General features: G+C 68.4%; 55 protein-coding genes and 1 pseudogene (2 of these 56 cut by a window edge). 24 read left to right on the top strand and 32 right to left on the bottom strand.

Annotated elements, in window-relative coordinates; all coding sequences use genetic code 11:
- From infB to truB, 4 genes are all read left to right on the top strand, one after another.
- Positions 1–2,092 carry the 3' portion of a translation initiation factor IF-2 gene (infB, locus tag ASG43_RS20875; RefSeq protein WP_348271100.1) on the top strand. 722 nt of this gene lie to the left of the window's left edge, so the window shows 2,092 of its 2,814 coding nt (coding positions 723–2,814); its start codon lies beyond the left edge, outside the window; its stop codon occupies positions 2,090–2,092.
- Between the two features lie 135 nt (positions 2,093–2,227).
- On the top strand, positions 2,228–2,644 hold the full coding sequence (gene rbfA / locus ASG43_RS20880) for a 30S ribosome-binding factor RbfA (RefSeq protein ID WP_056508985.1): 417 nt from the start codon (positions 2,228–2,230) through the stop codon (positions 2,642–2,644).
- Positions 2,641–3,099: a hypothetical protein gene (locus ASG43_RS20885; protein WP_056508988.1), complete on the top strand. Its 459-nt coding sequence runs from the start codon at positions 2,641–2,643 to the stop codon at positions 3,097–3,099. Before rbfA ends, ASG43_RS20885 begins: the two co-directional genes overlap by 4 nt.
- Position 3,100: 1 nt before the next feature.
- Positions 3,101–4,084: a tRNA pseudouridine(55) synthase TruB gene (gene truB / locus ASG43_RS20890; protein WP_056508991.1), complete on the top strand. Its 984-nt coding sequence runs from the start codon at positions 3,101–3,103 to the stop codon at positions 4,082–4,084.
- A 96-nt stretch (positions 4,085–4,180) separates the two neighbouring features.
- On the opposite strand, the gene ASG43_RS20895 is transcribed toward truB, so the two are convergent.
- Positions 4,181–6,004 (bottom strand): NAD(P)/FAD-dependent oxidoreductase, encoded by a 1,824-nt coding sequence (locus ASG43_RS20895; RefSeq protein WP_056508992.1) that lies wholly within the window; start codon positions 6,002–6,004, stop codon positions 4,181–4,183.
- Between the two features lie 124 nt (positions 6,005–6,128).
- Positions 6,129–7,130 (bottom strand): D-glycerate dehydrogenase, encoded by a 1,002-nt coding sequence (locus ASG43_RS20900; RefSeq protein ID WP_056508994.1) that lies wholly within the window; start codon positions 7,128–7,130, stop codon positions 6,129–6,131.
- A gap of 175 nt (positions 7,131–7,305) precedes the next feature.
- Between ASG43_RS20900 and ASG43_RS20905 the strand changes: the two genes are divergently transcribed.
- The gene (locus ASG43_RS20905) at positions 7,306–7,875 is read left to right on the top strand and encodes an SH3 domain-containing protein (RefSeq protein WP_056509277.1); all 570 of its coding nucleotides are present in this window, start codon (positions 7,306–7,308) and stop codon (positions 7,873–7,875) included.
- A gap of 231 nt (positions 7,876–8,106) precedes the next feature.
- Here ASG43_RS20905 and irrA read toward each other — a convergent pair whose 3' ends face one another.
- Positions 8,107–8,562, bottom strand: coding sequence for an iron response transcriptional regulator IrrA (gene irrA, locus ASG43_RS20910; RefSeq protein ID WP_156386818.1), 456 nt, complete (start codon positions 8,560–8,562; stop codon positions 8,107–8,109).
- Between the two features lie 155 nt (positions 8,563–8,717).
- A complete protein-coding gene (locus tag ASG43_RS20915) occupies positions 8,718–9,239 on the bottom strand; it encodes a hypothetical protein (RefSeq protein WP_056508997.1) in 522 nt (173 codons plus the stop codon).
- Positions 9,240–9,417: 178 nt separating this feature from the next.
- On the opposite strand from ASG43_RS20915, the gene fabA reads away from it, so the two are divergent.
- From fabA to fabI, 3 genes are all read left to right on the top strand, one after another.
- Entirely contained in the window at positions 9,418–9,942 is a 525-nt protein-coding gene (gene fabA / locus ASG43_RS20920) for a bifunctional 3-hydroxydecanoyl-ACP dehydratase/trans-2-decenoyl-ACP isomerase (RefSeq protein WP_056509001.1), read from the top strand.
- A gap of 75 nt (positions 9,943–10,017) precedes the next feature.
- Positions 10,018–11,250, top strand: coding sequence for a beta-ketoacyl-ACP synthase I (gene fabB / locus ASG43_RS20925; RefSeq protein WP_056509004.1), 1,233 nt, complete (start codon positions 10,018–10,020; stop codon positions 11,248–11,250).
- Between the two features lie 17 nt (positions 11,251–11,267).
- Positions 11,268–12,113, top strand: a complete 846-nt coding sequence (gene fabI / locus ASG43_RS20930) for an enoyl-ACP reductase FabI (RefSeq protein ID WP_056509007.1) — start codon at positions 11,268–11,270, stop codon at positions 12,111–12,113.
- A 15-nt stretch (positions 12,114–12,128) separates the two neighbouring features.
- Here fabI and ASG43_RS20935 read toward each other — a convergent pair whose 3' ends face one another.
- The 6 genes from ASG43_RS20935 to ASG43_RS20960 form a co-directional block, all read right to left on the bottom strand.
- Complete coding sequence (locus tag ASG43_RS20935) at positions 12,129–12,572, bottom strand: DUF2214 family protein (RefSeq protein WP_056509011.1); 444 nt, start codon at positions 12,570–12,572, stop codon at positions 12,129–12,131.
- Complete coding sequence (locus tag ASG43_RS20940; protein ID WP_056509014.1) at positions 12,569–13,081, bottom strand: DUF2937 family protein; 513 nt, start codon at positions 13,079–13,081, stop codon at positions 12,569–12,571. The genes ASG43_RS20935 and ASG43_RS20940 overlap by 4 nt, the downstream gene beginning before the upstream one ends.
- A gap of 73 nt (positions 13,082–13,154) precedes the next feature.
- Positions 13,155–13,457: a putative quinol monooxygenase gene (locus tag ASG43_RS20945; RefSeq protein ID WP_056509017.1), complete on the bottom strand. Its 303-nt coding sequence runs from the start codon at positions 13,455–13,457 to the stop codon at positions 13,155–13,157.
- Between the two features lie 149 nt (positions 13,458–13,606).
- On the bottom strand, positions 13,607–15,733 hold the full coding sequence (pnp, locus tag ASG43_RS20950) for a polyribonucleotide nucleotidyltransferase (RefSeq protein WP_056509020.1): 2,127 nt from the start codon (positions 15,731–15,733) through the stop codon (positions 13,607–13,609).
- 323 nt (positions 15,734–16,056) lie between these two features.
- Complete coding sequence (gene rpsO, locus ASG43_RS20955) at positions 16,057–16,326, bottom strand: 30S ribosomal protein S15 (RefSeq protein WP_056509023.1); 270 nt, start codon at positions 16,324–16,326, stop codon at positions 16,057–16,059.
- Between the two features lie 156 nt (positions 16,327–16,482).
- A complete protein-coding gene (locus ASG43_RS20960) occupies positions 16,483–16,722 on the bottom strand; it encodes a hypothetical protein (RefSeq protein WP_056509024.1) in 240 nt (79 codons plus the stop codon).
- A 113-nt stretch (positions 16,723–16,835) separates the two neighbouring features.
- Between ASG43_RS20960 and ASG43_RS20965 the strand changes: the two genes are divergently transcribed.
- On the top strand, positions 16,836–17,777 hold the full coding sequence (locus ASG43_RS20965; protein ID WP_082491093.1) for a LysR family transcriptional regulator: 942 nt from the start codon (positions 16,836–16,838) through the stop codon (positions 17,775–17,777).
- Here ASG43_RS20965 and queF read toward each other — a convergent pair.
- The 9 genes and pseudogenes from queF to mutM all read right to left on the bottom strand — a co-directional run bounded on the left by queF (position 17,759) and on the right by mutM (position 25,822).
- A complete protein-coding gene (gene queF / locus ASG43_RS20970) occupies positions 17,759–18,220 on the bottom strand; it encodes a preQ(1) synthase (RefSeq protein WP_056509027.1) in 462 nt (153 codons plus the stop codon). The two genes, ASG43_RS20965 and queF, sit on opposite strands and share 19 nt — an antisense overlap.
- 80 nt (positions 18,221–18,300) lie before the next feature.
- Entirely contained in the window at positions 18,301–19,071 is a 771-nt protein-coding gene (gene moeB / locus ASG43_RS20975) for a molybdopterin-synthase adenylyltransferase MoeB (RefSeq protein ID WP_056509029.1), read from the bottom strand.
- A complete protein-coding gene (recF, locus tag ASG43_RS20980; protein WP_082491094.1) occupies positions 19,068–20,282 on the bottom strand; it encodes a DNA replication/repair protein RecF in 1,215 nt (404 codons plus the stop codon). The genes moeB and recF overlap by 4 nt, the downstream gene beginning before the upstream one ends.
- A 2-nt stretch (positions 20,283–20,284) precedes the next feature.
- Positions 20,285–21,403: a DNA polymerase III subunit beta gene (gene dnaN / locus ASG43_RS20985; protein WP_056509286.1), complete on the bottom strand. Its 1,119-nt coding sequence runs from the start codon at positions 21,401–21,403 to the stop codon at positions 20,285–20,287.
- Between the two features lie 139 nt (positions 21,404–21,542).
- Positions 21,543–21,671, bottom strand: a pseudogene (locus tag ASG43_RS23670) (type II toxin-antitoxin system VapC family toxin); the annotation flags it as partial.
- A 66-nt stretch (positions 21,672–21,737) separates the two neighbouring features.
- The gene (dnaA, locus tag ASG43_RS20990; RefSeq protein ID WP_244488181.1) at positions 21,738–23,237 is read right to left on the bottom strand and encodes a chromosomal replication initiator protein DnaA; all 1,500 of its coding nucleotides are present in this window, start codon (positions 23,235–23,237) and stop codon (positions 21,738–21,740) included.
- 98 nt (positions 23,238–23,335) lie between these two features.
- Positions 23,336–23,770, bottom strand: coding sequence for a rhodanese-like domain-containing protein (locus ASG43_RS20995; protein ID WP_056509035.1), 435 nt, complete (start codon positions 23,768–23,770; stop codon positions 23,336–23,338).
- A gap of 664 nt (positions 23,771–24,434) precedes the next feature.
- Complete coding sequence (rpsT, locus tag ASG43_RS21000) at positions 24,435–24,704, bottom strand: 30S ribosomal protein S20 (protein WP_056509038.1); 270 nt, start codon at positions 24,702–24,704, stop codon at positions 24,435–24,437.
- 182 nt (positions 24,705–24,886) lie between these two features.
- Positions 24,887–25,822, bottom strand: coding sequence for a bifunctional DNA-formamidopyrimidine glycosylase/DNA-(apurinic or apyrimidinic site) lyase (mutM, locus tag ASG43_RS21005; RefSeq protein WP_056509041.1), 936 nt, complete (start codon positions 25,820–25,822; stop codon positions 24,887–24,889).
- 284 nt (positions 25,823–26,106) lie between these two features.
- On the opposite strand from mutM, the gene ubiE reads away from it, so the two are divergent.
- The 6 genes from ubiE to dut are packed head-to-tail and all read left to right on the top strand — an operon-like array spanning position 26,107 to position 30,965.
- Positions 26,107–26,886, top strand: a complete 780-nt coding sequence (ubiE, locus tag ASG43_RS21010; RefSeq protein ID WP_056509044.1) for a bifunctional demethylmenaquinone methyltransferase/2-methoxy-6-polyprenyl-1,4-benzoquinol methylase UbiE — start codon at positions 26,107–26,109, stop codon at positions 26,884–26,886.
- A gap of 6 nt (positions 26,887–26,892) precedes the next feature.
- A complete protein-coding gene (gene ubiB / locus ASG43_RS21015) occupies positions 26,893–28,479 on the top strand; it encodes a 2-polyprenylphenol 6-hydroxylase (protein ID WP_056509046.1) in 1,587 nt (528 codons plus the stop codon).
- A gap of 52 nt (positions 28,480–28,531) precedes the next feature.
- The gene (locus ASG43_RS21020; RefSeq protein WP_056509049.1) at positions 28,532–28,843 is read left to right on the top strand and encodes a hypothetical protein; all 312 of its coding nucleotides are present in this window, start codon (positions 28,532–28,534) and stop codon (positions 28,841–28,843) included.
- The gene (locus ASG43_RS21025) at positions 28,840–29,232 is read left to right on the top strand and encodes a type II toxin-antitoxin system VapC family toxin (protein ID WP_056509053.1); all 393 of its coding nucleotides are present in this window, start codon (positions 28,840–28,842) and stop codon (positions 29,230–29,232) included. The genes ASG43_RS21020 and ASG43_RS21025 overlap by 4 nt, the downstream gene beginning before the upstream one ends.
- 57 nt (positions 29,233–29,289) lie before the next feature.
- Positions 29,290–30,519, top strand: coding sequence for a bifunctional phosphopantothenoylcysteine decarboxylase/phosphopantothenate--cysteine ligase CoaBC (gene coaBC, locus ASG43_RS21030; protein WP_056509055.1), 1,230 nt, complete (start codon positions 29,290–29,292; stop codon positions 30,517–30,519).
- On the top strand, positions 30,516–30,965 hold the full coding sequence (gene dut / locus ASG43_RS21035) for a dUTP diphosphatase (RefSeq protein ID WP_056509059.1): 450 nt from the start codon (positions 30,516–30,518) through the stop codon (positions 30,963–30,965). Before coaBC ends, dut begins: the two co-directional genes overlap by 4 nt.
- A 16-nt stretch (positions 30,966–30,981) precedes the next feature.
- Here the strand turns inward: dut and ASG43_RS21040 are convergent, their stop codons facing one another.
- Positions 30,982–31,788, bottom strand: a complete 807-nt coding sequence (locus ASG43_RS21040; RefSeq protein ID WP_056509060.1) for a GGDEF domain-containing protein — start codon at positions 31,786–31,788, stop codon at positions 30,982–30,984.
- A gap of 295 nt (positions 31,789–32,083) precedes the next feature.
- Here ASG43_RS21040 and cysK point away from each other — a divergent pair, with 295 nt between their 5' ends.
- The 3 genes from cysK to ASG43_RS23775 all read left to right on the top strand — a co-directional run bounded on the left by cysK (position 32,084) and on the right by ASG43_RS23775 (position 34,225).
- Positions 32,084–33,106, top strand: a complete 1,023-nt coding sequence (gene cysK / locus ASG43_RS21045) for a cysteine synthase A (protein ID WP_056509063.1) — start codon at positions 32,084–32,086, stop codon at positions 33,104–33,106.
- A 194-nt stretch (positions 33,107–33,300) separates the two neighbouring features.
- Complete coding sequence (locus tag ASG43_RS21050; protein ID WP_056509066.1) at positions 33,301–33,957, top strand: mechanosensitive ion channel; 657 nt, start codon at positions 33,301–33,303, stop codon at positions 33,955–33,957.
- Between the two features lie 142 nt (positions 33,958–34,099).
- Entirely contained in the window at positions 34,100–34,225 is a 126-nt protein-coding gene (locus ASG43_RS23775) for a hypothetical protein (protein WP_280137231.1), read from the top strand.
- 70 nt (positions 34,226–34,295) lie between these two features.
- On the opposite strand, the gene ASG43_RS21055 is transcribed toward ASG43_RS23775, so the two are convergent.
- The gene (locus tag ASG43_RS21055; RefSeq protein WP_156386819.1) at positions 34,296–34,577 is read right to left on the bottom strand and encodes a hypothetical protein; all 282 of its coding nucleotides are present in this window, start codon (positions 34,575–34,577) and stop codon (positions 34,296–34,298) included.
- Between the two features lie 238 nt (positions 34,578–34,815).
- On the opposite strand from ASG43_RS21055, the gene gyrB reads away from it, so the two are divergent.
- Positions 34,816–37,254 (top strand): DNA topoisomerase (ATP-hydrolyzing) subunit B, encoded by a 2,439-nt coding sequence (gene gyrB / locus ASG43_RS21060; protein ID WP_056509070.1) that lies wholly within the window; start codon positions 34,816–34,818, stop codon positions 37,252–37,254.
- A gap of 211 nt (positions 37,255–37,465) precedes the next feature.
- On the opposite strand, the gene ASG43_RS21065 is transcribed toward gyrB, so the two are convergent.
- The 3 genes from ASG43_RS21065 to ASG43_RS21075 are packed head-to-tail and all read right to left on the bottom strand — an operon-like array spanning position 37,466 to position 40,441.
- On the bottom strand, positions 37,466–38,638 hold the full coding sequence (locus ASG43_RS21065) for a glycosyltransferase (RefSeq protein WP_056509073.1): 1,173 nt from the start codon (positions 38,636–38,638) through the stop codon (positions 37,466–37,468).
- Positions 38,625–39,305 (bottom strand): hypothetical protein, encoded by a 681-nt coding sequence (locus tag ASG43_RS21070; RefSeq protein WP_056509076.1) that lies wholly within the window; start codon positions 39,303–39,305, stop codon positions 38,625–38,627. Before ASG43_RS21070 ends, ASG43_RS21065 begins: the two co-directional genes overlap by 14 nt.
- Entirely contained in the window at positions 39,302–40,441 is a 1,140-nt protein-coding gene (locus tag ASG43_RS21075; protein WP_056509079.1) for a glycosyltransferase, read from the bottom strand. The genes ASG43_RS21070 and ASG43_RS21075 overlap by 4 nt, the downstream gene beginning before the upstream one ends.
- Before the next feature lie 284 nt (positions 40,442–40,725).
- On the opposite strand from ASG43_RS21075, the gene ASG43_RS21080 reads away from it, so the two are divergent.
- Together ASG43_RS21080 and ASG43_RS21085 are read left to right on the top strand one after the other, a co-directional pair.
- A complete protein-coding gene (locus tag ASG43_RS21080) occupies positions 40,726–41,349 on the top strand; it encodes a hypothetical protein (protein ID WP_056509082.1) in 624 nt (207 codons plus the stop codon).
- The gene (locus ASG43_RS21085) at positions 41,346–42,335 is read left to right on the top strand and encodes a hypothetical protein (protein WP_056509084.1); all 990 of its coding nucleotides are present in this window, start codon (positions 41,346–41,348) and stop codon (positions 42,333–42,335) included. The genes ASG43_RS21080 and ASG43_RS21085 overlap by 4 nt, the downstream gene beginning before the upstream one ends.
- Here the strand turns inward: ASG43_RS21085 and ASG43_RS21090 are convergent.
- Both ASG43_RS21090 and ASG43_RS21095 read right to left on the bottom strand, forming a co-directional pair.
- Positions 42,323–43,510, bottom strand: a complete 1,188-nt coding sequence (locus ASG43_RS21090; protein ID WP_056509087.1) for a glycosyltransferase family 4 protein — start codon at positions 43,508–43,510, stop codon at positions 42,323–42,325. The two genes, ASG43_RS21085 and ASG43_RS21090, sit on opposite strands and share 13 nt — an antisense overlap.
- A complete protein-coding gene (locus ASG43_RS21095) occupies positions 43,510–44,550 on the bottom strand; it encodes a glycosyltransferase family 4 protein (RefSeq protein ID WP_056509290.1) in 1,041 nt (346 codons plus the stop codon). Before ASG43_RS21095 ends, ASG43_RS21090 begins: the two co-directional genes overlap by 1 nt.
- Before the next feature lie 87 nt (positions 44,551–44,637).
- Here ASG43_RS21095 and ASG43_RS21100 point away from each other — a divergent pair, with 87 nt between their 5' ends.
- Positions 44,638–46,713 (top strand): HAD-IIB family hydrolase, encoded by a 2,076-nt coding sequence (locus tag ASG43_RS21100; RefSeq protein WP_056509294.1) that lies wholly within the window; start codon positions 44,638–44,640, stop codon positions 46,711–46,713.
- A 38-nt stretch (positions 46,714–46,751) separates the two neighbouring features.
- A complete protein-coding gene (locus tag ASG43_RS21105) occupies positions 46,752–47,558 on the top strand; it encodes a galactosyltransferase-related protein (RefSeq protein ID WP_056509297.1) in 807 nt (268 codons plus the stop codon).
- Between the two features lie 167 nt (positions 47,559–47,725).
- Here ASG43_RS21105 and ASG43_RS21110 read toward each other — a convergent pair whose 3' ends face one another.
- The 4 genes from ASG43_RS21110 to ASG43_RS21125 are packed head-to-tail and all read right to left on the bottom strand — an operon-like array spanning position 47,726 to position 52,092.
- On the bottom strand, positions 47,726–48,568 hold the full coding sequence (locus ASG43_RS21110; RefSeq protein WP_056509091.1) for an N-acyl homoserine lactonase family protein: 843 nt from the start codon (positions 48,566–48,568) through the stop codon (positions 47,726–47,728).
- 4 nt (positions 48,569–48,572) lie between these two features.
- The gene (locus ASG43_RS21115) at positions 48,573–49,568 is read right to left on the bottom strand and encodes an ABC transporter permease (RefSeq protein ID WP_056509094.1); all 996 of its coding nucleotides are present in this window, start codon (positions 49,566–49,568) and stop codon (positions 48,573–48,575) included.
- Positions 49,565–51,139, bottom strand: coding sequence for a sugar ABC transporter ATP-binding protein (locus ASG43_RS21120; protein WP_056509097.1), 1,575 nt, complete (start codon positions 51,137–51,139; stop codon positions 49,565–49,567). The genes ASG43_RS21115 and ASG43_RS21120 overlap by 4 nt, the downstream gene beginning before the upstream one ends.
- Positions 51,136–52,092: a substrate-binding domain-containing protein gene (locus tag ASG43_RS21125; RefSeq protein ID WP_056509104.1), complete on the bottom strand. Its 957-nt coding sequence runs from the start codon at positions 52,090–52,092 to the stop codon at positions 51,136–51,138. The genes ASG43_RS21120 and ASG43_RS21125 overlap by 4 nt, the downstream gene beginning before the upstream one ends.
- A 185-nt stretch (positions 52,093–52,277) precedes the next feature.
- Between ASG43_RS21125 and ASG43_RS21130 the strand changes: the two genes are divergently transcribed.
- Positions 52,278–53,291: a LacI family DNA-binding transcriptional regulator gene (locus tag ASG43_RS21130; RefSeq protein WP_056509107.1), complete on the top strand. Its 1,014-nt coding sequence runs from the start codon at positions 52,278–52,280 to the stop codon at positions 53,289–53,291.
- An 82-nt stretch (positions 53,292–53,373) separates the two neighbouring features.
- Here the strand turns inward: ASG43_RS21130 and ASG43_RS21135 are convergent, their stop codons facing one another.
- Positions 53,374–54,807 carry an NAD(P)(+) transhydrogenase (Re/Si-specific) subunit beta gene (locus ASG43_RS21135; protein WP_056509108.1) on the bottom strand — a complete coding sequence of 478 codons (1,434 nt, stop codon included), beginning with the start codon at positions 54,805–54,807 and terminating at the stop codon, positions 53,374–53,376.
- A gap of 14 nt (positions 54,808–54,821) precedes the next feature.
- Positions 54,822–55,609: the 3' portion of a Re/Si-specific NAD(P)(+) transhydrogenase subunit alpha gene (locus ASG43_RS21140; RefSeq protein ID WP_056509109.1), read on the bottom strand. 781 nt of this gene lie beyond the right edge of the window; only the last 788 of its 1,569 coding nucleotides appear in the window; its start codon lies beyond the right edge, outside the window; the stop codon is at positions 54,822–54,824.

Raw genomic sequence — 55,609 nt, forward strand, 5'->3', positions numbered from 1 at the left:
GCGTCCGTCCGCGACCCCTGCCCGTCCGGGCGAGGAGACGACGGAGTCCGCGGTTGCCCGTGCCGCGCTCGGCCGTGGCGTTCGCCGCGACGACGAGAGCGAGGATGCCGGGCGCGCCCGGACCGGTCCGGCGGGTGTCCGCCGCGGCCCGGCCAAGGTCGAGACGGCCAAGCCCACCCGCGCCAAGACCGACGACGGTCGCCGCGGCGGCAAGCTGACGCTCGACAAGGCGCTGGTCGGCGAAGAGGGCGCGCGTTCGCGTTCGCTCTCCTCGATGCGGCGCCGACAGGAGAAATTCAAGCGCTCGCAGATGAATCAGCAGCGCGAAAAGATCGTACGCGAAGTGATCATTCCAGAGACCATCACCATCCAAGAACTCGCCGGGCGCATGTCCGAGCGTGCGGTCGACGTCATCAAGTTCCTGATGGCGCAGGGCCAGATGATGAAGCCAGGCGACGTCATCGACGCCGATCTCGCCGAACTCATCGCGTCCGAATTCGGCCACACCGTCAAGCGCGTCGCCGCGTCCGACATCGAGGAGGGCATCTTCAACGTCGCCGACGACGAGGAGAAGATGGTCTCGCGTGCTCCGGTCGTCACGATCATGGGCCATGTCGACCACGGCAAGACCTCGCTGCTTGACGCGATCCGCAAGACCAACGTCGTGTCCGGCGAGGCCGGCGGCATCACGCAGCACATCGGCGCCTATCAGGTGGAGCACGACGGCTACGTCATGTCCTTCATCGACACGCCGGGCCACGCCGCCTTCACGGCGATGCGCGCCCGCGGCGCGCAGGCGACCGACATCGCGATCCTGGTGGTCGCGGCCGACGACAGCGTCATGCCGCAGACGATCGAATCGATCAGCCACGCCAAGGCGGCGGGCGTTCCGATCATCGTGGCCATCAACAAGATCGACAAGCCGTCGGCCGACGCCCAGAAGGTCCGCACGCAGCTCCTCCAGCACGAGGTCTTCGTGGAATCCATGGGCGGCGAGGTCCTCGATGTCGAGGTCTCCGCCAAGACGGGCCTCGGCCTCGACACGCTGCTCGAAGCCATCCAGCTCCAGGCCGAGCTGATGGAGCTGAAGGCCGACCCGACGCGCACCGCCGAGGGTGTCGTCATCGAGGCCGAGCTCGACAAGGGCCGCGGTCCCGTCGCGACCGTCCTCGTTCAGGCCGGCACGCTGCGCACCGGCGACATCGTCGTCGCCGGCGACATGTGGGGCAAGGTCCGCGCGCTCGTGAACGACAAGGGCAAGCAGCTGAAGGAAGCCGCGCCCTCGACCCCGGTCGAGGTGCTCGGTCTCTCCGGAACCCCGGCCGCCGGCGACCGCTTCGCGGTGGTCGAGGACGAGGCGCGCGCCCGCGAGATCTCCGAGTATCGCCAGCGCCTGACGCGCGACAAGGCGGTCGCCAAGTCCGCCGGCCAGCGCGGCTCGCTCGAGCAGATGATGAGCCAGTTGCAGGACACCGGCCTGAAGGAGTTCCCGCTCCTCATCAAGGGCGACGTGCAGGGTTCGGTCGAGGCGATCATCTCCGCCCTCGACAAGCTCGGCACCGACGAGGTCCGGGCCCGCATCATCCATTCCGGTGCCGGCGCGATCACCGAAAGCGACATCACGCTCGCCTCGGCGGTGGATGCCGCGATCATCGGCTTCAACGTGCGCGCCAATGCGCAGGCGCGTCAGTCGGCCGAGCAGAACGGCATCGAGATCCGCTACTACAACATCATCTACGACCTCGTGGACGACGTGAAGCAGGCCATGTCCGGCCTCCTGTCGCCGGAACGCCGCGAGACCTTCCTCGGCAATGCGGAGATCCTCGAGGTCTTCCACATCACCAAGGTCGGCAAGGTCGCGGGTTGCCGCGTCACGGAAGGCAAGGTCGAGCGCGGCGCGGGCGTTCGCCTCATCCGCGACGGCGTCGTCATCCACGAGGGCAAGCTCTCCACGCTCAAGCGCTTCAAGGACGAAGTGTCCGAGGTGCCGGGCGGTCAGGAATGCGGCATGGCCTTCGAGCGCTACGAGGACATGCGCGTCGGCGACGTCATCGAGTGCTTCCGCGTGGAGCACGTCGCGCGCTCGCTGTAACCACGGCCCTTTGCCTCGTCGAAGGCAGGATCGCGGGGCCGGGAGATACGCTCTCCCGGCCCCGCCGCTTTATCGGCGAAACCCGTTTTTCGACGTTTCGTCCCACATTCGACTCTGCCAGGAAGGAACGCCCGAGTGGCCTCCAAGCGCCCCGAAAAGGGACCGACCAACCGTCAGCTCTCCGTCGGAGAGAAGGTGCGCAAAGCCTTGACCGAGATTCTGGGCCGGGACGAGCTGCGCGATCCGCTCCTGGAGAAGGCCGTGATTTCCGTGACGGAGGTCCGCATGGCCAATGATCTGAAGCTCGCCACCGCCTATATAACGGTGCTGGGGCAGAGCGAGGTCGACCCTTACGTGGAAGCGCTTGAGAGCCATGCGCGCTTCATTCGGGGCCGGCTGACGCCGGCGCTCCGCCAAATGAAATACATGCCGGAAATTCGTTTCCGGAAGGACACGTCCTTCGACAACTACGCCCGGATCGATGCGCTCCTGCGCTCGCCGGAGGTCGTCAAGGACCTCGCACGAGACGACGAAGAGGACGAGACGCCATGAAATGGACCGATGAGAAGCTGGGCGCGAAATCCCCCGGCGAGCGCCACCAGCTCTACATGAACGCGCGGGCCATGGATTCCGACGAGGCGCGCGCACTGGTGCGGATGATCGAGGAATCGGGTCTGGCCTATTCGCTCGACCGGTCGCTGCGCAAGCCGGACGCCATCTCCGAGAAGATCGCCGAGGTCGCCTTCTCCGCCGAAGCCGGCAAGGCCATGGAAGACGCGGTGCGCAACGGCGTCGCGCCGATGGCCGCGCTCGATCCGATGCTCGCCGCCGAAATGGGCGAGGATTACGGCGCCCACAACGGCTCCACCACCACCGCCGGCCGCATCGCGACCGAGCGCATGGTCCAGCGCGGATACCAGAAGACCGGCAAGAAGCAGAAGCTGCCCGCCGAGTGCCGCGCCAAGACCGGCGACCTTCTGGAGAAGGCGCCGGAGGTCCTCCAGTAGCATGGCACGACGTGGCAAGAAGCCGAAGGGTCGTCCGGTCTCCGGCTGGGTGATCCTCGACAAGCCGAAGGGGCTCGGCTCGACCGAGGCCGTCTCGAAGATCAAGTGGCTCTACTTCGCGCAGAAGGCGGGACATGCCGGTACGCTCGACCCGCTTGCGTCCGGCATGCTGCCCATCGCGCTCGGCGACGCGACGAAGACGGTGCCCTTCGTCATGGACGGGCTGAAGATCTACCGCTTCACCGTGCGCTGGGGCGCCGAGACGACCACGGACGACACCGAGGGTCCGGTCGTGCGCGCCTCCGACATCCGTCCCGGCGAAGAGGAGATCCGCGACGCGATGGAGGATTACGTCGGGGAGATCATGCAGATCCCGCCGCAGTTCTCCGCCATCAAGATCGACGGCGAACGCGCCTACGATCTCGCCCGCGAGGGTGAGACCGTGGAGATCGCCGCCCGTCAGGTCGTCGTCCACCGCCTGGAGCTTCTGGAGCTGCGCGACGACGAGGCCGTGTTCGAGGCCGAATGCGGCAAGGGCACCTATGTCCGCTCGATCGCGCGCGACATGGGCCGAGACCTCGGCTGCTTCGGCCATATCACCGAGCTTCGCCGGATCGCGGTCGGTGCCTTCGACGAGGACGACATGGTGACCCTCGAGGATCTCGAGGCCGCCGGCGACGAGGGCCGGGAGACGCTGACGCCCGACGAGATCGAGGCGGGGGCGCGTCCGCGCGTCGTCGATTTCACGGGGCTCGACGAATACATCCTCGATCCCGCGCTCGCGCTGTCGGACCTCTACGAGGTCTCGCTGACCGACGAGCAGGCGGGCCGCGTCCTTTCGGGCAATCCCGTGCTCCTGCGCGGCCGCGACGCCCCCGCCTTCTGCGAAGAGGCCTACGCGACCGGCCTCGGCCGCCTCATCGCGCTCGGCGCGGTGGAGGAAGGCGCCTTCAAGCCCAAGCGCGTGTTCGGCGGGCGGGGGTGACGACGGGACCCGGCTGACGCCGGGTGACGGGTTCATCCATCGACATCGGGGGCGCCGCCGGGCGCGCCGTCCCCGACATTCCCCATCCGACGATCCTCAACGCGCGTGATGGCTCTCCGCCAGCGCGTAGACCGGCGTCGGAATACTCTCCAGCCGGGCTTTCAGCTGCAACGCCAGATATTGCGAATAATGCCGCGACTGGTGCAGGTTTCCACCGTGGAACCAGAAGTTCGGCAGCTGCGTCGGCTTCCACATGTTGCGCAACTCGCCCTCCCAGGGGCCGGGATCCTTGGTCGTGTCGGAGCCGAGACCCCAGACCTTGCCCACCTTGTCCGCCGCTTCCGGGCTGACGAGATCGGCGACCCAGCCGTTCATCGAGCCGTAGCCCGTGGCATAGACGATGAGATCGGCGGGAAGCTCCGTGCCGTCGTCGAGCTTGACGCCGGTCGGCGTGATCGCCTCGACCTGTCCGCCCTTGAGCTTGATCTTCCCGTCGATGATCAGCTGGCTCGCGCCGACATCGATATAGTAGCCCGAGCCCCGACGCAGGTATTTCATGAAGAGGCCGGACCCGTCGACGCCGAAATCGTTGCGGAAGCCGGCCTTCTCCAACCCCGCATAGAAGTCGGCGTCGACCCGCGCGATCTCCTCGTAGAGCGGAATGTGGAACTCGTGCATGATGCGAAAGGGCACGGAGGCGAAGATGAGGTCGGCCTTGGCCGTCGTGATCCCGTTCTTCAGGGCCCGCTCGGAATAGAGATCGCCGAGGCTCTTCTCCATCAGCGTGTCGGACTTCACGATGTGCGTCGAGCTTCGCTGGACCATCGTGACGTCGGCCCCGGCCTCCCAGAGCGCGGCCGAGATGTCGTGCGCCGAATTGTTCGAGCCGATCACGACGACGCGCTTGTCCTTGTAGGCATCGGGGCCGGGATGCTGCGAGGAGTGATGCTGCTCGCCCTCGAAGCGGTCCATGCCGGGAAAGTTCGGCATGTTCGCCTTGCCGGACATGCCCGTGGCCAGGACGAGCTGCTTCGGCCGGAGGATCATCTCCTCGCCGTCCCGCTCGACCGTGACGATCCATTCGCCGGCCGCCTCGTCGAAGCGGGCGTTCTTGGCCACCGTCTTCGACCAGTAGTTGAGCTCCATCACCTTCACGTACATTTCCAGCCAGTCGCCGATTTTGTCCTTCGGGGCGAAGACCGGCCAGGTCTTGGGAAAGTCGAGATAGGGCAGGTGATCGTACCAGACGGGATCGTGCAGGCAGAGCGACTTGTAGCGCTTGCGCCAGGCGTCGCCCGGCCGTTCGTGCTTGTCGATGACGATGGCGGGAACGCCGAGCTGGCGCAGCCGCGCGCCGAGAGCGATGCCGCCCTGGCCGCCGCCGACGACGAGCACGAAGGGCTGGGTGTCATGGCCGAGGCTGGCCTGTTCGGCGGCCCGCTTCTCGGACCAGGTCCGGCGCTCGCGGCTCGCCCCGTGCTCGGCGCCCATCGGGCGGCGCTCGGCCAGGGGCTCTTCGAAGCCCTTCAGCTCGGTCATGGTGGTGAGCAGCGTCCAGGCCTTGCCGTCCTTGAGGCGCAGGTGCCCCCGCCCGCGCGCGACGCCCGTCTCGAAGGTGATCCAGGCCTCGGTGACGCCGCCCGCCTCCGTCGGCTCCTCCTCGACGCGGAAGGTGCTCGGCCGCACGTCGCCGAGCACCGCACCCAGCATGTCGCGCACGCCTTCGCGCCCCTCGACGGTGGTGATGTTCCAGGTGAAGGCGACGAGATCGCGCCAGAAGCTCGTGGCGCCGAAGAGCTCGGCCGCATCGTCGACCCGGCCGTCCGCAAGCGCCCCTTCGAAGGCCTGGAGCCAGGCCTCGACGTCGCGTCGCGGTTGCGCGGTTTCGATGGTCGCGGGTCGTTCGAGCGTCTCGCTCATGTCGATTCCTCCCTGACGTCTTTGCCAGGAGGGAAACGCACGGCGCCCGGTCTGTCCATCCTGCAGCTGCGAAGCCGTCTGCTGCACCGCGACCGCCGCGACGGGCCAGGCCGGCGTCGGCGCGTCAGATTCGGCCGGGCAGGATGCGGTCCGGCGGCCGGTGGCCGTCCATCAGGGTGCGGATGTTGATGATCACCTTCTCGCCCATGTCGAGCCGGGCCTCGATCGTCGCCGAACCCATATGGGGCAGGAGGACGACCCGGTTCTCCTCGGCGAGCCGCATCAGCCGGCGGTCGACGGCGGGCTCGCCCTCGAAGACGTCGAGACCGGCCCCGGCGATCTGCCCCTCCTCGATCCGCTTCACCAGCGCCGCCTGATCGATGATCTCGCCGCGCGCCGTGTTGACGATGAAGGCGTGGTTCTGCACGAGCGACAGGCGGCGCGCCGACAGGAGGTGGTAGGTCGCGGGCGTGTAGGGGCAGTTCACCGAGAGGATGTCCATCCGGGCGAGCATCTGGTCGAGGCTCTCCCAATAGATCGCGCCGAGCTCGGCCTCGGTCTTCGGCCGGACCGGGCGCCGGTTGTGATAGTGAATCTCGATGCCGAAGGCTTTCGCGCGCCGGGCGACCGCCGTGCCGATGCGGCCCATGCCGATGATGCCGAGCTTCTTCTTCGACAGGCGTCGGCCGAGCATCCAGGTCGGCGACCAGCCGGGCCAGCGCTCGCCGGCCGTCAGCCGCGTCGCGCCCTCCACGAGCCGGCGGGGCACGGCGAGAATCAGCGCCATGGTCATGTCCGCCGTGTCCTCGTCGAGGACGTTCGGCGTGTTGGTCACGAAGATGCCGCGGGCATGGGCGGCCTCGACGTCGATATTGTCGACGCCATTGCCATAGTGCGCGATCAGCTTCAGGCGCGGACCGGCCTGCGCGATCATCGCGCGGTCGATCCGGTCGGTGACGGTCGGCACGAGAACGTCCACCTCGCGCAATGCGGCCACGAGCTCCGGCTGGCTCTTCGGCCGGTCGTCCAGGTTGAAGCGCGCATCGAAGAGCTCGGCCATCCGCGTCTCGATCGCGTCCGGCAGGCGCCGCGTGATGGCGACGATCGGCTTGGCTCTCTCGGTCATCGCGCGCCCTTTCAAGAGGTTGTTAACCGCGTGGAGCGATAGTCGGCCGTGCCGCAGACATCTCGTCCTTAGCAAGCGCCTCGGGCGAAAACAAAGGCTTTCGGGATGTCGGGCGCGTCCGGCCCGGCCCCCTTCGGGGGCGGGCGGTCTGGTCTCAAGGAGTCCCCCCGTGTCGATGCTTCGCCGCCTCCTCCTCTCGGTCGCCACGGCGGCCTGTCTCGCCGGCTCGCTCATGTCCGCCGGGGCCGTGGAGGCCGATCCGGAAAGCGAGCAGCCGGGCGAGGCGGGCGAAGCGGGCGAGGCGGCCGGCACCTATTCCAAGCTCCCCCTGCCGCGTTTCGTCTCGCTGAAATCCGCCCGCGTCAATCTGCGCGTCGGACCCGGCAAGGACTACGCCGTCTCCTGGCTCTACCTGAAGCCGGGCCTGCCGGTGGAGGTCGTGCAGGAATACGAGCTGTGGCGCCGCGTCCGCGATTCCGAAGGCTCGGAAGGCTGGGTCTACCACTCGCTCCTGTCCGGCGAACGCACGGCGATCGCCGCGCCCTGGCTGGCCGGCAAGAGCGCCACCGTCGACCTGCGCCGCAGCGCCTCGGACGATTCCGGTCTCGTCGCCCGGATGGAGCCCGGCGTCGTCACCAAGGTCAAGGAATGCGGTCTGGGCTGGTGCGAAGTGGAGGTCGCCAATCGCGACGGCTACGTGCGCCAGCACGAAATCTGGGGCGTCTATCCCGACGAGCGGTTCTAGGGCGCACGCACCCCGTGCCGGCCGGGCGCGCGGCAGCCGGACGAAGGACGGTCTCACCCCTCGAATCTCCGCAACCCGCGGTCCGACGATCAGGTCCGTTCGTCAAGGCGATGCCGTTCGCGCCGCCGTCGCATCGCAAAAGAACCCGCCGGGGCCTCCCCCGGCGGGTTCTTCTGGTATCCGAGGGACTGGTATCCGAGGGACGCGCGCGGCGGAGCCTTTCGGCCTTTCTCAGATCGCCGGCGCGCTCTTGCGGCGCAGGCGGACCACGACGTCGACATTGACGATCTCCATGCCCTCGGGCGGCTCGGGCAGCTGCGCAAGGCTGATGCCGCCATTGGGGATGTCGATCATCTGGTTGTCGTCTTCGATGAAGAAATGGTGATGGTCCGACGTGTTGGTGTCGAAATAGGTGCGTTGGCCCTCGCCGGTCAGCGGACGGACGATGCCGACATCGGTGAACTGGTGCAGCGTGTTGTAGACGGTCGCGAGCGACACCGGCTCGCCGGCGCGGTGGGCCTCGTCGTGCAGCTCTTCGGCGGAGAGGTGACGGTCACCGGAGCCGAAGATGAGGTTGCACAGAGCAACGCGTTGGCGCGTGGGCCGCAGGCCCGCTGCCCGCAGCCGCTCGAACACGCAGAAGGACCCCGTACGGCCCCGGATGTTCATCGCCTTCGTCGTCGCCATCGCCACCATCGTGCCCGTTCGAAAGACGTCGCGCTCCACGTCGCGGAGCCGACCTCGCCGACCTCATATAAAGCGTTTGAGGCGTCGCAGCAAATTCATGTCCGACATTGTCAAGTTTCTCGGCGACACCGTCGCCGACGAGGGGCCGAGCGGGCTCAGGGACAGGCCGCCTTCAGCGCCTGCAGAGCCTTGCCCGACCCCCTCAGCGTCAGGGTCTCGCGTCCCGCGGGCGAGGCGATCTCCGCCTTCGAGCCCGCCGCCAGCGCATCGACGAGCGGCAGAAGCTCCGTCGGTCTAGCCGTCTCTACGAGATCGCGCCTGCCGCCCGCGCCGCGAACGGCGCGCGTGGTGCGGCGAAAGGCGGTTCCGTCGACCGTGACGACGACCGTGTAATCGAGATCGCCCTGGAGCGAGGCGTCGAAGCCGGGCAGAATCAGGCGAAGCGTTGCCGGCGCGCCGGCGCAGGTGAAGGCGATGGTCTCGCCGGACGCGCCGGCCAGCGCGGCGCGGCCGCCGCTCCATCGCCATCCCGCTCCCCGGCCTCCCGTCCCGCCCGTGGCTCCCTTGGCCGCGTTGTTGCCGGACGCCTGCGCCTGCGCCGTTCCGGGGCTGCACGGCACCAGGAGAAGGGCGGCCAGCACGGCGATGAGGGGCGTGACGTTCGGCAAAATCGGCATGAGGGACCCGGTTGCGACTTCCTTGTGAGCGGAAGGCAGCCTATCTCAGGCGTCACGGCATCGCGAGCCCGGCTTCGGCCGGCGTTGAAGCGTTGACGGTTTGTCAACGGCGCGCATCATGCTAAGGCGACGCCGAACCCCGCGCCTCCGGGCGAGCCAAGGCGGATGCAAGACGACGATGGCCACAGGCAAGAGCCGATACGACTACGACGACCTGATCGCCTGCGGTCACGGCACGCTGTTCGGGCCGGGCAATGCCCAATTGCCGCTGCCCCCCATGCTGATGTTCGACCGCATCACCGAGATCACCACCGACGGCGGCGAATTCGGCAAGGGCTCGATCAAGGCCGAGTTCGACGTCGATCCCTCGCTCTGGTTCTTCCAGTGCCATTTCGAGGGCGATCCGGTCATGCCGGGCTGCCTCGGGCTCGACGCGCTCTGGCAGCTGACGGGCTTCTATCTCGGCTGGCTCGGAGAGGAAGGCCGCGGCCGGGCCCTCGGCGTCGGCGAGGTGAAGTTCACCGGTCAGGTCACGCCCAAGATCAAGCTCGTCGAATACGGCGTCGAATTTCGCCGCGTCATGCGTTCCAAGCTGAAGCTCGGCATCGCCGAGGGCTGGATGAAGGCGGATGGCGAGGTCATCTACCGTGCGAGCAACCTGCGCGTCGGACTGTTCAAGGACGAGGACGCGACGGGCGGCTGAGCCCGGATGGGGACGATCACGTCCGCTCGCGCGGTTTCGCCGGACCTTGTCGGCGGATCATTTGGAGGAATTTCCATGAGACGGGTCGTCGTGACCGGAATGGGCATCGTGTCCTCGATCGGCAACGGTCTGGACGAGGTCTCGGCTTCGCTGCGCGATGCCACGTCGGGCATCAGCTTCTCCGAGGATTTCGCGGAGAACGGGTTCAAGTGCCGCGTCTGGGGCAAGCCCAAGCTCGATCAGACCGCGCTCGCCGAGCTGGTCGACCGGCGCGCCATGCGCTTCCTCAGCCAGGGCGGCGCGTGGAACCACGTCGCCATGAAGCAGGCGATCGCCGATTCCGGCCTCGAGGAGGCCGACATCTCGAACAACGAGCGCACCGGCATCATCATGGGCTCGGGCGGTCCGTCGACGCGCACGCTGATCGAAGCCGCCGACATCACGCGCAAGAACAAAAGCCCCAAGCGCATCGGCCCCTTCGCGGTGCCCAAGGCCATGTCGTCGACCGCATCCGCGACGCTCGCCACCTGGTTCAAGATCCACGGCGTCAACTATTCGATCTCGTCAGCCTGCTCGACCTCGGCCCATTGCATCGGCAATGCCGCCGAGATGATCCAGTGGGGCAAGCAGGACGTGATGTTCGCCGGCGGGCACGAGGATCTCGACTGGACCATGTCGAACCTCTTCGACGCGATGGGCGCGATGTCGTCCGACTTCAACGACACGCCGGCCACGGCCTCGCGGGCCTATGACGCGAGCCGGGACGGCTTCGTCATCGCGGGCGGCGCGGGCGTCGTCGTGCTCGAGGAATACGAGCGGGCGGTGGCGCGCGGTGCGCGGATCTATGCCGAACTCGTCGGCTACGGCGCGACGTCGGACGGCTACGACATGGTCGCGCCCTCGGGCGAGGGCGCCGTGCGCTGCATGCGCCAGGCGCTCGCCACCGTGAAGGGGCGCGTCGACTACGTGAACACCCACGGCACCTCGACGCCGGTGGGCGATTCCAAGGAGATCGGCGCGATCCGCGAGGTCTTCGGCGCCGAGATCCCGCACATCCAGTCGACCAAGTCCCTGACGGGCCACTCCCTCGGCGCGGCCGGCGTGCAGGAGGCGATCTATTCGCTTCTCATGATGCGCGACGGCTTCATCGGCGAGAGCGCCCACATCACCGAGCTCGATCCGGAATTCGAAGGCGTGCCGATCGTGCGCCGACGCATCGACGACGCCAAGGTGGACATCGCCCTGTCGAATTCCTTCGGCTTCGGCGGCACCAATGCGACGCTGGTCTTCCAGCGCGTCCAGAACTGACGGGAAGGCCGGACGCCATGGGCGAGCTGATGAAGGGCAAGCGCGGGCTCGTGATGGGCGTCGCGAATCACAATTCCATCGCCTGGGGTGCCGCCAAGGCGCTGGCCGCGCAGGGCGCGGAGGTCGCGTTGACCTATCAGGGCGACGCCTTCGGCAAGCGCGTGAGGCCGCTCGCCGAGGAGATCGGCTCGAAGATCCTCGTCGACTGCGACGTGGAGGACATCGCCTCGGTCGACCGCGTCTTCGAGACGCTGAAGGCCGAATGGGGCCAGATCGACTTCCTCGTCCATGCTTTGGCCTTCTCCGACAAGAACGAGCTGAAGGGCCTCTACGCCGACACGACGCGCGACAACTTCACGCGCACGATGCAGATCTCCTGCTTCTCCTTCACCGAGATCACGCGGCGGGCGACCGACCTCATGGACAGCGGCGGCTCGATCCTGACGCTGACCTATGGCGGTGCGACGCGCGTCATGCCGAACTACAACGTCATGGGCGTCGCGAAAGCCGCGCTCGAAGCCTCCGTGCGCTACCTCGCCGCCGATTACGGACCGCGCAACATCCGCGTCAACGCGGTCTCGGCAGGGCCCGTGCGAACGCTCGCCGGCGCCGGCGTGTCGGATGCGCGGCTGATGTTCTCCTACCAGCGCCGCAACGCGCCGATGCGCCGCAACGTCACGATCGACGAGGTCGGCGGCGCTTGCCTCTATCTCCTCTCGGACCTCGCCAACGGCGTGACCGGCGAGATCCACTACGTCGATTCCGGCTACAACATCATGTCGATGCCGGCGCTCGACGAGTTGAAGGCGCAGGAGCGCCGCGCGGCCATCGTCGACGGCGCCGGAGCCGAAGAGGTCAAGTAAGCCGGCAAAGCCTCATCAGAACGGCCAGCGCGCCATGGCGGCGGCGGCCGTGACGACGAGGAACACCAGCGCCAGTTCCGTCCAGACCCAGAGCCGCATGCGGGCGACATCCGACGCCGGCACCTCGCCGCCGGCACCCGAGGCGCGCGCGGCCTTGCGCCAGCGCTGGAAGATCAGCGTCGGCGGGATGGAGGCGATGCCGACGAGCAGGAAGGCTCCCATCTTCAGCCAGAAGTACGGGTTCTCCGCGTAGCCGTCCCAGCCCTTGGCGCCCCAGGCGAGGCGGGCCGCCCCGATGGCGAGCACGGCCAGGGACGCGCCGCCATAGCCCGCGTCGAGCCTTGCCAGCAGCGACGCGTCCGGCCGATCGGCGCGCAGGGCCCCGGCTTCCATCGCCAGCATCATGACGAGGCCGAAGACGGCGATGTGATGGGCGATCGCCAGCGCGAGATCGGTCATGGCAGTTCCCTCCCGGCGCGGATCCTGCGCGCGCGTCGATGTCGCAGGCCCAGGGCCGTCCCCGCGCCGGCTACCCAGCCGCCGCCGAGGCCGACGAGCGTCAAGGCCAATCCGTCCGGCGTCGTGGGGAGGGCCGGTCGGTAATCCCCGGCGACACCTGCGACGACGGCCTTGTCGACATCCGAGAGAGCGATGAACGGCCGGAAGAGCGGCGCGGATCGCAGGAGCTCGCGATAGCGCCGCTCCAGCGCTTCGTAGCGCGCGATGGTCTCGGCGGCATCGAAGCCCTGGCGCGCGACGAATGCGTCCGGGCTGGTCTGAAGCCGTTCGACCGCGGCCGGGCGCGACAGGCCGGCGCTCGCGGCGCTCGCGTCGAAGCGCTCCACCACGCTTCGCAGCGCATCGGCAGCCCCGCCGAGCCGCTGCAGGTATTGCTGCGTGAACTCGCTGGCCTGGCTGAAGAGGAAGCCCGCGAGAACCGCACCGGAGACGCGCAGGACGAGTTTCACGAACGAACTCCCGGAACGTGGTCGCGACGGGTGGGGCCGACCGGCATCGCCTCAGCCTGCCGAAGCCGCTTCTCTACGACGACAGGAGTTCGGTCCGCTCGGGATAGATCACCTCGACCTTCTCCGACAGGATGTAGGGTTTCCCCGCCGCATGCCAGGCCGCGACATGCGGCGTTTCGATATGGCGTCCGAGAAGCTCCCGGTTTTCCCATTCCTCGACGAAAACGACGTTGGTCTCGTCCATCGGGTCGATGAACATCTCGTAGCGCAGGCACCCCTCTTCCCGGCGCGTGGCGAGGATGCATGGCGTCGCCGCCGCGACGACCTTCGCACCCGTGCCCGGCTTGATGCGAAGGGATGCGATGAGGTGGAGCATGATGTTCGTCCTTGGGTGGTGGGCGCGCCGGCCTTCTCGCCGGTCCGTGCGGGAAAGTCCATCGGAGTCCGCGGGTCTCGGAATCCGACGAAAAAGGGCGCGTCCCTTTCGAGACGCGCCCTTCCGGATGGTTCGATCGAGGGTCGGGATCAGGCGGCCTGTTCGCCGTCCTTGATCTCCTCGCCGGTCGCCTGGTCGACGACCTTCATGGAGAGGCGGACCTTGCCGCGCTCGTCGAAGCCCATGAGCTTGACCCAGACCTTCTGGCCTTCCTTGACGACGTCGGTCGTCTTGGAAACCCGCTCGGCGCCGAGCTGGCTGATGTGGACGAGACCGTCGCGCGAGCCGAAGAAGTTGACGAAGGCGCCGAACTCGACGGTCTTCACCACGGTGCCCTCGTAGATCGCGCCGACTTCCGGCTCGGCCACGATGGAGTGGATCCACTTCTTGGCGGCCTCGATCTCCTTGGCCGACGACGAGGCGATCTTCACGGTGCCGTCGTCCTCGATGTTGATCTTGGCGCCGGTCTTTTCCACGATCTCGCGGATGACCTTGCCGCCCGAACCGATGACGTCGCGGATCTTGTCGGTCGGAACCATCATGACCTCGATGCGCGGCGCGAACTCGCCGAGCTCCGAACGGCTTTCCGAGAGGGCCTTCGACATCTCGTCGAGAATGGTCAGGCGACCGCCTCTGGCCTGGTCGAGGGCGACCTTCATGATCTCCTCGGTGATGCCCTGGATCTTGATGTCCATCTGCAGGGAGGTGATGCCCTCGGACGTGCCGGCGACCTTGAAGTCCATGTCGCCGAGATGATCCTCGTCACCGAGAATGTCGGAGAGGACCGCGAAGCGCTCGTTCTCCTTGATGAGGCCCATGGCGATGCCGGCGACGGGACGGCCGAGCGGAACGCCGGCATCCATCAGCGCCAGCGAGGTGCCGCAGACGGTCGCCATGGAGGAGGAGCCGTTCGACTCCGTGACCTCGGAGACGGCGCGGATCGTGTAGGGGAACTGCTCCTTGGCGGGCAGCATCGGACGGATCGCGCGCCAGGCGAGCTTGCCGTGGCCGATCTCGCGGCGGCCGGGCGAACCCATGCGGCCGGTCTCGCCGACCGAATAGGGAGGGAAGTTGTAGTGAAGGAGGAAGGTCTCCTTGTACGTTCCGGTCAGCGCGTCGACGAACTGCTCGTCCTCGCCCGTGCCGAGCGTGGCGACCACCAGGGCCTGCGTCTCGCCGCGCGTGAAGAGCGCGGAGCCGTGGGTGCGCGGCAGGATGCCGGCTTCGGCGACGATCTGGCGGACCGTCGAGAGGTCGCGTCCGTCGATGCGGCTGCCCGTGTCGAGGATGTTCCAGCGGACGATCTTGGCCTGCAGCTCCTTGAAGACCGCGTTCACGACCTCCTTGGGTGCCTTCGGGTCTTCGCCTTCGGGCAGGAAATGCGCGGTGACCTTGGCCTTCACCGCGTCGACGGCGGCGTAGCGGGCCATCTTGTCGGTGTTCTTGTAGGCGGCGCGCAGCTCGCCCTCGACCATGCCGAGCATCTCGGCCTCGAGCGCGGACGTATCGGCGACATTATGGTCGCGCGGCTCCTTCGCGGCGGCTTCGGCGAGCTTGATGATCGCGTCGATCACCGGCTGGAAGCCCCGGTGGCCGAACATGACGGCGCCGAGCATGATGTCTTCCGAAAGCTCGTGGGCCTCCGACTCGACCATCAGGACGGCGTCCTGCGTGCCGGCGACGACGAGGTCGAGTTCCGACTCCGGCATCTCGTCGACATGCGGGTTGAGCTTGTAGGCGCCGTTGATGTAGCCGACGCGCGCGCCGCCGATCGGGCCCATGAAGGGAACGCCCGACAGTGTGAGCGCCGCGGAGGCCGCGACCATGGCGAGCACGTCCGGATCGTTCTCGAGGTCATGCTGCAGGACGGTAACGACGACCTGCGTGTCGTTCTTGTAGCCGGCCGCGAAGAGCGGACGGATCGGGCGGTCGATGAGGCGGGAGACGAGCGTCTCCTTCTCGGACGGACGTCCCTCGCGCTTGAAGAAGCCGCCGGGGATCTTGCCGGCCGCGAAGGTCTTTTCCTGGTAGTTGACGGTCAGCGGGAAGAAGTCGAAGCCGGGCTTGGGCTTCTTCTCCGATACGACGGTCGCGAGGACGCAGGTCTCGCCGTAGGTCGCCAGCACCGCGCCGTCGGCCTGACGCGCGATCTTGCCGGTCTCGAGGGTCAGCGGGCGGCCGGCCCACTCGACTTCGACCTTATGGGTCTTGAACATGGCATTTGCCTTTTCGTGATGCGCGGCCCCGGATCGGGATCGACCGGGCGGGCGCGCCGTTCTCATGGGTTCGAGAACTCGCGTCACGGGCAAGACGGCGGGAGGCTTCCGGTTGGAACCGCGCGAGCCTCGAAGAGGCGGCGGTTCGGCACGATGTCTGTCCCTCTCGGCTCGAGCCGGATGAGGGATCATGCCGGGGAAGCATCCGGCTATCCTGCCCCATGACAGGGTCTCGTCGATCGGCGGGGGCTTTCGCCCGCACCGTCTGCAGTCTCGCCGCGTCCGCCCGTTCCCGGGCGGACGAGGCGCGGGCCCGAAGAGGCTTAGCGGCGCAGGCCGAGACGCGCGACGAGCGCGGTGTAGCGGGGCTCTTCGACGCGCTTCAGGTAGTCGAGGAGGCTGCGGCGCGTGGAGACCATGGTCAGAAGGCCACGACGGGAGTGGTTGTCCTTCTTGTGGCCCTTGAAGTGTTCCGTCAGGTTGTTGATGCGCTCGGATAGAAGCGCGACCTGGACTTCCGGCGAACCCGTATCGCCCGGCTTGACGGCGAATTCCTGGATGAGCTGCTGCTTGCGCTCTGCTGTGATCGACATCGAAATGCCCTTTCGGATGGAGGTTCGGGAGTCGCCCTTGGCCGGGATGTCGTCCAGCCGGGGCCATGAATGCGCGAGGCCCTCCCGAGGGAGAACCAGGATCGCATGAAGGCGCCCTATAAAGGAGTTCGAGGCGAAAGGCCAGCGCCGAGCCCTCTACTGCCATCGATCCCAGGCGCGGTGCGGCACGACCAGCGTCTCGCCGATGAGGCGATGAGCGGTTTCGCGGTCGATGCCGACATCCTCGAGCAGGAAGTCGTCGCCTCGATCGAGCAGGCGTTGCAAGGACCGGTGCGCCGCCTTGCGCTGGAGATGCTCTCGCCGCAAGCGCCGGATCCGGGCGAGAAGGTCGAAGCTGCGGGACGAGGAGCCTGTGCGTTCGATGAACAAGGACATCGGAGATCCTTTCGAAAAGGGGAGCGGTCTTCCCCTCTCTCGGCCGGCTCCCGTCATTTGACAAATGAGTTATTCGGGGTCCTATCATGAGATGAACTCATGACGGATCGGCCATGTCCCTTCATCTCGACAGCGATCTCCTGCGAACCTTCCTGGCCGTCGCGGACACCGGGAACTTCACGCGCGCCGGCGAGATGGTCGGCCGGACCCAGTCGGCCGTCAGCCTCCAGATCAAGCGGCTGGAAGAGCACACGGGCGCGACGCTCTTCGAGCGCGGCCCGCGCGGCGTCGCCTTGAGCAACACCGCCATGCCGCTCCTGACGCGGGCCCGGCGGATCGTCGCGCTGCTCGACGAGGCGTCCAGAAGCCTGACGGAGCCGGCCCTCGGCGGGCCCGTGCGCATCGGCATTCCCGAGGAATACAGCCACACGATCCTGCCGCGGGCTCTCGGCGCCTTTTCCAAGCGCCATCCCGAGGTCGAGGTGACGGTCCGCCATGCCCGGTCCTCGGTGAACCGCGCCGCCGTCGCCTCGGGCGCGATCGACCTTGCCGTCGTCTTCGAGGAATCGGGAACGGGCACCGCCGAATGGCTCGCGACCGATCCGACGGTCTGGGCGAGTTCCATCCTCCATGCGCCGCACGAGATCGATCCGCTGCCCATCACGATCTGCGAGACGAGCGACTGGTGCCGGGCGGCGGCGCTGCGGTCCCTGGACCGAATGGGGCGCGCCTATCGCGTCGCCTATTCGGCCGATACGAGCAGCGGGGTCTTCGCCGCCGCCGCGTCCGGCCTCGCCATCGCCCCGCTGACGCGCAGCCACGTTCCCGCCAGCTGCCGTGTGCTCGGCCCGGACGACGGATTTGCCTTGATCGACGCGTCGACGGTCGGCCTCGTTCGAAGCGCCGCCGCGGACAGCGAGACCGTCACGGGCATGGCGGAGGCGATCCGCGAGGCGTTCCGCGATGCCGCGATCTCGGTCGCGCCGACGCGGCCGACCGATCAGCCGGCCGAGCCCGCCGACGAACCCTTCTCGGTTCATCCGCGTCCGCGATAGGTCGCAACGCCCGGATCGGGCAGCCAGACGCCGTCGATGGGCGCGCCGGTCTGCCAGAAGACGTCGATCGGAATGCCGCCGCGCGGATACCAGTAGCCGCCGATGCGCAGCCATCGGGGTGCCAGGAGATCGGCGAGCCGGCGGCCGATGCCGACCGTGCAGTCCTCGTGGAAGGCGCCGTGATTGCGGAAGGCGGTGAGGTAGAGCTTCAGCGATTTCGACTCGACCAGCCAGTCGCCCGGCACGTAGTCGATGACGAGATGGGCGAAGTCCGGCTGGCCCGTCACCGGGCAGAGCGACGTGAATTCCGGCGCGGTGAAGCGTGCGACGTAGTTCGTGTCGGCATGCGGGTTCGGCACGCGCTCCAGCACGGCATCCTCCGGCGAGGCGGCGATGGCGGCGGCCCGGCCGAGCTGGGTGAGGGCGGAGGTGTCGGTGGTCATGAGGTCACTGCCGATGGGCTGGAAGGGCTAATGGGGAATGGGCCGATCCGGGAAGGGGCCGATCGGGAAGGGGAAGAGCGTCAGGCGGAGCGGCGCCGGCGTCGGTAGCGGATCTCCTCGAATCGCATCGTCAGCGCGTCGACCATCAGGAGGCGGCCGACCAGCGGCTCGCCGATCCCGCAGATCCGCTTGATCGCCTCCGCCGCGGCGAGCGTGCCGAGAATGCCGGTCACGACGCCGAGGATGCCGGCCTCCGCGCAGGAGGCGACGAGGCCGGATGGCGGCGGCGCGGGAAAGAGATCGCGATAGGACGGGTTCGCGCGGCCTTCGGCATCGCTTTCGAAGGGCGCGAGCAAGGTCAACTGGCCTGCGAAGCGGTTGACGGCGGCGAGCACCAGCGGGCGGCGGACGGCCTCGCAGGTATCGGCCATGAGATAGCGCGTCTCGAAATTGTCGGACCCGTCGAGGACGAGATCGTAGGCCCCGACGATCCCGGCGGCGTTTCCGGCGTCGAGACGGACGGGATGGGGCTCGAAGCCGACATGCGGGTTGAGGTCGGACACGGTCTCGGCCGCGCTCTCGACCTTCGGCCGGCCGATATCGGCGGTGCCGTGCAGCACCTGACGCTGGAGGTTCGACAAGGACACCGTGTCGTCGTCCGCAACGCCGATCGTGCCGATGCCGGCCGCCGCGAGATAGAGGATCGCGGGCGATCCGATGCCGCCGGCGCCGACCACGAGGACGCGGGCGCGTTTGAGCGCCTGCTGCCCGCCGCCGCCGATCTCGGGGAGGACGATGTGGCGGGCGTAGCGGCCGATCTCGCCGGGCGAGAGGATGGGGCCGCCGCTCATGCCGAGACCGTTCCGCCGGCGACGGGGATCATCTGCGCCCTGCCGCCCAGCGCCTCGAAGAGCGAGGCGTCCGTGCCCGTCATGAAGCACTGGACGTCGAGCCCTTCCACGATGTCGAAGAGCGCGGCGCGGCGGCGGGGATCGAGATGGGCCGCGACCTCGTCGAGGAGGAGCACGGGCGAAAGGCCGCTGACGGCCGAGACGAGCCGCGCATGGGCGAGGATCAGGCCGATCAGGAGCGCCTTCTGCTCGCCCGTCGAGGACAGGGCGGCGGGCATGCCCTTGGCGCGGTGGGTCACCTCCAGATCGGCGCGATGGGGTCCTTCGAGCGTCCGTCCGGCGGAGCGGTCGAGCCCGCGCTGGCGCCGCAGGCCGTTGCGGACCTCGTCTTCGACATCCACCGCCGCTCCGCTCGGCTCGCCGAACCCGTAGCCGCTGGCCAGACGCAGGTCGCCCTGGGGAAAGGGCGAGCCGGCGCCGGCCTCGTCGATCATCGCGGCCATCAGCCGGATCAGCTCCGAGCGGGCCGAGGCGATGGCGACGCCGAGCTCGGCCATCTGCATCTCGATGCCGGACAGCCAGGAATCGTCGTCCCGCCCGTCCTGCAGAAGACGGTTGCGCGAGCGCATGGCCCGTTCGTAATCGGCCGCCCGCCGGCCATGGGCAGGATCGACCGCGAGGACGAGCCGGTCGAGAAAGCGGCGGCGATCGCCCGCCGGTCCCGTGAAGAGCCCGTCCATCGCCGGCGTCAGCCAGAGGATGCGCAGGTGGTCGAGAAGCTCCTCGGCGCTCCGGGCGGCCGTCTCGTTGATCCGCACCATGCGCTGGAGCCCGGCGCCCGGCTCGGCCCGCGCGATCGTCAGGAGATCCAGCGTCTCACCGCGCGACAGGAGGCTGGCACGCACGGAGAAGCCCGACGCACCCTCCCGCAGGATGTCGGAATAGGCGGCGCGGCGGAGGCCTCTGCCGGGCGTGAGAAGCGAGACGGCCTCGAGGAAGTTGGTCTTGCCCGCGCCGTTCTCGCCCGCCAGCACCACGAAGCGCGAGGACAGGGAGACGTCGAGGCTCCGGTAGTTGCGGAACTCGGCCAGCCGCAGGCGCGAGAGGGCGACGCTCGGACCCGATGCCACCGGTTCCTCGCCGATCCGGATCTCGTCCGGCTCCGTCTCGATCGTGTTCGACAGGGCCTCTGCGCCGCCGGGCGCGGCCATGCTCAGACGCGCATCGGCATCAGCACGTAGAGCGTGCCGTCGTCGCCGCCGTCCTTGATCAGCGTCGGGGAGCCGGCATCCGCCAGCATGAACACGGCATCCTCGCCGGAAAGCTGCCCGGTGATGTCGAGGAGATACTTGGCGTTGAAGCCGATCTCGATGTCGTCGGACTCGTAGCCGACGGCGAGCTCCTCCGTCGCCGTGCCGGAATCGGGACTGTTGACGGTGAGCGTCAGCTGCCCGCCGGACACTGCGAGCTTCACCGCGCGGCCGCGCTCGGACGAGATCGTCGACACGCGGTCGACGGCGGCCGAGAAGCTCTGCCGGTCGAGCGTCAGCGCCTTGTCGTTGCCCTGCGGAATCACGCGCTGATAGTCCGGGAAGGTGCCGTCGATCAGCTTGGAGGTCATCACGACCTCGCCGATGGTGAAGCGGATCTTGCTGTCCGAGAGCTCCACGCCGACCTCTTCGACCGTTCCGTCGAGGAGCTTCTGCAATTCGCCGACCGTCTTGCGCGGCACGATGATGCCGGGCATGCCCTCCGATCCGGCGGGCGCCTCCATCTCGGCGCGGGCGAGACGGTGGCCGTCGGTCGCGACGGCCCGGAGCGCCAGCTTGTCCCCGACGTCGATCGTGTGGAGGAAGATGCCGTTCAGATAATAGCGCGTCTCCTCGGTGGAGATGGCGAACTGCGTGCGCTCGATGAGGCGCGCGAGGGCCGCGCCCGCGATCTTGAAGCCGTGGCTGAAGCTGCCGGCGGTGATGTCGGGGAAATCCTGTTCCGGCAGGCATTGCAGGCGGAAGTTGGAGCGCCCGGAGGTCACCGTCATGTGGCTGCCGTCGGCATTGGTCGCGAGCTTCACCTCCGCCCCGTCGGGCAGCTTGCGCACGATGTCGTAGAGGAGATGGGCGGGAACGGTCGTGCCGCCCTCCTGCTCGCCGCTCGCCGGCACCGTTTCGGTGATCTCGAGGTCGAGGTCGGTCGCCTTCAGGCGCAGAGCGCCCCCTTCCGTGCGGACGAGGACGTTGGACAGGATCGGGATCGTGTTCCGCCGCTCGACCACGCGATGGACGTGGCTCAGCGTCTTCAAAAGGTTGGACCGCTCGATGATGATGCGCATGACAGACGACCGTTCGGGATCTTCGCGAGCGCGGATGGGCGCGCTCACCGGAAAAGTCAGAACCTTGTAGAGCAAGCGGGGAAGGGGGGAAAGCCGCTCCTTTCGACATGGAAAACGCCGCGCCGAAGCCGTGTCGCCGTCAAGCGGCCTCGATGTCGGTGTGGACGAAGTCCTCGCCTTTTAAGAGCAGAGGCACGCCGCGATCGCGCGCGCAGGCATCGGCGAAACAATCGCCGACGTTGAGGTCGGCCTTGTGCCGCCCGCGGCCGTTCGCACCTCTCCGAGGTCGAGCGACCCTCCATCTTATGGGCCGCACGATCCTTCGTGAAGCGGATCAGTCCTCGATCATGCGGCGGATGAGGTCGAGCTCCTCGCCGAGCTTCTCGTCGGCGAGCCGCTCGCCCTCGATCTTGCGCACGGCGTGGAGCACGGTCGTGTGGTCGCGTCCGCCGAAGCGCCGGCCGATCTCGGGCAGCGAGCGCGGCGTCATGGTTTTCGCCAGATACATGGCGATCTGGCGGGGGCGAACGATGGTGCGCGTGCGCCGGGCCGAGAGGATGTCGGTCTTCGAGACGTTGTAGTGCCGCGAGACGAACTTCAGGATGTCTTCGATGCGCACCCGCTTCTCGCCGCCGGTCCGCGTCAGCGAGTTCAGGAGATCGTCGAGATGCTCGGCCGAAAGCGGCTGGCCGACGGCGTGGCGGAAGGCGATCTGGTTGAACGCGCCTTCCAGATCGCGGCCCGAGCCGACGACGCGCCGGGCGATCGTGTCGACCACCTTCTCGTCGATCGCAAAGCTCGGATCCTCGACCTTCATCGCCGTGATACGCGTCTCGAGAATGCTCTTGCGCATGTCGAGGTCGGGGGCCGCCATTTCGATGGCGACGCCGCCGGACAGGCGCGAGCGCACGCGGCTGTCGAGCGATTCCAGCTCGAAGGCCGGCCGGTCCGCGGCGACGATCACCTGCCGCGCGGAATCGATCAACGCGTTCAGGAGATGGCAGAACTCCTGCTGGATCGACTTCCCCTGCAGGAACTGCATGTCGTCGATGATGAGGATGTCGATGCCGCGCAGCGTCTCCTTGAAGGTGAGCGCCTGGTTGTCGCGGATCGCGGTCGCGAAGCGCCACATGAAATATTCGGCCGTGAGGTAGACCACCCGCGGGCGGTCCTCGCGCTGAACGGCGGCATTGGCGATCGCCTGGAGAAGATGCGTCTTGCCGAGACCGACCTGCGCATGGACGAAGAGCGGATTGAAGCGAACGGACTGCGGGCCGTTCTCGGCGATCGCGCGGGCGGCGGCGAGGGCGACGCGGTTCGAGGAGCCTTCCACAAACGTGTCGAACACGTAGCGCGGGTCGAGCGGCGAGCCGAATTCGGAGCCCTGACGCGCCGCCTCGTCGGCCGGCGCATCGAAGGCGCGGGCCGGTGCGGGCATTGAGCGCTCGGCCTCGGCGGGCCGCACGGCCTTCGAGAGGTTGGCGGCCGGCCGCGGCGCCGGCGGGCTGCCGGCCGGGCGCTGGGCGCTCTGGGGCATGGCGAGGCCGGCGCCGCGCACGGCGCTGCGCACGGCGAGATCGACCTTCAACGTGCCGGGAACCTCCTCGGCGAAGACCGCGAGCAGCATCTCGCCGTAATGCGACTGGATCCAGGTCTTCAGGAAGGCCGTCGGCACGGAAACGCGGACGGAGCCGCGGCCGATCTCGTCGATCTTCATGCGCTGGAACCAGCTGGCGAAAATGTCCTGGCCGAGCTGCGCCTTGAGGCGTGCCTTGACCCGCTCGAGGATGTCCCCCTCAGGCCGGCCGGCGGCGCTCTGGCGCATCTCGGTCATCGCGTCATCCATTCTCTGCGGTTGTCTCGGGGCGGCTCGTCCGGAGCCTGCCGTCATGGGGCGCGGTCCATCCCCGATCCGGGGCAGGAGAACGCCGCTCACCGCTGGGCCCAGGGAAGGCCCGCGGCCTTCCAGCCGGCGACGGTGCCGCGATGACCCTGCGGATCGGGGGGGCCTTCGAACCCGTCCGCGATGTTGAAGCAGTCGGAAAAGCCCGCCTGCGTCAGGGCCGCGGCCGCGCCCTGCGAGCGGGCGCCCGACCGGCAGAGGAAGTAGAGCTTGGACGAGCGCGTGCCACCGGCCGCCTCGACCGCGTCGGCGACCGTCGCCGCGAAGGTCGGGTCGATCGCCATGCTCGGATAGGTTTGCCATTCCTGGAAGAGCGGCTCGCGCATGGCCTCGCCGAGCTCCGGCACGCCGACGAACGTCCACTCCGCCTTCGTGCGCACGTCGATCAGAAAGGCGTCCCGATCTTCGGACAATGCTGTCCAGCATTCGCGAGACGAAACGTCTCCCGCATAGCGTCCGCTCATGACGAAAACCCCCCTGCGCACGCCCGGAAGGTCCGGATCGCACGGTCGACGAAACATCTGGAAATGGAGATGGGCGTTTTGCCCCGAGAAGTCTTAGCGGGGACTTAAGCTTCCGGCTTTTCCGAGGCGTAATTCGTTGAGACCATTGGCCTCATCGAAGAAAACCTGGATCTGCCGAATGGATCCCCGCATGTCGACTTTTCACCCTCATGCCGCAGGTCGGAAACTACGAAAGAGGCATGGCCGCGGCAACCCGATTCAATCGGTCGCAGCGCATCAATGGGCGGAATTGTGGCCGGTCCGTCCTCCACAGGCGAGCGCAGGTGCGGTTAATGCTCTGTGGGGGCTGACGTTTTTCGAAAGGTGCGGTCGAGGCGCGCACCCCGCGTGATTAAATTTGGCCGTCCGGCGCGACCCCGCTTGACTCAAGGGTTCTGCGAAAATTCCTTAGCCGGCATCACGCAATGATTCCGCGACCTTCTGCAAGTCTTTGAAATCAAAAGACTATTTTTGTCGCCTCGAAGAGGGCGACGCACGGTTGCGAAGCGTTCGTGACGGAGCCATGACGAAGCCATGGAATCACGGGAGAAACGCACCCGGAATCAAAAGGGCCCGCGAAACGGGCCCTTCTTACCATCGAGACGGAGACGTCGAGCGAAGCCGTTCAGGCGGCGCTGATCGCCTTCACGCGGCCGGCCAAGCGCGAAACCTTGCGGGACGCGGTGTTCTTGTGCCAGACGCCGCGCGAGACGGCGCGCATCAGCTCGGGCTCGGCGGCCTTGAACGCTGCGGTGGCCGCATCCTTGTCACCCGCGGCGATCGCCTCTTCGACCTTGCGAAGGAAGGTGCGAACGCGCGAGCGGCGGTTCTTGTTGACCTCGGTGCGACGCTCGATCTTTCGCGTGGCCTTCTTGGCCGACGGCGTATTGGCCATCTTGGTTCTCTCTCGTCTGTGGTTGCCGGCCATGTGGCCAGGGTCTTCCCAGGGGGAGGGCCGCAGCGACATGACGAAGGGCGGCGCCTCACGGGTGCCACCGAACATGCGCGGGCTTATAGGCAAGACCGGAGGAGCCGTCAACCCGGAACCGGCGTCTGCCGTGCCGGAGCTGCGCCGTCTCAGCGCTGGCAGACCGGGCAGAAGAAGGTGGAGCGGCCCGATTGCACGATCCGTTTCACGATCCCCCGGCAGCCCTCCCGGGGACAGGGTTCGTCCTCTCGGTCGTAGACCGAGAACCGATGCTGGAAGAGGCCGAGCGTGCCGTCCGCCTGGCGATGGTCGCGCAGCGAGGATCCGCCGGCCTCGATCGCCTCCGCGATCGTCTCGCGGATGTGGATCGCCAGGGCGTCCAGCCGCGCCGTCGCGTGCCCGTCTCGCTTCACGAGGCTCCCCGCCTCGCGCCGCGGCGACAGGCGCGCGCGCCAGAGCGCCTCGCAGACATAGATGTTGCCGAGACCCGCGACGAGCCGCTGGTCGAGAAGCGCCGCCTTCAGCGGCGTCGAGCGGTTCGCAAAGAGCGCCGCCATCGCCTCGCCGTCGAGCCGGTTGCCGGTCGGCTCGATCCCGAGCCCGCGAAAGTGGGGATGGGTCTCGATCTCCGAGGGCTCGACGAGCGTCATGAAGCCGAAGCGCCGGGGATCGTTGAAGACGAAGACGACGGGCCCCCAGGTCTCGGTGTCGAGATGGAAGAGGACATGGTCGTGGGTCTTCGCCTCCGAACGGGGATGGTGGAAGACGCCGGGCACGACGGAGCTGGAATCGGTCTCCACGCGAAACGAGCCGGACATGCCCAGATGCATGGCGAGGATCAGTCCCGCGCCCGGCTCGCCCCCGGCCGCCGGCTCCCCGGCCCCGGCGGGACCGAGCCGGGCGAGGAGATATTTCGCCCGCCGGTCGAGACTTTCGATCCGGCGGCCGGCGAGTCGCGCGGCGAAATCCGTCGGCAGGGGAAAGCGCAGGTCCGGGCGACGCAGCTCCACCCGCGCGATGACCGCGCCCTCCGCGAAGGGCTGCAATCCGCGACGGACCGTCTCGACCTCTGGCAATTCGGGCATGGCCGCTTAAGTCCCTCGGGCTTGCCGGCTTCGAACAGGCCGGTATCGAACAGGCCGGTATCGAACGGGCCGGCTTCGATCGGGCCGGCTGCGATCGGGATCGCCGCCGATCCGTTAGTTAGACGCCGCCCCCCTGCCGTCGCAATGTGTCGGCCGGTGGAACTTGGCCTCGAACGCGATCCTGGCTAGAGCTTGCGCCGTCCGTTCCGGTCGCGGAAGTGGACGGTCGGACGACAATGACGACAATCGCGCGTGGCCGCGCCCTGATAGGAAGGAAGGCCGAGATGTCGGATCTTCGCGTCACCCAGCCCGAGCGTATGGAAACCACCTACGGGTTCCAGTCGGTCGGCGGGCATGAGGAGAAGCAGGCGCGCGTCAACGAGGTGTTCCACCGCGTCGCCGAGCGCTACGACCTCATGAACGACCTGATGTCCGGCGGTCTCCACCGTGCCTGGAAGCAGGCCATGGTCGCTTGGCTTTCGCCGCCCCACCGGGAGGGTTACCGCTTCCTCGACGTCGCCGGCGGCACGGGCGACATCGCCTTCCGCATAGTGGAAGCCTCGCGCCGCAGGGCGTCCGGCACCGTGCTCGACATCAATGCCTCCATGCTCGGCGTCGGCGCGGAACGGGCGGAGAAGCGCGGCCTCTCCGACCGCCTGACCTTCGTCGAAGGCAATGCCGAGGACCTGAAGCTCGAAAGCGGCCTCTACGACGCCTATACGATCGCCTTCGGCATCCGGAACGTGCCGCGCATCGATCTGGCGCTCGCCGAAGCCTACCGCGTGCTGAAGCCGGGCGGACGCTTTCTCTGCCTCGAATTTTCCGAAGTCGACGTCGCCGGTCTCGACAAGATCTACGACGCCTGGTCCTTCAAGGCGATTCCCGCGCTCGGTCAGGCGGTGGCGGGCGACCGTGATTCCTATGCCTATCTCGTGGAGTCGATCCGCCGCTTTCCCAATCAGGAAAATTTCGCGAGCGCCATCCGGCAGGCCGGGTTCGAGCGCGTGACCCATCGCAACCTCACCGGCGGCATCGCCTGCATCCACTCCGGCTGGAAGCTGTAGACCACGGTGGCGCATCCGATCTCCGGCACGCTCGCGCTCGTCCGCGCGGCCTTCGTCCTCGCGCGGGAGGGCGTCGTCTCCTCCTTTCCGACAGAGGGGCTCCCCGCGGCGGCCCTTCTTCTCCACCGCCTCGCCAGCCTCATGGCCCGCCGGTCCGCCGATCATGCGGCGCGCTCGGAGAAGCTGTCGCGCGCCCTCAACCGTCTGGGGCCTTCCTATGTGAAGCTCGGCCAGTTCCTTGCCACCCGCCCCGACATCGTCGGGCAGAAGATCGCCGAGGAGCTGTCCAGCCTCCAGGACCGCGTGCCGCCCTTTCCGCGCGCGGAGGCGATCGCTGAGATCGAGGCGACGCTCGGCCGGCGCATCGGCGAGCTCTTTGTGGAGTTCGGCGAGATCGTCGGCGCCGCTTCGATCGCGCAGGTCCACCGGGCGACGGTGCGCACGCGCGACGGCGAGCTCCGTCAGGTCGCGGTGAAGGTCATCCGGCCGGGCATTCGACAGAGCTTCCGGCGCGAGCTCGAAGCCTTCGCCTTCGCCGCCTATCTCTTGGAGCGCTTCGTTCGCTCGACCCGGCGGCTGCGGCCGGTCGCGGTCGTGGAGACGCTGGCCCAATCCACCCGCATCGAGATGGACCTGCGCCTGGAGGCGGCGGCCTCCTCCGAGATGGCCGAGAACGTCGCGAACGATCCGGGCTTCCGTGTGCCCGGCATCGACTGGGAGCGCACCGGCCGCGACGTCCTGACCATGGAATGGGTCGACGGCATCAAGATGAACGACGTCCGGGCCCTGGCGGAGGCGGGACACGACCTGCCGCAGCTCGGCGTCAACGTCGTCCAGTCCTTCCTGCGCCATTCCATGCGCGACGGCTTCTTCCACGCCGACATGCATCCGGGAAATCTCTTCGTCGCGCCGGACGGAACGATCGTGGCCGTCGATCTCGGCATTGTCGGCCGTCTCGGACAGGATTCCCGGCGCTTCCTCGCCGAGATCCTCTACGGCTTCATCAAGCGCGACTATCAGCGCGTCGCCGAGGTCCATTTCGAGGCCGGCTACGTGCCGCGCGGGCAGGACGTCCTGTCCTTCGCCCAGGCGCTCCGCGCCATCGGCGAGCCGATCCACGGCCAGCCCGCCGAGACGATCTCGATGGGCCATCTCCTGACGCTGCTCTTCGAGGTGACCGAACTCTTCGACATGCAGACGCGGCCCGAGCTGATCCTCCTGCAGAAGACCATGGTCGTGGTGGAGGGCGTCGCGCGGTCCTTCGATCCGAAGTTCAACATGTGGAGCACCGCCGAGCCCGTCGTCTCCGACTACATCCTGAACCAGCTCGGCCCCGCCGCGAAGCTGCGCGACGCGCGCACCGGCATCGACGCGCTCCTGCGCATCGCCCATCGGCTGCCTGATTTCGCGACGGGCATGGAGGTCCTGTCCAAGAACCTCCCCGATCTCGTCGAGAACGGCATCCACATCAACGACGACGACCTCCTCGAACTCGCCAAGGAAAGCCGCGTCGCCATCGCCATCGGCCATGTCGCGCAGGTCGTCTCCGCTATCGCGCTGGTGGTCATCGCCTGGCAGTTGACGGTGGGGTGATCGCGTTGCCATCGCCGGCATCCCTCCCTATTCTGGAGCAGGATAGGGAACGATGCCGATGGGAAGCCTGACGATCCGCAACATCGACGAGGACCTGAAGCGCAAGCTGCAGGTTCGGGCGGCCCGACAGGGATTGTCGATGGAGGAGGATCTCAGACGCGTTCTGAGCGGTCTCGTCGCCGAACTGCCGTCGACGGAGAAGCGGGCGGCGGCGATGGAGGACATCGTTCGTCCACCGCCTGCGATCGTGGACGAGACGGAGATGCGCGAGCGTCTCGCGCGCGTCGTGGCGCTCGGCCGCCGCCCGGACGAGCCCATCGACTGGAAGGCGGTCAGCGACGAACTCCACGACTTTCTGCCGTGATCGTCGCGGACACGTCTGCCCTTTTCGCGATCCTCGACGGGGAAGACGATGCGGAACGCCTTGCCGAGACCGCCATACGAACCGGCCCAGTTCTGCTCTCCGCCGCATCGCTGCTGGAACTTCAGATCCTGACGCTCCATCGCCGGGGAACGGAGGGGCTTGCTCGTCTCGACGGCATCCTCGCCGGTCTTGCCGTCGCCATCGTTCCATTCGACTCGGACCAGGCCGCGCTCGCCCTGCGCTGTGCCGAGCGGTTCGGAAAGGGCCGTGGGCATCCGGCTCAGTTGAACTTCGGCGACTGTTTCTCCTATGCGCTCGCCGTAGCCCGCGATCTTCCCCTTCTTTACAAGGGCAACGACTTCACTCACACGGACATCCGATCGGCCTGACATCCTCCCGCCATCCTCCGGCTCGGATGGATCGTCCGCCCTGTGAGGCTCCAGACCATGACCCTCTCCGCCCAACGCATCCTTCTCGTGATCGGCGGCGGCATCGCGGCCTACAAGTCGCTCGATCTCATCCGCCGCCTGCGCGAGCGGGGCGCGGTGGTGACGCCGGTGATGACGAAGGCGGCGGGCGAGTTCGTGACGCCGCTCGCCGTTGGTGCCCTTGCCGCGTCCCGCGTGCACGGCGATCTCTTCGACCGGGACGACGAGACCGATGTCGGCCATATCCGGCTCGCCCGCGACGCCGACGCGGTGGTCGTCGCGCCCGCCACCGCCGACCGCATGGCGCGCACGGCGGCGGGATTGGCGGACGATCTCGCCGGCGCGATCCTTCTGGCGACCCGCGCCCCCGTCCTCTTCGCCCCCGCGATGAACCCCGCCATGTGGGACCATCCCGCCACGAAGCGCTCGCTCGCCCGGCTGGAGGCCGACGGCATCCGCTTCGTCGGGCCGAACCGCGGCGAAATGGCGGAGGCCGGGGAGGCCGGGGCGGGGCGCATGGCCGAACCCCTGGAGATCGTCGCGGCGTTGGAGGACCTGCTGCGGCCGGCCGACCGGCCGCTCGCGGGTCGCCGCATCCTCGTCACCTCCGGCCCGACGCACGAGCCGATCGATCCCGTCCGCTACATCGCCAACCGATCCTCCGGCCGTCAGGGTCATGCGATCGCGGCCAGTCTCGCCCGGCTCGGCGCGGCGGTGACGCTCGTCTCCGGTCCGGTTGCGATCCCCGATCCCGCCGGCGTCGCCGTCCTGCGGGTGGAGACGGCGCGGCAGATGATGGCGGCGGTGGAGGGGCTTCTGCCCGTCGACGCCGCCGTCTTCGTCGCGGCGGTCGCCGATTGGCGCACCGAGACGCCGGCCGCCGCCAAGCTGAAGAAGGGCGCCGACGCCCCGCCGACGCTCGCGCTCGTGGAGAATCCGGACATTCTCGCCACCGTCGGCCATCACGTGAAGCGGCCGGGGCTCGTCGTCGGCTTCGCCGCCGAGACGGACGATCTCATCGCCAACGCGACCTCCAAGCTCGCCCGCAAGGGTGCCGACTGGATCGTGGCGAACGACGTTTCGACGGACGCGACGGGCGGTTCGGTGATGGGCGGGACGACCAACACCGTGCATCTCGTCTCCGGCGGCGGCGTCGAGACCTGGCCGAAGATGGAGAAGGACGCGGTCGCCGACCGGCTGGCCGAGCACATCGCCCGGCATCTGTCATCCCAAGGACCGGTCGCATGAACCCGCCGCTCGTCTCTCTGAAGCGTCTGCCCCATGGCGCGGACCTGCCGCTTCCGGCCTATCAGACGCAAGGCTCCGCCGGCGCCGATCTGTGCGCCGCGCTGGCCGAGCCGCTCGTCCTGATGCCGGGGGCCTTCGCCGCCGTTCCCAGCGGCTTTTCCATCGCCGTGCCCGACGGCTACGAGATCCAGGTCCGACCCCGCTCGGGCCTCGCCGCCCGTCACGGCGTCACCGTGCTGAACGCGCCCGGCACGATCGACAGCGACTATCGCGGGGAGCTGATGGCGATCATCGTCAACCACGGGCCGGTTCCCTTCACGATCCGGCACGGCGATCGCATCGCGCAACTCGTCCTGGCCCCGGTCGTCACGGCCTCCTTCGCCGAGGTCGAGACGCTCGCCGCCACGCCGCGCGGAGATGGCGGCTTCGGTTCGACCGGTCGCTGAGACACCGCGTTTCGCCTCAGGCGACCTTGCGGGCAAGCATCGCCGTCGCGCCGCGATTGTTCGACCCCGGTGCGAGCGGCCGCACGACGCTGGTGAGGTCCACGCGATTGCGCCCGTTCTTCTTGGCCCGGTAGAGATGGGCGTCGGCGATCCGGTAGATCGAATCGTAGGCGAGGCTGTTGGCGAACGAGATCCCGCCGATCGAGACCGACAGCGCGGTCGATCGTCCGCGGGGGCCGACGGTGAGCTTCTGCACGGCGAGGCGCAGGCGCTCGGCCACGATCCGCGCATCCTCGATGCCCGCGCCCTTGAGGAGGATCGCGAACTCCTCGCCGCCGATCCGTCCGACGAGGTCGTCGCTGCGCACCGAACGCTTGAGGGTGCGCGAGATCGCCATCAGAGCCTGATCTCCCGTCGCGTGTCCGAGCCGGTCGTTGATCCGCTTGAAGTGGTCGGCATCGACGATGAGAAGCGTGTACTGGGTGTTGTCGCCGCGCCGGCGGCGCTCGTTGCCGATCTCGGCTTCCACACGGGCGCGGAAGGTCGTTTTGTTGAACACCTGCGTCAGCCCGTCCCGCGTCGCGCGGGAGTAGAGGTGGGAGTTCTCCCGCGCCAGATGGCTCATCCGGACGACGACGAAGAGCTGGATCGGAACGGCGGCAAGCCCGAGGGCCGTCAGGCTGAAGGCCAGGGCGGCTTGTGCGCTGTCGCCGAAGCCGTCGAATGTGTGGAACGCCGCGATGACGACGACGAGCGCGATCGCGGCCGTGAGGCCGAACACTTCCAGAGCCAGCCGTCCGGTGCCATCGGTGTGCCGATCCATAGGGTCATCCCGATCAAGGTCTTGAAGAACAAGGCTTCACCTTGATCAACGCCGGCTTAACGAAACGTCAACGCGGCGCGGGCGGGGACGGACGGCTTTAACCGTACGCTGCCGTCGGCGCCGGCATTTGCAACAAAGGCCGCAGATCGGGTGCGAGCCTGGAGCGAGCGGGTCGATCCTCGCCGTGCTGCGCAAAGCCATTCTAGGCCGAAGCCCTCCGGCGAACATCTTTCCCTCGGCATCACCCGGAATCCTGCCTATGCTGGACCCACCGACGGGAACGAGGAGACCCCCCATGGACAACCCCGCCAACGAAGCCCGCACGCATGGACGCGGCCGGATCTACGATTCGATCGTCGACACGATCGGCGACACGCCCATCGTCCGTCTGGACAAGCTCGCCCGCGAGAAGGGCGTGAAGGCCCATCTCCTCGCCAAGCTCGAATTCTTCAATCCGACCTCCAGCGTCAAGGACCGCATCGGCGTCGCCATGATCGAGCGGCTCGAGGCCGAGGGTCGGCTGGTGCCGGGCAAGACGACGCTGATCGAGCCGACCTCCGGCAACACCGGCATCGGTCTTGCCTTCGCCGCGGCCGCCAAGGGGTACCAGCTCATCCTGACCATGCCCGAGACCATGTCGATCGAGCGGCGAAAGATGCTGCGCCTTCTGGGCGCCGAGCTCGTCCTGACCGAAGGCGCCAAGGGCATGAAGGGCGCCATCGCCAAGGCCGAGGAACTCGCCGCCTCGATCCCGAACGCGATCATCCCCCAACAGTTCGAAAACCCCGCCAATCCCGAGATCCACCGCGTGACGACGGCCGAGGAGATCTGGAACGACACGAAGGGCGGGATCGACATCCTCGTCTCCGGCATCGGCACGGGCGGGACGATCACCGGCGTCGGACAGGTGCTGAAGAGCCGCAAGCCCGCGGTGAAGATCGTCGCGGTCGAGCCCGAAGCCTCGCCGGTTCTTTCCGGCGGCACGCCCGGCCCGCACAAGATCCAGGGCATCGGCGCGGGTTTCGCCCCGCCGATCCTCGACAAAAGCATCTATGACGAGGTGATCACCGTCTCCAACGACGAGTCCTTCGAGCTTGCCCGCCTCGTCGCCCGGCTGGAAGGCGTGCCCGTCGGCATTTCCTCGGGTGCAGCCCTCGCCGCCGCCATCAAGGTCGGCCGACGCGAGGAGAATGCCGGCAAGATGATCGTCGTCATTATCCCGTCCTTCGCCGAGCGCTATCTGTCGACCGCGCTCTTCGAGGGGCTGATCGATCCCGAGGAGCCCAAGGAGCCGCCAAAGGGCACGCCCTCGATCTGACGATCCAGGGAGGCCGGCCGCTTCCGGAGACCGTCGGGCCCCACCTCAAAGGATCGATGCTCGGAAGGGGCGTCGATCCTTCACCGTCGTGGTCGAGCCGCTTCGGCGTCGGCCGCGATTTTCCCTTCGCACGTGCGAAACGCATTGCAGCCTGTCCCGTTGGTCCCACTCCTTCCAACGGGCACGGAGCCGTCATGCAGCCCCTCGACATCCAGGAAACCTCGGCGCTCGCCGCACGCTTGGTCGATCGCGCCGTTCTGTTCCTGCCGCAGCTGATCGCCGCGCTTCTCATCCTCGTCGCCGGCCTGTTCCTGGCGCGCTGGATCGGCGAGGCGCTGACGCGGGCGTTTCGCCATTCGACGCGCATCGGCGAGACCGTGCGCGCGCCGCTGGTCTCGATCCTGCGCTACGTCGTCGTGATCTTCACGGTGATCCTCGCGCTCGGCCAGCTCGGCGTCCAGACCACCTCGCTCCTCGCCGTGCTGGGTGCCGCAGGCCTCGCCGTGGGCTTGGCCCTGCAGGGCACGCTGACGAACATCGCGGCCGGTATCATGCTTCTCTGGCTGCGGCCGTTCCGCGTCGGCGACTATATCGAGACGCAGACCTTTTCCGGCACCGTGCGCGAGATCGGCCTCTTCGTCTGCCATCTCGAAACCTATGACGGTCTCTTCGTCTTCGCGCCGAACTCGGCGATCTGGAACGTCTGGCTGAAGAACCACACCCGCACCGGTCCGCGTACCGTCGCATGGAGCGTGGAGGTGAAGCGCGATCTCCCGGAGGCCGTCGCCGCCTGCACGCTGACGGCGGATGCGCTGGCCTCGACCGCGTCGACGCGTCCTTGGATCAGCTGACGCCGGACGCCCAGATCCTCCTGGTGAGAGGCGTCGTGCGCGAGGGCTCGATCGCCGAGGCGCTGCGGCTCGTGCCGCACCGCATCCGCGGCGCTCTCACCGAGCGCTTCGGGCCGGACGGCGATCCCCGCGCCCCCGACTGGTGCCCGGCGATTCCGATCCCTCGCGGTTCCTCGGCGTCGAGGCGGCGCCGCAGGCCAATGCCGTCCTCATCAACGCACGGCCCGAAGCGGCGGACCAGGGGGCCGTCGCGACCGCGCCGCGCTGAGGCTCGTCGCGCCGTCCGAGAGTCCTGCGAGGGGGAAGGGAGGTCGCGATGTCCCACGGCCGGAACGGCCTCAGCCGGTCCGGCCGGCGAGGCAGCGGCGATAGGCGGCGTCGCCGCGCACCCGCGCCTGCTGTGCCGAGATGAGGTTCGAGCCGATGGAATCCTCGGAATCGCGGGCGGTCTCATAGTCGTTGGCCGCGGTCTGGCGGGCATATTGATCGCAGAATTCCGGCGTGCCGCGCCGGTAGGGATTGGCGCCGACCTCGGCGCCGGCGATCGGCGTGCCGTTCGGATAGGGCGAGGTGCAGCCGGCGAGGGCGGCGACGAGGACGACGGCGGCCATTCGTTTCATGGGCATTTCCGCCGGGCGCGGCGGTCCTTCCGGTTCGAGGTTCGTCTGCGACCCCATGGCCACCAACCGGCGGCCGGCCGTTCCGGTTCCGGTTCTGCGGGCCCTGGAGCCGAGAGGTTGGTTTGACGGGCAAAAACCCTTATATTCTCTGCGTGAACGGCCATTCCGAGTCGATCGTACGGCTCGCGCGGTCGCCCGCCATCCGGGGACCTCCCCGGATACCTTGCCAAGGACCTCCATGTCAGACGCAGAGCAGAACAGCCCGAGCGCCGAATACGGTGCTGATTCCATCAAGGTTCTCAAGGGCCTCGACGCGGTGCGCAAGCGCCCGGGCATGTATATCGGCGACACCGACGACGGCTCCGGCCTGCACCACATGGTCTACGAGGTGGTCGACAACGCCATCGACGAGGCGCTGGCAGGCCATGCGACCAAGGTCACGGTCACTCTGAACGCCGACGGCTCCGTCACCGTAACCGACAACGGTCGCGGCATTCCGACCGACATCCACACGGGCGAGGGCGTCTCGGCGGCCGAGGTCATCATGACCCAGCTCCATGCCGGCGGTAAGTTCGACCAGAATTCCTACAAGGTCTCCGGCGGCCTCCACGGCGTCGGCGTGTCCGTCGTCAACGCGCTCTCGGTCTGGCTGAAGATGAAGATCCGCCGCAAGGGCCGGATCCACGAAATGTCCTTCACGCATGGCGTTCCGGACGGCTCGCTCCAGGAAACGGGCGATGCGGGATCGGACACCGGCACGGAAATCACCTTCCAGCCCTCGCAGGAGACCTTCACCAAGGTCGAATTCGATTTCCCGACGCTGGAGCACCGGCTGCGCGAGCTCGCCTTCCTGAACTCCGGGGTCGCGATCGTCCTCACCGACCGGCGCCATGCCGACGAGAAGCGCGTGGAGCTGATGTACGAGGGCGGTCTCGTCGCCTTCGTCAAATATCTCGACAATGCCCGCAAGCCCTCGCTGCCCGAGCCGATCACGGTGAACGCGGAGCGCGACGGGATCACGGTGGAATGCGCGCTCTGGTGGAACGACAGCTACCACGAGAACGTGCTGTGCTTCACCAACAACATCCCCCAGCGCGACGGCGGCACGCATCTCGCCGGCTTCCGGGGCGCGCTGACGCGCCAGATCATCGGCTACGGCGAGAGCTCCGGCCTCACCAAGAAGGAAAAGCTGACGCTGTCGGGCGACGATTGCCGCGAGGGCCTGACGGCGGTTCTCTCGGTGAAGGTGCCGGACCCGAAATTCTCCTCGCAGACGAAGTCCAAGCTCGTCTCCTCCGAGGTGCGCCCGGTCGTGGAAAGCGCCATGAACGAGGCGCTCGCGACCTGGCTGGAGGAGCATCCGGCCGAGGCGAAGGTCATCGTCGCCAAGGTGATCCAGGCCGCCGCCGCCGCCGCCGCCGCCCGCAAGGCGCGCGAGACGGTGCGCAAGGATTCCATGTCGGTCTCGACGCTGCCGGGCAAGCTCGCGGACTGCCAGGAGAAGGACCCGGCGAAATCCGAGATCTTCATCGTCGAGGGTGATTCCGCCGGCGGCTCGGCCAAGGGCGCGCGCTCGCGCCAGAACCAGGCGATCCTGCCGCTGCGGGGCAAGATCCTCAACGTCGAGCGCGTGCGCTTCGACCGCATGATCTCGTCGGACCAGATCGGCACCCTGATCACAGCGCTCGGCACCGGCATCGGACAGTTCGAAGGTTCGACCTACGGTTTCGACGCCGACAAGCTGCGCTATCACAAGATCATCATCATGACGGACGCCGACGTCGACGGCGCCCATATTCGCACGCTGCTCCTGACCTTCTTCTTCCGGCAGATGCCGGAGCTGATCGAGCGGGGCTATGTCTACATCGCCCAGCCGCCGCTCTTCAAAGTGACCAAGGGCAAGCAGTCGCAATACCTCAAGGACCAGAAGGCGCTCGACAACTATCTCATCGAGGGCGGCCTCGACGACGCCTCGCTGACGCTGGCGTCCGGCGAGGTGCGCGTCGGGCGCGACCTGCGCGCCGCCGTCGACGATGCCCTCGGCTTCCGTGCGACGCTGGCCGGTCTCCACAGCCGCTACGACCGCATGGTCGTCGAGCAGGCGGCGATCGCAGGCGCTCTGAGCCCGGCCCTCGCCGAGGACCGCGATGCCGCGGCGAAGATCGCGGCCGGGATCGCGGAGCGACTGGACCGGCTGGCGGACGAGGGCGAGATCGGTTGGAGCGGCGAAGCCGTCGACGACGGCTATCGCTTCGTGCGCAACGTGCGCGGCGTCGCCGAAGTGCAGACCCTCGACGCCGGCCTCATCCATTCCGGCGATGCGCTGGCGATGAACCGGCTGGCCGAGCGGCTGGCGGATGTCTACGGCGCCGCGCCCGTTCTGAAGCGCAAGGAAACCACGCGCGAACTCTCCGGCCCGATGGCGCTCCTCGACGCCGTCTTCGAGGTCGGTCGCCGCGGCCTGTCGCTCCAGCGCTACAAGGGCCTCGGCGAGATGGATCCCGAGCAGCTCTGGGAAACCACGCTCGACCCCGAAGTCCGCTCGCTTCTCCAGGTGCGGATCTCGGACGCGACCGACGCCGATCTTCTCTTCTCCCGCCTCATGGGGGACGAGGTCGAGCCGCGCCGCGAGTTCATCCAGGACAACGCGCTTCAGGTCGCCAATCTCGACATCTGACGGATTCGCTGTTCGTCCCGGGCGGCGACCCGCCTGCGGCGGAGGCGATGGCATCGCGCGCCGGCGCACCGAGTTCGGGTGCCGCGTGCGCGAAAGCGCCTCGGCCTCTGGTCATCGTCGTGCCATGCCGGAGGCACCGTCCGCTTCGACAGGAGCCCTGTTCGGACCGCCGGGGCTTCGTCGCGCGCCTTCCGCGGCCTGTCCGGTCCGATCATGACCCGATCGCAGGCGGGTGGTCGGACACGCCGTGCCGCAGGGTTTCCAGAGCCTGCCGAAGCGCCGGCAGATGGCGGCGCAGGTCGGAGAGGCGAAGGCGCGTGCGTCTGAGGACGGGGCTCGCCTCCTCCGCCGACTGCCAGGCCTCCTCGGCCGATCTCCACGAAGGGCCGTTTCCGTTCCCGTCCCTGGCTCCGGCGCAAGCAAAGGCGCGGTCGGCGCCGAGCTTCAACCCCTCCAGCGCCGCCAGCCGGTCCGCTGCCGTCTGCGCACCGAGGAAGCGGGCCTGCGCTCGGCGGCGAAGGACGAGGGTCGCCGGCGGCTCCAGCAGTTCGTCGACGAGAGGGTCCGCCTCGATGCGGTTCCGCCTCAACTCTTCGGACAGGCCGCCCGTGGCGCGTCCCTCCAGGCGGCAGGATGTCTCGACCCTGGCGCCCTCGCAATAGCGGATCCGAAGCCCGTTTGCCTCGAAGCGCCGCCGAAGAGCCCGGTCTTCCCCGGAGGATGGTGTCGGCAAGGGGCCGGCCAGCGCATAGGCGCGGCCTCGCAGGGCGAAGTTCGCACCGCCGATATTGCCGTGATGCGGCCAGGGATTGTCCGGGTCGGGCCGGATCAGCGCGGCGATGTGGCGAGAGGTTTCGCGATAGGCGCGGATGATTGCTTCGCTTTCCGGATCGGCCGGTGGAAGGAGGGCGGCTTCCTCCGGCAGAAAACCGATCCGGCCGCAGACGAGGTCGAAACCCCGGTCGAACTCGGCCGCGTAGGCGGCACGCAGGCCCGGCAGCGCCATCGTATCGCCGTCGATCGAGACGAGCACGGCCTCGCGGGCCAGCGCATGGCCGAGGTCGAGCACCAGCCGTCGCGCCAGCGGCGCGCTGCCCTCGCCCCCGCGCCAACGAACGTCGACGACGAGGACGGGACGCGTCCAGCCTCCGATGAGCCCGCGCGCGATCGCGACCGTTTCGTCGGTGCAGCCGTTGGCGAGGAGAAGGACGCCGTCATCCGCCGAAAGCTCGCGATCCAGCGCCGTCAGGCAGCGGCCGATCCAGCCGGCCTCGTTGCAGGCGGGTATGCAGGCGATGAGGGGGCTTGCCGCGAAGGCGGCGGGGTCGCCGAAGCTCTCGATCGCCGCGACCGGGAGGCCGGCAGCGACATCAGGCAGCCGCATCGGCGCCCTGTCCCCGCCAGAGCGAGCGGATCGGCTCGCTGGCGCCGTCCGGCTTGGCATCGCCAATGAAGATCACGATCGGCCCGAAGGCGCGGCTCGCCGGATCGTAGAAGTCGAGAAGGCCGGGATGAACCGCTTGGACGAAGGCGGGCGCGATGCCGCGGGCGCGCATGAGATGGTCGATCACGACCTGATCGCCATGCACCGCATTCGGCACGGTCCCGCAGGAGCCCGCCTGCATGTAGCGCCCGGGATCGGCGGCGAAGGTCTCGTAGAGAAAGCCGAGTTCGTCGCCCTCCCAACGCAGGATCGCGCTGGACAGGCGTCCCGTGTGGAAATGATCCTCCATCGCGGCAAGGCCGGGCGTCGCCAGCGCCGAAGCGTCGCCGGCAAAGACCGTGTCGAGATCGAGGAGGACGGCCGTGCCCTGGACGAGCCCGGGCCGGAACGCCTCCATCTTCGACCACCAGCCCGGCCAGCCGTGTCGCAGCGGCACGGTGTCGACGCCGTCGATGGCCAGTTCGCGATCGGTGAGGCAGAGGACGCGCGTGAAGGCGGGCGCGAAGGCGCGCGCGCCGGCGGCCAGTCGCTCGACCCAGGCGCCGTCGTACCGGCCGCCGCCCTTCAGGACCGTGACGAGCGTCGCGGTCGGCGGCTCCGCCCTCAACCCACCACCTTCAGCGCCGGCGCGGGCGCCGTGCTCGCGGCCCCGGTCCACAGCGCGTCGGTCAGTTCCTCCAGCCAGCCCGCGCCCTTCCGGGCGGCTTCGGGATCGTAGAGTGTCCGGATGACGCCGCCGTCGAGCGCGCGCGCATCCGACAGGAGCGACTGCCAGCCTGCGAGATCGCCCGGCCAGGCCGGCGCGCTCACCGCCGCGCCGAGCCGGACCAGGGCTTCGGCCTTGCGCGTCTGCTCGCCGAAGTAACGCCATTCCGGCATGACGATCAGCCTCTGCCCGAGCCGGGCGATCTCGTGCACCGTGTTGTCGCCGGCCGATGCGACGACGATGTCCGCAGCCGCGAGATAATCCGTGACGTTCGGCACCCAGCCGCGTTCGCACAGATTGGCGAAATCGGTCTCGTGGCCCTCGCGATGGGTCGGGCCGAGCGTCAGCCAGAGGGCGTCCGGCGCGGCGCGGGCGGCGACCGTCAGGGGCGCGTAGGGCGTGCCGCTGCCACCGCCGCCGGTGATGGCGACGACGATCTCCCGGTCGGGATCGAGGCCGAGGCGCAAGCGCGCCTCCGCCTTCGAGGGCGCGGCGTCACGCGTCGTGCAGAGGCCGCCGGTGTAGAAGGTCTTGGCGCGCAGATGCGCCGGATGGTCGTCCTGTTCCATGCGCTCGTCGAAGGGCGCGAGCAGCCCGACGGACGATTCGTAGGAGCCGATATGTCCGATGTCGGAGCGGTCGCCATGCATGCGGATCTGGACCGCCGGCACGCTCGCGATCCGCGACAGGAGCGCGATCTCCGACGAAACATCGACGACGAAGAGGCCCACCTGCCGGTCGTCGAGATGGTCGAGGATCGTGCGCATCGTGCGCCGCATCTCGGGCAGTCCGAGCGGGACGCAGTGCATCACCTGCGGCGTCGGCTCCGCGTAGAGGCGCGGCGTCGGAACGCTGGCTCCGATCATGTTCGGCAGGGTGACGATCTCGATGTCGCGCGAAAATCCGTCGAACAGATGCGGCCCCGCCGTCAGCACCGAGACCGGCCGTTCGCGCGAGAATTGCGATGCGATCGCCATGGTTCGGTTGGCATGGCCCCGTCCCTGGTGATGGACGAAGAAGGCGATCGGCTTCGGCAAGGATGGTTCTCCCGAGGTTCGGCGACGACGCGTCGCCGGACGTGGCGTTGGGGTCGGACGTGGCGTTGAGGCCGGCGTGGCGGCACGGCTAAATAAGGCGAGCTGACGATCTTTCGACCCGGCACCGGCGATACGTCGCAGGGGTCATCGCAGGACCCTTCCCAATGACGGCAGAAGGGCGTGGCGCGATCCGTGCGTCGAGGGGCGAAAGATCGAGCCCTTTCCGAACCGCCGCGAAGGCGCATCTAACCGCGCCTTCGGGAAAAGGGGGCGGAACGATCGCGATGAAGAGGGACATCGACCCGCAGCCGCGCAGCGTCGCCGTGGTCGGCAATGCGCCGGACATGACGGATCAGGGCGCGTGCATCGATGCGGCGGACTGGGTCGTTCGGTTCAACAACGCGGCCGGCTTCGGCGCCCGCGCGGGACGCCGCGTCACGCATCTCGCCCTCGTCAACCATGGCGGGCAGATGCGCGAATGGCTCGAGGATCCCGACTTCGTCCGGCGTCCCGTCGTGCGCGGTGCCGGGATCATCCTGTTTCCATTCCCGCGAAAGGACGGTCCTGCCGACGATCGGAACGAGGACGGGCGCGACTGGACGCGCCAGGCCGAGGTCCGGCTGGCCCCGCTGGGCGCCGAGATCGCGATGCTGCCGGACTGCGTGCATCGCGACGCCCGGACGATCCTCGGCGCCTCCTGCACCCCGGCCGCCGTGCCGAGCACGGGATTTCTCGTCACCCTCCATCTACTCGCGATTCTGTCGCGGAACGTCGCGATCGGCATTCACGGCTTCGGTTTCGAGGGCTGGGACGGGCATGGCTGGCAGGCCGAGCGGCGCTGGTTCGAGGCGATGCGAGGGGCCGGACGCCTCAACCTCCACGCGCTCGACGCGAACCTGGCGCCATGAGCGGTCCAAGCGCCGACCGCTGCCCGCTCTGTGCGGCGCGCGCGCTGGCGCCGACGGACCGGCATCTCGACTATCCGTCCGGCGGCAGCCGGAGCTTCGCGCTCGCCTGTTCGTTCTGCGGCCTGCTCCTGGCGGAGGGAGCGGAGCCGGAGGCGGTCCGCCTCGCGCTCAGCGCCGTCCTGGAAGGCCGGAGCTTCACGTCCGGGGAGACCGCGCCGTTCGGTCTCGACATCTACACGCTCCGCATCGCCGCGACGTCCCGCCGGCGCGGCGTCGAGCCGGCGGACGCGGTCCAGGCGCAGGCCTTGCGTCAGCCCCATTCGAACCTGGCCGCCGCCGCCGATCTCTTCGACCTCAGGCCGGCAGAGCCGCTCGTCTCGCTCGGCATCCTCTGCCGACGGGACGAGCTGGCCCGGGTCCTGTCGAGCCTCCCCGCCCATGCCGCCTGGACCGATGACGTCGCCATCCTCCTCGACGACACGCCGCTTGTCCCGGACGCCTTGACGGTCGCAGGCTTTCCCGATCGGGCCGTCCGCCTGGCGGCCCGTCCCCTGGGAGGCGACTTTGCCGGGCAGCGCAACGCCCTCCAGGCTCTGTCGCGCCAGGGTTGGATGCTGCAGCTCGACGCCGACGAGACACTGGCGCCGCAGACCGGCGCGCTGCTCGGCGCCCTCGTCCGCCAAGCCGAGCGCCAGGGCCTGCGCTCGATCGGCCTGCCCCGCCGCAACCTCGTGGACGGCGTCCTGTCCGACCTCCACCCGGACACGCAGTACCGCCTGAACCATCGCGGCATCCGCTATGTGGGCTGCGTCCACGAACGGCCGGATCGCCCGTGGCAGGACAGTTCCATCGCACTCCACGGCGCGATCGATCATCATCTCGGACGCGCCCATGTGGACGCGCGCTCGCATCGCTACGAAGCGATGGCGCCCGGAGGCGGGCGCCTGGAGGAGGCGCGACTGCTGCTCACGCCCTACCGCCGCTGAAAGCGTCGCATCGCCGCCGCATAGAGCGCTGCCGTCTCGGATCCGAGCGTCTCCCGCGTGAAGCGCCCGGCCGCGGCCTCGGCCTTTGCCCGCAGCCGCGCGCGCAGGTTCGCATCCGCGATCACAGGCCGCAGAGCGTCGGCCAGCGCCGGGCCCGTCGTGGCGCTCGCCATGGAACCGGCGCCGGTGTCGCCGACGAACTGCCGGGCGCTCGCATCCTCGTTCGAGGCGACGAGCGGCCGGCCATAGGCGATCGCCTCCTGGTAGACGAGGCCGAAGCTCTCGTAGCGCGACGGCGCGACCACGGCATGGGCGTCGGCATAGGCCTCCGCCAGCGCCGAGGGCGATAGCGTACCGAGCGGCTGGATGAACGAACGCGCGGTTTCGCCGATCCCGCCGGGCAAGGCTTCGGCCTCGACGCCGGCGAGGCGAAGCGCGAAGGGCGGCAGCGTGCCGGCCGCGACCTCGGCGGACAGGATCGCCGTCGCGTCCATCAGCGCGTCGAAGCCCTTGCGATGCTCCGCCCGCCCCACGAAGAGAAGGCGCAGCGGGCCGTCCTCTCCGGGATAGGCCGCTTGCGCGCCGCGCCGGATCGTCGCCGGGGCGAGGCTGAGGCCGATCACGGCATGGGGCCGGGCGCCGTCGGTCAGGCCGTACTCCGCCGAGATCCGCCGTGCATGTTCGGCGGTGTTGGAAATCAGCCCGTCGCTCGCGCGCGCCTGAAATCGTTCGAGCCGATCGGCGGTGGCGGCGTCGAGCCGGTCGCGCAGGCGCGTCGCGGGGTCGCGCGAAAAGGCGGCGGGCGTCGAATTGCGCGTGACGAGCGCCATCTCCGCGCGAAGGGCGAGGGCGGCGGCGGGCGCATACCAGTTCGTGGCCTCGACCACGTCGAAGGGACGCCTGCGATGCTCGGCGAGAACCGCGTTGCGGAACGCGATCGGCGCGGCGAGATGGCCCGCCGCGCCCCAGAGCCGCAGGGTTGCGAGACGCCCTCCCTCCGGCAGCGCGCAACCGACGACGGTGATCCCGCCTTCGCGCGAGGTGGCGTCCCGGCCGAGCGTGAAGACCGTGACCTCCGCGCCCGCGGCGGCGAGCCCTTCGGCGATTTCGCCGGCCGCCGTCGACAGGCCGCTCGGCCAGGGCGGATAGTCCCAGGTGATGAGGGCGGTGCGCATCAGGTCTCCATCAGCTGGGCGTAGAGCGCCACATAATCCGCGGCCATCCGCTGCGAGGTGAAGCGCTCCTCGAAGCGGCGGCGCACGCCCGCGCGGTCGATCGTGCCGATCTTCCCGAGCGCCTCCACCGCCTCCGCTTCCGAGCGGACGACGAAGCCGGTGATCCCGTCCTCCACCACCTCGCGCACCGAACCGCGATCCCAGGCGACGACGGGGGTCCCGCAGGCCATGGCCTCGATCATGACGAGGCCGAAGGGCTCGGGCCAGTCCACGGGGAAGAGCAGTGCCTCGGCGCTCCCCAGAAGCTCGCCCTTGGCGCGGTCGCCGACCGGGCCGACATAGACCGCCCGGTCCGACAGGAGCGGCCGGACGTGGCGCTCGAAATAGGTGGGGTTGCCGACATCCACCGTGCCGGCGAGGCGGATCGCCCGGCCGGCCGCCGCAGCCACGCGGATCGCGACGTCGGGCCGCTTCTGGTCGGTCATCCGTCCGACGAAGGCGAGATGCGAGCCCGGACCGGCCGAGAAGCCGTAGCGGTTCTTCTCGATCCCGTGGAGGACGGTGCCGGCAAGGTTCGAGGCGGGAAGCTCGGAGCCTTGCGAGGCCGAGATCGCCGCGACCGGCAGATCCGGAAAGGTCTGGAAGAACAGCTTGCGGTCGAGCTCGTCCACCCGCCAGTGGATCGTCGTCAGGCTGTGCCGGCGTCGCTCGCCGAGAAGCGCGGCGTGGAAGAATTCACCGTGGCAATGCACGATGTCGAACTGGTCCAGGCGCAGACGGAGATCCTCCATGCGCGCGGCTTCGAGCACGGCCGGAATCGACGGCGGCACGGTCCCGTAAGTCTGTTCCAAGCTAACCAAACTTGGAAGCAATCCAACGCGAGTCACATTGGTCGCACTGTCCGATGGTGCGAAGAGCGTTACGTGCACACCCATGTCTACGAGTGCGACGGAAAGGTCGTGAATGACTCTTTCGGTGCCGCCGTGATCTTGCGGAGGAACCGGAAAGATTGTCGGAGCGACCTGCGCGACGCGGAGAATACTGCCGTTCGGTGTCGAAAGACTATCGGGCACGGTTAGTCTCTCTGCCGAGACGAGGTCGCCGCTCGGCGTTGGTCAGGGATGTTCATGTTCGTGCTCCACATCGCCCTTCAGGGCTGCCTTCGGGCGAAAGACGTCGAATACGGCGTGACCGCCGATACCGGGGGACATATCCGCTACCTGCTCGATCTGGTCGAGGCTTCGGCGCGCGATGCGGCGACGAAACGCATCGTGATCGCGACGCGGCGCTTCCAGGGCCGGCTCGGGACGGACTATGCCGAGCCCTTCGAGCGCGTCGGCGACAAGGTCGAGATCGTGCGGCTCGACAGCCACTCGCACGCCTACCTCGAGAAGGAAGCGCTCCACGCCGAGGTGCCGAGCTTCGCCGAGGCCCTGATCCGCTTCATCGAAGGCGGGGGCGAGCGGCCGGACATCCTGCACGCGCACTATGCCGACGCCGCCAGCGTCGCGGCGATCGTGGAGGACCGGCTCGGGATTCCCTTCGTCTTCACCGCCCACTCGCTCGGCCGCGTCAAGGAAAAGGCGCTCGGTCCCGAGGCCGCCGCCATTCCGGGCCTCGCCCAGCGCATCGCGAGCGAGGAAACGGCTCTGTCGCGCGCGTCGCTCGTCATCGCCTCCTCGCGCGACGAGGCCGAGGTGCAGTGGGCCGGATACGAGGCCTACGAGCCGGGCCGCATCCGCATCCTGCCGCCCGGCAGCGACCTTGCACGCTTCTCCGGGGCCGCGACCTGCGCCGCCGTCGACGCCTCGATCGACCGGTTCCTCGCCGATCCCCGAAAGCCCGTCGTCCTCGCCATCGCGCGCCCCGTGCGCAAGAAGAACCTCGCCGCACTCGTGGAGGCCTTCGGACGCTCCGCCCGCCTGCGTGCGGCGGCCAATCTCGTGATCGTGGCGGGCACGCGGGACGACTATGCCGATCTCGACGGCGACATGTCCGAGACGATCGGGGACATCCTCCATCTCATCGACCGCTACGATCTCTACGGCTCCGTCGCCTATCCGAAAACCCACCGGCCGGACGACGTGCCGGCGATCTACGCCTATGCGCGCGAGCGGCGCGGCGTCTTTGTCAACACGGCGCTGAACGAGCCCTTCGGCCTGACGCTTCTCGAGGCCTCCGCCAGCGGCCTTCCGCTGGTGGCGACCGATTCCGGCGGGCCGAACGACATCGTGGAGCTCTGCGCGAACGGCATTCTCGTCGATCCCCGCTCGCTGGATGCGATCGCGGATGCGACGCTGCGCATCCTGGGCGATCCCGCTCTCTGGGACCGATACGCCAAGGCCGGCGCGAGGGCGGCGGAGGCCTACGACTGGACGCGCCATGCCGACCGCTACCATGGCCTGATCGACCGGCTGCTGCATCCCGTCGAGCCGGTCGCCGATCCGCTGCAACTCCTCGTCAGCGACATCGACAACACGCTGGTCGGATGCGTCGCATCGATCCGCGCCTTTTCCGAATGGCGCCACGAGCAGGAGCGTCTCGTGTTCGGCGTGGCGACCGGGCGCTCGTTCCACAGCGCGATGGCGATCCTGGAGCAGCACGACGCGCCGCGTCCGCAGGTGATGATCACCTCGGTCGGCTCGGAGATCTACCATCTCGACGAGAACGGCACGAGCTACAGCCAGGACCGCGCCTGGCGCGCCATCGTCTCGCGCAATTGGAATCGCGATGCCGCGCAGGCGGCGATCGCGAACGTTTCCGGGATCCTGCCGCAGGCGCCGCTCGAGCAGCGCTCGCACAAGCTGAGCTATTTCAGCGACGGAAGCCGCGACACCGTCGCGCGCGTGCGCGCCGCGCTGGAGAGCGCGGGCCTCTCCTGCTCGGTCATCCACAGCCACGGGCGCTATCTCGATATCCTGCCGCTGCGTGCCTCGAAGGGAACCGCGGTCGACTTCGTGCGACGCCGCTACGGCCTTGTCGAAGGAGCGGTCTTCGTGGCCGGCGATTCCGGCAACGACATCGAGATGCTGCGCACGATCCCGCAGGCGATCATCGTGGCGAACTTCTCCGACGATCTGGCGCGCCTGCCCGCGCTGTCGCATTCCTACGTCGCCCGCCGCACGCATGCGCTCGGCATCATCGAAGGCGTCCATCACTTCCGCGAGCGGGCGAGGGCGGCGTCGTGCAAGCCAGCGTCCTGACGCTCGTTCGCGGGCGGCGCGATCACCTCGTCCATCTCATGCAAGGCCTTGCCCGGCAAACCCGGCCGCCGGCGGAGTTGGTGATCGCCTGGATGCAGGACGCGCCCCACGCCGACCTGCCCGATCCCGGCTGTCCCGTCCGCCACATCCATGTTCCCGGCGACCCGATGCCGCTGGCCGCCGCCCGCAACCGCGCGGCCGAGGCGGCGGCGTGCGAGCTTCTGGTCTTTCTCGACGTCGACTGCATTCCGTCTCCCGGCTTGGTCGAAGCCTATGGGACCGCCGCCGCGGGCCGTGCCGGGCTCTTTCTCGGCGAGGTGCTCTATCTTCCGGACGGCGCGGTCGGCGATGGGCTCGACTTCGACCAGCTCGACGCGCTCGGGCGAACGCATCCGTCCAAGCCGCCCGTGCCGGCCGAAGGCATCCGGCGGGAGCCCGACCACGGCGAATGCTGGGGCCTGTCCTTCGCCCTTCCCAAGGAGCGCTATGCCGCGATCGGCGGCATGGACGAGGCCTTCACCGGCTATGGCGGGGAGGAAACGGACTTCGCCGTTCGTCTCGGGGCGTCCGGGCTCGATGTCTACTGGACGGCGAAGGCGCGGGCCTATCACCAGCATCATCCCGTTTCGGTGCCCCCGCTCCACCAGTTCGAATCGATCCTGCGCAACGCCGCCCGCTTCCGCGAACGCCATGGGCGATGGTGCATGGACTACTGGCTCGGCCAGTTTCGCGATGCCGGCCTGATTGCCTGGGATCTCGACGAGCCTCGCATCCGCGTCATCCGGCAACCGAGCGCGGCGGAGGTCGCAGCCTGTCGTCGGGGCGGCGAGACGATGTTCAGTTGAGCAACGTCACCCGCTTGCGGTCGGCACCGTGCGACGGGCCGGCCCCGAAACGTTCGCGTGGGTTCCACAGCATCGTCCCGACGATCGGAGAGGATCTTCGGAAAGACCGATGTTCAGAATCAGGGAGTTAGAGCGTCCTCCGTGCATCCGAGGGAACGCACGGCGCTCTAGGACGCCTTGACGATCCGGAAGCCGTCGATCTCCTCGACGACGGGCAGGTTCGGCCAGCGCTGCATGTCGTGCAGGATCACGAGGCGCGCGAGATCGCCGGCGATCTCGCGCTGGATGCGGTCGAAGGTCTTCAGCTGATCCCAGACGCTGCCGGTCGCATTGGCGAGCGGGACATAGACGCCGTCGTGGTTGTGGCCGCAGAGGTTGCGCTTGGAATAGACGCAGTCGCCGGAGATGACGAGCCGGCCGCGCTCCGTTTCCAGGATGACGAACTGCTGGCCCACCGTGTGGCCCGCGCCGAGCCGCAGGTGCAGGCCGGGCAGGAGATCGTCGACGTCGCCCTCCACGAGGTTGAGGCGGTGCTCGAGCGAAGCGTCGAAGGCGTTGCGCAGATCGTCGGGATTGATGATCTCGGTGAGGTAGCCGAACTGGCGGGGGAGGGCGAGCGCCTCGATCCAGGAGAGAAGCTCGATCTTCTGGATGTGAAGCCGCGCCTTCGGGAATTCATGGATCGAGCCCATGTGGTCGAAATGGGCGTGGCTGAGCACGATGTCGGTGACGTCGCCCGGCGCGACGCCGAGGGCCGCCAGCATGCGCAGGGGAGAGATCCAGAGCGGAACGCCGAACTTGACGCTCATCGCCTCGCCGCTGCCCTCCTTCATGAAACCCGTATCGACCAAAACGACGTGCGCGCCGCGCCGGGCCAGCACGAAGGAGAAGGGCACGTCGACCGTGCCCTCGTCATAGGCCCCATGCACCAGCCCGGCGACGAGCTGGTCCTTGGAGCGCGCGAACTCGATGACGTGGACGTCCCAGGCGGGTGTGGTCGAATCGGTCATGCCGTCAGCTTTCCGCGATCGAGCGACCGAGGCTGGAAAGGCCCACGGCGACGATGAGAATGGCCCCCTGGAGCACGTATTGCGAGAAGGTGGGGGCGCCGAAAATGTTCAGCCCGTTGAAGCCGAACGCGATGATCAGCGCGCCGATCAGCGTGCCGAGAATGTGGAACTCGCCGTCGCGCAGGGTTGCCGAGCCGAGGAAGACGGCGGCGAAGGCGGTGAGGAGATAGCTGTCGGCCGCGCTCGCCGTGCCGCTGCCGAGGCGCGACGCCAGAAGGATGCCCGTCAGCGCCGCGCAGGCGCCCGAGATCACGAAGCCGAGGATCTTGATCCGGTCGACGTCGATGCCCGCGAGCCGGGCGGCGGCCGGATTGCCGCCCACGGCCTGGATCTCCTGGCCGAGCGAGGTGCGCTCGACGAGAACCCAGAGCCCGCCGACCACCAGCGCCATGATGACGATGTTGTTGGGAATGCCGAACAGCCAGCGGCCGAGCGACAGCTGGAGGAAGGCCTCCGGCACTCCGGAGACGATCGGCACCCCGGCGGAATAGGCGAAGGCCAGTCCCGTCAGGATCGTTCCGACGCCCAGCGTCGCGATCACCGAATTGACCTTGATCTTCGTCACGATGAGCCCGTTGACGAGGCCGATCAAGGCCCCGGCCGCCAGCACGACGAGGATCGCGAGCGGGATCGGCAGTCCGTTCGAGACGATGAGGCCCGTCACCAGGATTCCGTGGAGGCTGGCGGCGAAGCCGACCGACAGGTCGAGTTCGCCGACCACCACGGCCAGGGTCAGTCCGGCGGCGATGATCATCGTCAGCGAGGCCTGGTTCAGGACGTTGGTGAAGTTGTTCAAGGTCGGGAAGGCCCGCGGCGACAGGATCGCGAAGGCGGCGATCATGGCGAGCAGCCCGATGATCGTTGCATAGCGGGCGAAGAGGCCGAGCGCCGTCTTGGCGCGTGGCGACAGGCGTCGATGGGGGGCCGCGGCGGCGGTCATGGCGTCGGATCTCCGGCATGGGCGGGTTCGGCGAAGCTCGCCGCGATGATGGCGCTGCGGGTCAGGAGGGAGCCGGTCAGTTCCCGGACGATGCGCCCCTCCGCCATGACGAGCACCCGGTCGCAGAGGTCCGGCAGTTCGTCCGGCTCCGACGAGATCACCAGAACGGCCATGCCCTGGCGGGCCAGGTTGCGGATGAGACGGTGGATCTCGCCGCGGGCGCCGATGTCGACGCCGCGTGTCGGCTCGTCGAGGATCAGGACCTTGGGCGCGCGCAGCAGCCAGCGGCCGATCACGACCTTCTGCTGGTTTCCGCCGCTGAGGCGCCCGACGGGCGTTTCGGGATCGGGGGTCTTGATGGCGAGATCGCGGATCATTTCCCGCGACAGGGCCGTTCGCCGGGCCGGGCTGATGAAGGGCAGGGCGGGACCGGCCACGATTCGCGAGAGGCTGGAGAGGTGGAGGTTGAAGGCGACGCTCTTGGAAAGGACGAGCCCCTCGCTGCGGCGCTCCTCCGGCACGAGACCGAGCCCCGCCTTCACGGCGTCCGTCGGCCGGCGCGGGGCGAAGGCCTGTCCCAGAAGCCGCATCGTGCCGCCATCCGGCCGGTCTGCGCCGTAGACGAGCCGGGCGAGTTCGGTTCGGCCGGCGCCGACGAGGCCGCCGATCCCGAGGACCTCGCCCCGGTGCAGCTCGAAGCCGACGCCCTTCACGCGCGGCAGGCGCGTGAGGTCCGATACGGCGAGGACGACCTCGTTGCGCCGCGCGTCGCCGGCGGACCGCGGCAGGGATTCGACCGCGCCGCCGACGATGGCCTCGACGAGAGCGGGACGCGTCAGGCGGTCGCCCTCGATCGTCGCGATCGAGCGTCCGTCCCGAAAGGCCGTGACGCGATGGCAAAGGCGCAGGATCTCGTCGAGGCGATGCGACACATAGAGGACCGCGACGCCGGAGCGCGACAGATCCTCCACGATGCGCAGCAAGGCCTCGGCCTCCGTCGCCGAGAGGGAAGCGGTCGGCTCGTCCATGACGATCAGCCGTGCCTGGCGCACCAGGGCGCGGCAGATGTTGATCAGCCACTTCTCCGCGACGGACAATCCCTTCACGCTCGAAAGGAGCGGCGCCGTCAGTCCGACGCGCCGCGCCACCGGCTCGACCTCGCGCGCGATCGATCGCCACTCGACGATGCCCCATCGCTGCCGCTTGAGCAGGCCGAGCATGATGTTCTGGAGAACCGTCATGCCCGGCACGAAGGCGAGCTCCTGATGGATGAAGTTCATGCCGAGATCCGCGGCACGCTGCGGCGCCGATAGGATCGTCGTGCGGCCGTCGACGACAAGATGACCGGAATCGGGCTGCGTCAGGCCGGCCATGATGCGGATCAGCGTCGATTTTCCCGCGCCGTTCGCGCCGACGAGGCCATGGACCTCGCCCGGCCGGATCGACAGCGAAACGCCCTTCAGCGCCCGGACGCCGCCATAGGACTTGGCGACGTCCTCGGCGACGACGAAGGGTTCGAGGCCGGACAAGGGCGCGCCGGCGGTCGCTCGGGGCGCCGTCTGGAGACTCACTTCCCCAGCGCCTCGGGATGCTGCTTGACGAAGTCCGCGACCGTTTCTTGCGTCACGAGGATCGCCGGAACCTCGACCGCCTTCGGCGTCCAGTCCGCGCCGGCCGTCTTGATCTCGTCCAGCATCTCCACCATGCGCTGACCTTCGGCGTAGCTGTCCTCCCAGGCCGTCGCGGTCATGTGGCCGTTCTGAATGTTCTCGATCGCCTGGGCGTTGCCGTTCACGCCGTAGACCTTCACGTCGTCGCGGCCCTGCTGGCGCAAGGCGCCGATGGCGCCGATGGCCGGGTCGTCCCAGCAACCCCAGATCGCCAGATTGCCCTCGCCGGCTGGATGGGACGCGAGCCAGGCATTGGCATATTGCGCGCCGTCCTCGAAATAGCCGGGAATCCGGACCTCGTTCTTGGTGACGGTGATGCCGGGATTCTTGGCCAGCATCTCGTCGAGCAGGACCTCTCGGTTCCGGCAGACCTCGCCGGTGCGATAGGTGAGTGCCAGGACGCTTCCTGCGCCGCCGAGATCGGCGATCATCGTTTCGATCACCGGCTGCGCGATCGGAGCGCCCGACCCGTTGGTGGCGGCGACGGAGCTGCCGATGCCCCCGCCCCAGGTCACCACCGGGATGCCTGCATCCTTGGCGGCGGCAAGGCCCGCGCCGATCGAGGAATACGGAAACACCATGTCGATGATGGCGCCCGCCCCGCGTCCGGCGAAGTTCTGGATCGCGGAATTGGCCTGATCGGCGCTGCCCGCCGCATCGATCACCGAAACGGTCCAGCCGGCCTTCTCGGCGGCCGCCGTCGCACCCGCGATGTAGCGGACGTTGTTGGCCTCCGTCGCGGAGATCGAGACGATCCCGAGAAGCGGCTTGTCCTGCGCGGCGGCCGGCGACAGGGCCGGCCACCACGAAGCGGCCAAGCCTGCTGCCAGGACGGCGAACTGAGATGCGTTCATTCGATCCTCCCGCGGTGTTCGTTCGTCCCGCCACCCTCCCGGCGAACAGGACCTAACCGTTTCGCTAGGTTTCCCGATCGAACGCAATTTTGCAAGCCCGGATGATCGAAATGCCTCGCTGCAACGGCTGGACTTCAAGCGGCACATTCGGAATGATCGGCGAAACGTTTAGCTAAGAGGTTCGCTTGGTCACGATCCGCGATGTCGCAAAAGCCGCTGGCGTGTCGACGGCGACCGTCTCGGCCGTCGTGAACGACACGGCCTATGTCAGCCCGCCGCTGCGGGCCCGGATCCTCGCGGCGATCGGCGATCTCGATTATGCGCCCTCGTCGGCCGCACGCAATCTGAAGCGGGGACGCAGCCAGTTGATCGCGCTGGCCGTCTCCGACCTCAGCAATCCCTTCTTCGCCCGGATCGTCTGCGCGGCCGAAGCGGCGGTGGCGGATTGGGGCTATTCGCTCGTGCTCTTCAACAGCGACGAGAAGCCGGAGAACGAACGGCGGATCCTGTCGCGGGTCCGGACCCTGTCCTGCGACGGCCTCGTTCTCGTGCCGATCGACGCGAGCGGTCGCCTGGAGGCGCGCGAGGGGGAGGGGGGCGGGATCCCGACCGTGCTGTTCGGCCGCGTGGTGGAAAGCCATCGCTGCGACACGGTGACGATCGACAACGTCTCGGCCGGGCGGCAGGTGACCAATTATCTGCTGGATCTCGGCCATCGGCGAATCGCCTCGATCACCGGACCCCTGCACCTGACGACCGGCCGCGGCCGGCTCGACGGAATGCTCGAGGCGATGGCCGCGCGCGGCCTCGAGCCGGAACCGGGACATATCCGCAACGGCTCGTTCCGCGAGGATGTGGCCTATTCCGTCGCCCGCGAGCTTCTGGCGTCGTCCCGCCGCCCGAGCGCCATCTACGTCGCCAATGGCGTCATGGCGCTCGGCGTCATGCGCGCGCTCGCCGATCTCGGCCTGTCCTGTCCCGGCGACGTGTCCATCGCCTCGACGGACACGATCCCGGGAATCGGAGGCTTGCGCCCCCGCCTGACGCGAACCGAACATCCGATCGCCGACATGACGAACGAAGCGCTCCGATTGCTCGTCGACCGGATCGAACACGGTCCCGACGGCGAGCCCCGCAACGTCGTCTTCCAACCCGCCCTCATCCTCGGCGAAAGCTGCGGGCCGGTGCCCGCGCCGTGACGAGAGGGTCCGGCGCGGCCGGGAACGCCGCGCTGCGGGCGGCGGCGGTCCCGGCGCGTGACGCTTCGGCCGGGGCCGTCCGTCAGAACGCCTTCAGGATCTGATCGATCGAGGCCTTGGCGTCGCCATAGAGCATGCGTGTGTTCTCCTTGAAGAAGAGCGGGTTCTCGATGCCGGAATAGCCGGTGCCCTGGCCGCGCTTGGACACGAAGACCTGCTTGGCCTTCCACACCTCGATCACCGGCATGCCGGCGATCGGCGAGTTCGGGTCTTCCTGCGCGGCCGGATTGACGATGTCGTTGGAGCCGACCACGATCGCGACGTCCGTCGTCGGCAGGTCCTCGTTGATCTCGTCCATTTCGAGGACGATGTCGTAGGGAACCTTGGCTTCGGCGAGGAGCACGTTCATGTGGCCGGGCAGTCGGCCCGCGACGGGATGAATGGCGAAGCGTACCGTCTTGCCCCTGGCGCGCAGGCGCTTGGTCAGCTCCGAGATCGAGCCTTGGGCCTGCGCCACCGCCATGCCGTAGCCCGGCACGATGACGATCGTGTCGGCATCCTCCAGCGCCTGCGCGACGCCTTCGACGTCGATCGCGACCTGCTCGCCCGTGATTTCGGCCGCGGGACCCGTCGTGCCGCCCCAGCCACCAAGGATGACCGAGACGAAGTTCCGGTTCATCGCCTTGCACATGATGTAGGAGAGAATGGCGCCGGACGAGCCGACCAGCGCGCCTGTGACGATCAGGAGATCGTTCGACAAAGTGAAGCCGATCGCCGCCGCCGCCCAGCCGGAATAGCTGTTCAGCATGGACACGACGACGGGCATGTCCGCCCCGCCGATCGCCATGATGAGATGCCAGCCCAGCGCGCCCGCCAGGATCGCGACGAGGATCAGCGTCCAGAGGCCCGCCCCGTTTAAATAGGCGATGCCGAGGATCAGCGCGACGACGAGGCCCGCGAGATTGATCGCGTGCCGGTTCGGCAGGACCAGCGGCTTCGACCCCATGCGGCCGGAGAGCTTGCCATAGGCGACGACCGAGCCGGTGAAGGTGACCGCGCCGATGAAGACGCCGAGGAAGACCTCGACGCGCATGATCGAGAGCTCCACGGGAAGCTTGTGCGCGAGCGTCGCGGCGAAGCCGGTCAGCGTCTCGCCCGCGCCGGACGCGAGAGCCGCCGCCGCCCTGCCGGCCTCGATGTCGGCGTTGAAGCCGATGAAGATCGCGGCGAGGCCGACGAAGGAATGGAGCGCGGCGACGAGCTCCGGCATCTGGGTCATCTGCACGCGACCGGCGAGCCAGCCGCCGGCGAAGGCGCCGAGGACGATCATCGGCACGATCAGCCAATGCGCGCCGACGCCGGGCGCCCCGATGGTCGCGACGACCGCGAGCGCCATGCCGGCGATTCCGTACCAGACGGCGCGCTTGGCGCTTTCCTGGTTGGACAGCCCGCCGAGCGACAGAATGAAGAGGATGGCCGCGACGATATACGCCGCGCTGACGAGACCTTGGCTCATGATGGTGATCCCGCTCAGCTCTTCTGGAACATCTTCAGCATCCGGCGAGTGACCATGAAGCCGCCGAAGATGTTGACCGATGCGATGAGGATGGACAGCGCGCCGAGCACCGCGACGACCCCGCTGGAGGACCCGACCTGCAGCAGCGCGCCGAGGATGATGATCGAGGAGACCGCGTTGGTCACCGCCATCAGCGGCGTGTGCAGCGAATGGGAGACGTTCCAGATGACGTGGTAGCCGACGAAGCAGGAGAGCGCGAAGACCACGAGGTGCTGCAGGAAGCTCGGCGGGGCGACGAGGCCGAGGAGGAGAAGCAGCAACGCGCCGCCGACGAGCAGCTGGACCTGCTTCAACCCGGCCTTGCGCGCGGCGAGCATCTCGCGCGCCGCCTTCTGCTCGTGCGTCTCCTCGACGACCTTCTTCACCGGCTGCCGGGCGATGGCGGCGATCTTCGGGGGCGGCGGCGGGAAGGTGATCGCGCCCTCGTGCGTCGCGGTCGCGCCGCGGATGACGTCGTCCTCCATGTTCACGACCACGACGCCGTCCTTCTTCGGCGTCAGGTCGTCCATCATGTGGCGGATGTTCGTCGCATAGAGCGTCGAGGCCTGGGTCGCCATGCGGCTCGGATAGTCGGTATAGCCGATGACTTTGACGCCGTTCGGCGTCTCGATCGCCTCGTCCGGCACGGTGAGGTCGCAATTGCCGCCGCGCTCGGCGGCGAGGTCGACGACGACCGAGCCCGGCTTCATCCGGGCGACCATGTCGGCCAGCCAGAGCTTGGGGGCGTCTCGGCCGGGGATCA

Origin of the sequence: Aureimonas sp. Leaf454 (assembly GCF_001424685.1) — a bacterium.
Lineage (GTDB): Bacteria > Pseudomonadota > Alphaproteobacteria > Rhizobiales > Rhizobiaceae > Plantimonas.

Coding starts and splice junctions, on each gene's coding strand:
- ASG43_RS20900 (WP_056508994.1), bottom strand. CDS start 7,130: ATGACCGAGAGAGCCAAGCCGATCGTCGCCATCACGCGGCGCCTGCCG.
- ASG43_RS21105 (WP_056509297.1), top strand. CDS start 46,752: ATGCAAGGCCTTGCCCGGCAAACCCGGCCGCCGGCGGAGTTGGTGATC.
- coaBC (WP_056509055.1), top strand. CDS start 29,290: ATGACCCTCTCCGCCCAACGCATCCTTCTCGTGATCGGCGGCGGCATC.
- ASG43_RS20885 (WP_056508988.1), top strand. CDS start 2,641: ATGAAATGGACCGATGAGAAGCTGGGCGCGAAATCCCCCGGCGAGCGC.
- dut (WP_056509059.1), top strand. CDS start 30,516: ATGAACCCGCCGCTCGTCTCTCTGAAGCGTCTGCCCCATGGCGCGGAC.
- ASG43_RS21020 (WP_056509049.1), top strand. CDS start 28,532: ATGCCGATGGGAAGCCTGACGATCCGCAACATCGACGAGGACCTGAAG.
- recF (WP_082491094.1), bottom strand. CDS start 20,282: ATGGCCGCGCCCGGCGGCGCAGAGGCCCTGTCGAACACGATCGAGACG.
- mutM (WP_056509041.1), bottom strand. CDS start 25,822: ATGCCCGAATTGCCAGAGGTCGAGACGGTCCGTCGCGGATTGCAGCCC.
- ASG43_RS21085 (WP_056509084.1), top strand. CDS start 41,346: ATGAGCGGTCCAAGCGCCGACCGCTGCCCGCTCTGTGCGGCGCGCGCG.
- ASG43_RS21055 (WP_156386819.1), bottom strand. CDS start 34,577: ATGAAACGAATGGCCGCCGTCGTCCTCGTCGCCGCCCTCGCCGGCTGC.
- fabB (WP_056509004.1), top strand. CDS start 10,018: ATGAGACGGGTCGTCGTGACCGGAATGGGCATCGTGTCCTCGATCGGC.
- ASG43_RS20905 (WP_056509277.1), top strand. CDS start 7,306: ATGCTTCGCCGCCTCCTCCTCTCGGTCGCCACGGCGGCCTGTCTCGCC.
- fabA (WP_056509001.1), top strand. CDS start 9,418: ATGGCCACAGGCAAGAGCCGATACGACTACGACGACCTGATCGCCTGC.
- ASG43_RS21100 (WP_056509294.1), top strand. CDS start 44,638: ATGTTCGTGCTCCACATCGCCCTTCAGGGCTGCCTTCGGGCGAAAGAC.
- ASG43_RS20960 (WP_056509024.1), bottom strand. CDS start 16,722: ATGTCCTTGTTCATCGAACGCACAGGCTCCTCGTCCCGCAGCTTCGAC.
- ASG43_RS21040 (WP_056509060.1), bottom strand. CDS start 31,788: ATGGATCGGCACACCGATGGCACCGGACGGCTGGCTCTGGAAGTGTTC.
- ASG43_RS20935 (WP_056509011.1), bottom strand. CDS start 12,572: ATGACCGATCTCGCGCTGGCGATCGCCCATCACATCGCCGTCTTCGGC.
- ASG43_RS20965 (WP_082491093.1), top strand. CDS start 16,836: ATGTCCCTTCATCTCGACAGCGATCTCCTGCGAACCTTCCTGGCCGTC.
- rpsO (WP_056509023.1), bottom strand. CDS start 16,326: ATGTCGATCACAGCAGAGCGCAAGCAGCAGCTCATCCAGGAATTCGCC.
- rpsT (WP_056509038.1), bottom strand. CDS start 24,704: ATGGCCAATACGCCGTCGGCCAAGAAGGCCACGCGAAAGATCGAGCGT.
- ubiE (WP_056509044.1), top strand. CDS start 26,107: ATGTCGGATCTTCGCGTCACCCAGCCCGAGCGTATGGAAACCACCTAC.
- ASG43_RS21125 (WP_056509104.1), bottom strand. CDS start 52,092: ATGAACGCATCTCAGTTCGCCGTCCTGGCAGCAGGCTTGGCCGCTTCG.
- ASG43_RS21110 (WP_056509091.1), bottom strand. CDS start 48,568: ATGACCGATTCGACCACACCCGCCTGGGACGTCCACGTCATCGAGTTC.
- cysK (WP_056509063.1), top strand. CDS start 32,084: ATGGACAACCCCGCCAACGAAGCCCGCACGCATGGACGCGGCCGGATC.
- ASG43_RS20895 (WP_056508992.1), bottom strand. CDS start 6,004: ATGAGCGAGACGCTCGAACGACCCGCGACCATCGAAACCGCGCAACCG.
- ASG43_RS21080 (WP_056509082.1), top strand. CDS start 40,726: ATGAAGAGGGACATCGACCCGCAGCCGCGCAGCGTCGCCGTGGTCGGC.
- ASG43_RS20945 (WP_056509017.1), bottom strand. CDS start 13,457: ATGCTCCACCTCATCGCATCCCTTCGCATCAAGCCGGGCACGGGTGCG.
- ASG43_RS21115 (WP_056509094.1), bottom strand. CDS start 49,568: ATGACCGCCGCCGCGGCCCCCCATCGACGCCTGTCGCCACGCGCCAAG.
- dnaN (WP_056509286.1), bottom strand. CDS start 21,403: ATGCGCATCATCATCGAGCGGTCCAACCTTTTGAAGACGCTGAGCCAC.
- moeB (WP_056509029.1), bottom strand. CDS start 19,071: ATGAGCGGCGGCCCCATCCTCTCGCCCGGCGAGATCGGCCGCTACGCC.
- fabI (WP_056509007.1), top strand. CDS start 11,268: ATGGGCGAGCTGATGAAGGGCAAGCGCGGGCTCGTGATGGGCGTCGCG.
- ASG43_RS20995 (WP_056509035.1), bottom strand. CDS start 23,770: ATGAGCGGACGCTATGCGGGAGACGTTTCGTCTCGCGAATGCTGGACA.
- ASG43_RS21135 (WP_056509108.1), bottom strand. CDS start 54,807: ATGAGCCAAGGTCTCGTCAGCGCGGCGTATATCGTCGCGGCCATCCTC.
- ASG43_RS21090 (WP_056509087.1), bottom strand. CDS start 43,510: ATGCGCACCGCCCTCATCACCTGGGACTATCCGCCCTGGCCGAGCGGC.
- dnaA (WP_244488181.1), bottom strand. CDS start 23,237: ATGACCGAGATGCGCCAGAGCGCCGCCGGCCGGCCTGAGGGGGACATC.
- truB (WP_056508991.1), top strand. CDS start 3,101: ATGGCACGACGTGGCAAGAAGCCGAAGGGTCGTCCGGTCTCCGGCTGG.
- queF (WP_056509027.1), bottom strand. CDS start 18,220: ATGACCACCGACACCTCCGCCCTCACCCAGCTCGGCCGGGCCGCCGCC.
- ASG43_RS21065 (WP_056509073.1), bottom strand. CDS start 38,638: ATGCGGCTGCCTGATGTCGCTGCCGGCCTCCCGGTCGCGGCGATCGAG.
- irrA (WP_156386818.1), bottom strand. CDS start 8,562: ATGGCGACGACGAAGGCGATGAACATCCGGGGCCGTACGGGGTCCTTC.
- ASG43_RS21050 (WP_056509066.1), top strand. CDS start 33,301: ATGCAGCCCCTCGACATCCAGGAAACCTCGGCGCTCGCCGCACGCTTG.
- ASG43_RS20915 (WP_056508997.1), bottom strand. CDS start 9,239: ATGCCGATTTTGCCGAACGTCACGCCCCTCATCGCCGTGCTGGCCGCC.
- gyrB (WP_056509070.1), top strand. CDS start 34,816: ATGTCAGACGCAGAGCAGAACAGCCCGAGCGCCGAATACGGTGCTGAT.
- pnp (WP_056509020.1), bottom strand. CDS start 15,733: ATGTTCAAGACCCATAAGGTCGAAGTCGAGTGGGCCGGCCGCCCGCTG.